The 57671-nt window shown below is 66.3% G+C and carries 52 protein-coding genes and 1 pseudogene (2 of these 53 only partly in view); 17 read left to right on the forward strand and 36 right to left on the reverse strand.

Annotated features, from left to right (window positions below; all coding sequences use genetic code 11):
• Positions 1-839 carry the 5' portion of a glutamate--tRNA ligase gene (gene gltX / locus CH276_RS18340; RefSeq protein WP_094631799.1) on the reverse strand. 637 nt of this gene lie to the left of the window's left edge, so only the first 839 of its 1476 coding nucleotides appear in the window; the start codon lies at positions 837-839; the stop codon falls past the left edge of the window.
• A 7-nt stretch (positions 840-846) separates the two neighbouring features.
• Positions 847-1620: a fumarylacetoacetate hydrolase family protein gene (locus tag CH276_RS18345; protein WP_094631800.1), complete on the reverse strand. Its 774-nt coding sequence runs from the start codon at positions 1618-1620 to the stop codon at positions 847-849.
• Between the two features lie 130 nt (positions 1621-1750).
• Between CH276_RS18345 and CH276_RS18350 the strand changes: the two genes are divergently transcribed.
• Positions 1751-2974 carry an MFS transporter gene (locus CH276_RS18350; protein WP_176459310.1) on the forward strand — a complete coding sequence of 408 codons (1224 nt, stop codon included), beginning with the start codon at positions 1751-1753 and terminating at the stop codon, positions 2972-2974.
• 81 nt (positions 2975-3055) lie between these two features.
• On the opposite strand, the gene CH276_RS18355 is transcribed toward CH276_RS18350, so the two are convergent.
• The 5 genes from CH276_RS18355 to CH276_RS18375 form a co-directional block, all read right to left on the reverse strand.
• A complete protein-coding gene (locus tag CH276_RS18355; protein WP_094631801.1) occupies positions 3056-4066 on the reverse strand; it encodes a 3-isopropylmalate dehydrogenase in 1011 nt (336 codons plus the stop codon).
• 49 nt (positions 4067-4115) lie between these two features.
• On the reverse strand, positions 4116-5711 hold the full coding sequence (gene serA, locus CH276_RS18360) for a phosphoglycerate dehydrogenase (RefSeq protein WP_032397759.1): 1596 nt from the start codon (positions 5709-5711) through the stop codon (positions 4116-4118).
• A 185-nt stretch (positions 5712-5896) separates the two neighbouring features.
• Complete coding sequence (gene ilvC, locus CH276_RS18365) at positions 5897-6898, reverse strand: ketol-acid reductoisomerase (RefSeq protein WP_170944858.1); 1002 nt, start codon at positions 6896-6898, stop codon at positions 5897-5899.
• A gap of 60 nt (positions 6899-6958) precedes the next feature.
• Positions 6959-7462 (reverse strand): acetolactate synthase small subunit, encoded by a 504-nt coding sequence (ilvN, locus tag CH276_RS18370; protein ID WP_032397758.1) that lies wholly within the window; start codon positions 7460-7462, stop codon positions 6959-6961.
• Positions 7459-9402, reverse strand: a complete 1944-nt coding sequence (locus CH276_RS18375; protein WP_032397757.1) for an acetolactate synthase large subunit — start codon at positions 9400-9402, stop codon at positions 7459-7461. The genes ilvN and CH276_RS18375 overlap by 4 nt, the downstream gene beginning before the upstream one ends.
• Before the next feature lie 257 nt (positions 9403-9659).
• On the opposite strand from CH276_RS18375, the gene CH276_RS18380 reads away from it, so the two are divergent.
• Both CH276_RS18380 and ilvD read left to right on the forward strand, forming a co-directional pair.
• On the forward strand, positions 9660-10208 hold the full coding sequence (locus CH276_RS18380) for a PH domain-containing protein (RefSeq protein WP_217901428.1): 549 nt from the start codon (positions 9660-9662) through the stop codon (positions 10206-10208).
• A 60-nt stretch (positions 10209-10268) separates the two neighbouring features.
• On the forward strand, positions 10269-12110 hold the full coding sequence (gene ilvD / locus CH276_RS18385) for a dihydroxy-acid dehydratase (RefSeq protein ID WP_045195643.1): 1842 nt from the start codon (positions 10269-10271) through the stop codon (positions 12108-12110).
• A 75-nt stretch (positions 12111-12185) separates the two neighbouring features.
• Here ilvD and CH276_RS18390 read toward each other — a convergent pair whose 3' ends face one another.
• Positions 12186-13160 (reverse strand): DoxX family protein, encoded by a 975-nt coding sequence (locus CH276_RS18390; protein ID WP_032397754.1) that lies wholly within the window; start codon positions 13158-13160, stop codon positions 12186-12188.
• Between the two features lie 93 nt (positions 13161-13253).
• Between CH276_RS18390 and CH276_RS18395 the strand changes: the two genes are divergently transcribed.
• A complete protein-coding gene (locus CH276_RS18395; RefSeq protein WP_032397753.1) occupies positions 13254-14402 on the forward strand; it encodes a PQQ-dependent sugar dehydrogenase in 1149 nt (382 codons plus the stop codon).
• Positions 14403-14462: 60 nt separating this feature from the next.
• Here CH276_RS18395 and gatB read toward each other — a convergent pair whose 3' ends face one another.
• On the reverse strand, positions 14463-15974 hold the full coding sequence (gatB, locus tag CH276_RS18400) for an Asp-tRNA(Asn)/Glu-tRNA(Gln) amidotransferase subunit GatB (RefSeq protein WP_094631802.1): 1512 nt from the start codon (positions 15972-15974) through the stop codon (positions 14463-14465).
• Positions 15975-16205: 231 nt separating this feature from the next.
• On the opposite strand from gatB, the gene CH276_RS18405 reads away from it, so the two are divergent.
• A complete protein-coding gene (locus CH276_RS18405; RefSeq protein WP_176459328.1) occupies positions 16206-16670 on the forward strand; it encodes an acyl-CoA thioesterase in 465 nt (154 codons plus the stop codon).
• A 19-nt stretch (positions 16671-16689) separates the two neighbouring features.
• Here CH276_RS18405 and CH276_RS18410 read toward each other — a convergent pair whose 3' ends face one another.
• The 3 genes from CH276_RS18410 to CH276_RS18420 all read right to left on the reverse strand — a co-directional run bounded on the left by CH276_RS18410 (position 16690) and on the right by CH276_RS18420 (position 19683).
• Positions 16690-17721, reverse strand: a complete 1032-nt coding sequence (locus CH276_RS18410; protein WP_032397750.1) for an ATP-dependent 6-phosphofructokinase — start codon at positions 17719-17721, stop codon at positions 16690-16692.
• A gap of 101 nt (positions 17722-17822) precedes the next feature.
• Positions 17823-18485 (reverse strand): response regulator, encoded by a 663-nt coding sequence (locus CH276_RS18415; protein WP_032397749.1) that lies wholly within the window; start codon positions 18483-18485, stop codon positions 17823-17825.
• 10 nt (positions 18486-18495) lie between these two features.
• Positions 18496-19683, reverse strand: a complete 1188-nt coding sequence (locus tag CH276_RS18420; protein ID WP_094631803.1) for a sensor histidine kinase — start codon at positions 19681-19683, stop codon at positions 18496-18498.
• Between the two features lie 218 nt (positions 19684-19901).
• Between CH276_RS18420 and CH276_RS18425 the strand changes: the two genes are divergently transcribed.
• On the forward strand, positions 19902-20558 hold the full coding sequence (locus tag CH276_RS18425; protein ID WP_094631804.1) for a hypothetical protein: 657 nt from the start codon (positions 19902-19904) through the stop codon (positions 20556-20558).
• Positions 20555-21946: an alpha/beta-hydrolase family protein gene (locus CH276_RS18430; RefSeq protein ID WP_094631805.1), complete on the forward strand. Its 1392-nt coding sequence runs from the start codon at positions 20555-20557 to the stop codon at positions 21944-21946. The genes CH276_RS18425 and CH276_RS18430 overlap by 4 nt, the downstream gene beginning before the upstream one ends.
• A gap of 17 nt (positions 21947-21963) precedes the next feature.
• Here the strand turns inward: CH276_RS18430 and CH276_RS18435 are convergent, their stop codons facing one another.
• Genes CH276_RS18435 through gatC form a run of 3 tightly spaced genes read right to left on the reverse strand, consistent with a single transcriptional unit; the run spans position 21964 to position 24821 of the window.
• A complete protein-coding gene (locus CH276_RS18435) occupies positions 21964-23046 on the reverse strand; it encodes an alpha/beta hydrolase (RefSeq protein ID WP_254924396.1) in 1083 nt (360 codons plus the stop codon).
• 6 nt (positions 23047-23052) lie between these two features.
• Positions 23053-24525, reverse strand: a complete 1473-nt coding sequence (gene gatA, locus CH276_RS18440) for an Asp-tRNA(Asn)/Glu-tRNA(Gln) amidotransferase subunit GatA (protein ID WP_094631806.1) — start codon at positions 24523-24525, stop codon at positions 23053-23055.
• Positions 24522-24821, reverse strand: a complete 300-nt coding sequence (gatC, locus tag CH276_RS18445) for an Asp-tRNA(Asn)/Glu-tRNA(Gln) amidotransferase subunit GatC (RefSeq protein WP_032397745.1) — start codon at positions 24819-24821, stop codon at positions 24522-24524. The genes gatA and gatC overlap by 4 nt, the downstream gene beginning before the upstream one ends.
• A 340-nt stretch (positions 24822-25161) precedes the next feature.
• Between gatC and CH276_RS18450 the strand changes: the two genes are divergently transcribed.
• Positions 25162-25812, forward strand: coding sequence for an amino acid-binding protein (locus tag CH276_RS18450; protein WP_032397744.1), 651 nt, complete (start codon positions 25162-25164; stop codon positions 25810-25812).
• 30 nt (positions 25813-25842) lie between these two features.
• On the opposite strand, the gene ligA is transcribed toward CH276_RS18450, so the two are convergent.
• The 10 genes from ligA to CH276_RS18500 all read right to left on the reverse strand — a co-directional run bounded on the left by ligA (position 25843) and on the right by CH276_RS18500 (position 36731).
• Positions 25843-27993, reverse strand: coding sequence for an NAD-dependent DNA ligase LigA (ligA, locus tag CH276_RS18455; protein WP_176459312.1), 2151 nt, complete (start codon positions 27991-27993; stop codon positions 25843-25845).
• A gap of 55 nt (positions 27994-28048) precedes the next feature.
• Entirely contained in the window at positions 28049-28231 is a 183-nt protein-coding gene (locus tag CH276_RS18460; protein WP_032398339.1) for a hypothetical protein, read from the reverse strand.
• 73 nt (positions 28232-28304) lie between these two features.
• Positions 28305-29492, reverse strand: a complete 1188-nt coding sequence (locus CH276_RS18465) for a GGDEF domain-containing protein (protein ID WP_052050278.1) — start codon at positions 29490-29492, stop codon at positions 28305-28307.
• Positions 29493-29624: 132 nt separating this feature from the next.
• Positions 29625-30644, reverse strand: a complete 1020-nt coding sequence (locus CH276_RS18470; protein ID WP_094631808.1) for a methionine synthase — start codon at positions 30642-30644, stop codon at positions 29625-29627.
• Positions 30641-31729 carry a tRNA 2-thiouridine(34) synthase MnmA gene (gene mnmA / locus CH276_RS18475; RefSeq protein WP_032397742.1) on the reverse strand — a complete coding sequence of 363 codons (1089 nt, stop codon included), beginning with the start codon at positions 31727-31729 and terminating at the stop codon, positions 30641-30643. The genes CH276_RS18470 and mnmA overlap by 4 nt, the downstream gene beginning before the upstream one ends.
• Positions 31729-32967 (reverse strand): cysteine desulfurase family protein, encoded by a 1239-nt coding sequence (locus CH276_RS18480; RefSeq protein WP_052050274.1) that lies wholly within the window; start codon positions 32965-32967, stop codon positions 31729-31731. The genes mnmA and CH276_RS18480 overlap by 1 nt, the downstream gene beginning before the upstream one ends.
• 82 nt (positions 32968-33049) lie before the next feature.
• Complete coding sequence (locus tag CH276_RS18485) at positions 33050-33970, reverse strand: lysophospholipid acyltransferase family protein (RefSeq protein ID WP_254924400.1); 921 nt, start codon at positions 33968-33970, stop codon at positions 33050-33052.
• The gene (locus CH276_RS18490; RefSeq protein ID WP_094631809.1) at positions 33967-34785 is read right to left on the reverse strand and encodes a GNAT family N-acetyltransferase; all 819 of its coding nucleotides are present in this window, start codon (positions 34783-34785) and stop codon (positions 33967-33969) included. Before CH276_RS18490 ends, CH276_RS18485 begins: the two co-directional genes overlap by 4 nt.
• A gap of 146 nt (positions 34786-34931) precedes the next feature.
• Complete coding sequence (locus CH276_RS18495; protein ID WP_032397739.1) at positions 34932-35888, reverse strand: electron transfer flavoprotein subunit alpha/FixB family protein; 957 nt, start codon at positions 35886-35888, stop codon at positions 34932-34934.
• Positions 35889-35930: 42 nt separating this feature from the next.
• Positions 35931-36731 carry an electron transfer flavoprotein subunit beta/FixA family protein gene (locus tag CH276_RS18500; protein WP_032397738.1) on the reverse strand — a complete coding sequence of 267 codons (801 nt, stop codon included), beginning with the start codon at positions 36729-36731 and terminating at the stop codon, positions 35931-35933.
• Between the two features lie 155 nt (positions 36732-36886).
• Here CH276_RS18500 and CH276_RS18505 point away from each other — a divergent pair, with 155 nt between their 5' ends.
• From CH276_RS18505 to CH276_RS18515, 3 genes are read left to right on the forward strand one after another with little or no spacing between them, the layout of a single operon-like run.
• Positions 36887-37726 (forward strand): class I SAM-dependent methyltransferase, encoded by an 840-nt coding sequence (locus CH276_RS18505; RefSeq protein ID WP_094631810.1) that lies wholly within the window; start codon positions 36887-36889, stop codon positions 37724-37726.
• A 23-nt stretch (positions 37727-37749) separates the two neighbouring features.
• Positions 37750-39282 carry a 1,4-alpha-glucan branching protein domain-containing protein gene (locus tag CH276_RS18510; RefSeq protein ID WP_094631852.1) on the forward strand — a complete coding sequence of 511 codons (1533 nt, stop codon included), beginning with the start codon at positions 37750-37752 and terminating at the stop codon, positions 39280-39282.
• Positions 39279-40526: a glycosyltransferase family 4 protein gene (locus CH276_RS18515; RefSeq protein WP_032397735.1), complete on the forward strand. Its 1248-nt coding sequence runs from the start codon at positions 39279-39281 to the stop codon at positions 40524-40526. The genes CH276_RS18510 and CH276_RS18515 overlap by 4 nt, the downstream gene beginning before the upstream one ends.
• Positions 40527-40537: 11 nt before the next feature.
• Here the strand turns inward: CH276_RS18515 and CH276_RS18520 are convergent, their stop codons facing one another.
• Positions 40538-41299, reverse strand: coding sequence for an acyltransferase (locus CH276_RS18520; RefSeq protein ID WP_032397734.1), 762 nt, complete (start codon positions 41297-41299; stop codon positions 40538-40540).
• A 149-nt stretch (positions 41300-41448) separates the two neighbouring features.
• Between CH276_RS18520 and CH276_RS18525 the strand changes: the two genes are divergently transcribed.
• Entirely contained in the window at positions 41449-42771 is a 1323-nt protein-coding gene (locus CH276_RS18525; protein WP_094631811.1) for an outer membrane protein assembly factor BamB family protein, read from the forward strand.
• On the opposite strand, the gene CH276_RS18530 is transcribed toward CH276_RS18525, so the two are convergent.
• From CH276_RS18530 to CH276_RS18550, 5 genes are all read right to left on the reverse strand, one after another.
• Positions 42759-43931 carry a THUMP-like domain-containing protein gene (locus CH276_RS18530; RefSeq protein ID WP_094631812.1) on the reverse strand — a complete coding sequence of 391 codons (1173 nt, stop codon included), beginning with the start codon at positions 43929-43931 and terminating at the stop codon, positions 42759-42761. The two genes, CH276_RS18525 and CH276_RS18530, sit on opposite strands and share 13 nt — an antisense overlap.
• Before the next feature lie 39 nt (positions 43932-43970).
• Positions 43971-45029, reverse strand: a complete 1059-nt coding sequence (locus tag CH276_RS18535) for a class I SAM-dependent methyltransferase (protein ID WP_032397731.1) — start codon at positions 45027-45029, stop codon at positions 43971-43973.
• A 58-nt stretch (positions 45030-45087) separates the two neighbouring features.
• A complete protein-coding gene (locus tag CH276_RS18540; protein WP_045195673.1) occupies positions 45088-45867 on the reverse strand; it encodes an enoyl-CoA hydratase/isomerase family protein in 780 nt (259 codons plus the stop codon).
• A gap of 11 nt (positions 45868-45878) precedes the next feature.
• Positions 45879-46709: an NUDIX hydrolase gene (locus tag CH276_RS18545; RefSeq protein WP_032397729.1), complete on the reverse strand. Its 831-nt coding sequence runs from the start codon at positions 46707-46709 to the stop codon at positions 45879-45881.
• Positions 46710-46773: 64 nt separating this feature from the next.
• Complete coding sequence (locus CH276_RS18550; RefSeq protein ID WP_032398336.1) at positions 46774-47616, reverse strand: ABC transporter ATP-binding protein; 843 nt, start codon at positions 47614-47616, stop codon at positions 46774-46776.
• A gap of 31 nt (positions 47617-47647) precedes the next feature.
• On the opposite strand from CH276_RS18550, the gene glgX reads away from it, so the two are divergent.
• The gene (gene glgX, locus CH276_RS18555; RefSeq protein WP_094631813.1) at positions 47648-49813 is read left to right on the forward strand and encodes a glycogen debranching protein GlgX; all 2166 of its coding nucleotides are present in this window, start codon (positions 47648-47650) and stop codon (positions 49811-49813) included.
• Positions 49814-49824: 11 nt separating this feature from the next.
• Here glgX and yczE read toward each other — a convergent pair.
• The 4 genes and pseudogenes from yczE to ctaD all read right to left on the reverse strand — a co-directional run.
• Positions 49825-50442: pseudogene (gene yczE / locus CH276_RS29035) on the reverse strand (membrane protein YczE); the annotation flags it as partial.
• 29 nt (positions 50443-50471) lie between these two features.
• Positions 50472-51266 (reverse strand): peptidyl-tRNA hydrolase, encoded by a 795-nt coding sequence (locus CH276_RS18565; protein ID WP_094631853.1) that lies wholly within the window; start codon positions 51264-51266, stop codon positions 50472-50474.
• A gap of 26 nt (positions 51267-51292) precedes the next feature.
• Entirely contained in the window at positions 51293-52519 is a 1227-nt protein-coding gene (gene serB, locus CH276_RS18570; protein WP_032398333.1) for a phosphoserine phosphatase SerB, read from the reverse strand.
• 144 nt (positions 52520-52663) lie between these two features.
• Positions 52664-54454, reverse strand: coding sequence for an aa3-type cytochrome oxidase subunit I (ctaD, locus tag CH276_RS18575; protein WP_032397727.1), 1791 nt, complete (start codon positions 54452-54454; stop codon positions 52664-52666).
• Positions 54455-54801: 347 nt separating this feature from the next.
• Between ctaD and CH276_RS18580 the strand changes: the two genes are divergently transcribed.
• The 4 genes from CH276_RS18580 (at position 54802) to CH276_RS18595 (ending at position 57538) form a co-directional block, all read left to right on the forward strand.
• A complete protein-coding gene (locus CH276_RS18580; protein ID WP_094631854.1) occupies positions 54802-55842 on the forward strand; it encodes an ABC transporter substrate-binding protein in 1041 nt (346 codons plus the stop codon).
• Positions 55843-55846: 4 nt separating this feature from the next.
• Positions 55847-56320 carry an NUDIX hydrolase gene (locus tag CH276_RS18585; RefSeq protein ID WP_032397726.1) on the forward strand — a complete coding sequence of 158 codons (474 nt, stop codon included), beginning with the start codon at positions 55847-55849 and terminating at the stop codon, positions 56318-56320.
• A gap of 99 nt (positions 56321-56419) precedes the next feature.
• Positions 56420-57337, forward strand: a complete 918-nt coding sequence (locus tag CH276_RS18590; protein ID WP_176459314.1) for an SPFH domain-containing protein — start codon at positions 56420-56422, stop codon at positions 57335-57337.
• Positions 57338-57340: 3 nt separating this feature from the next.
• Entirely contained in the window at positions 57341-57538 is a 198-nt protein-coding gene (locus CH276_RS18595) for a hypothetical protein (protein ID WP_032397724.1), read from the forward strand.
• Positions 57539-57562: 24 nt separating this feature from the next.
• Here CH276_RS18595 and nrdF read toward each other — a convergent pair whose 3' ends face one another.
• On the reverse strand, positions 57563-57671 hold the end of the coding sequence (gene nrdF / locus CH276_RS18600) for a class 1b ribonucleoside-diphosphate reductase subunit beta (RefSeq protein WP_094631814.1). 857 nt of this gene lie beyond the right edge of the window; the window shows 109 of its 966 coding nt (coding positions 858-966); its start codon lies beyond the right edge, outside the window — the gene reads right to left on this strand; the stop codon is at positions 57563-57565.

Raw genomic sequence — 57671 nt, forward strand, 5'->3', positions numbered from 1 at the left:
AGACCTTCCGGAACGAACCCACGATCGCGGTGGATGAACAGATTCGATTCGGGGTCACGCTTGGACAGCTTCTTGTTGCCCTGGCCCATGACGAACGGCAGGTGCCCGAACTCGGGGGTGCGTTCTGCGACGCCGATCCGGATCAGTGCCTCGTAGAGAGCGAGCTGACGAGGCGTCGACGACAGCAGGTCCTCGCCGCGCAGGACGTGGGTGATCTTCATCAGTGCGTCGTCCACCGGATTGACCAACGTGTACAGCGGAACTCCGTTGCCTCGGGTCAGAGCGAAATCCGGTACGGTCCCGGCCTTGAACGTGGTCTCCCCGCGCACGAGGTCGTTCCACGTCAGATCGTGATCGGGCATCCGCAGTCGCACGACGGCCCCGCGTCCCTCGCTTCGATAGGCCTCGCGCTGCTCCGGAGTCAGGTCGCGGTCGAAGTTGTCGTAACCGAGTTTGGGGTCGCGTCCGGCTGCCCTGTGACGGGATTCCACTTCCTCCGGCGTGGAGAACGACTCGTAGGCCTCGCCGGCGTCGAGCAACTGCTGCACGACGGCAACGTGTTGCTCGCGACGCAGCGACTGCCGGTAGGGCTCGTACGGGCCACCCACCTCGGGGCCTTCGTCCCACTCGAGGCCGAGCCAGCGCAACGCGTCGAGCAGGGCGGCGTAGGACTCTTCGGAGTCGCGTGCTGCGTCGGTGTCCTCGATGCGAAAGACGAAGGTGCCGCCGTGATGCCGGGCGAACGCCCAGTTGAACAGTGCGGTTCGGACCAGACCGACGTGCGGGGTCCCGGTGGGCGACGGGCAGAACCGAACGCGGACATCTGTTGCTGTGGTCATGCTCGCCCTACTTCTTCGCTGCGACGGGGTTGGTCAGGGTACCGATTCCCTCGACGGTGATCGACACGCTGTCTCCGTCGGTGATCGGTCCGACTCCCTCGGGGGTTCCGGTGAGAATGACGTCTCCGGGGAGCAGTGTCATCACCGCGGACACCCATTCGATGATCTTCGGAATGTCGTGCAGCAGAAGCGAAGTGCGACTCTGCTGCTTGACCACGCCGTCGACCTCGGTCTTGATCTCGAGATCGGTCGGGTCGAGCGAGGTCTCGATCCAGGGCCCGAGTGGGCAGAAGGTGTCGTGTCCCTTGGCGCGAGTCCACTGTCCGTCGTGCTTCTGGTGGTCACGGGCCGAGACGTCGTTGGCGACGGTGTATCCGAGCACCACCTCGTACGCCTTGGAGGCCGGGACGTCCTTGCACGGGCGGCCGATGACGATCGCCAGTTCACCCTCGAAGTGCACCTCGTTCGAGGACGGTGGCAGCACGATGGGCGCTCCGGGCCCGACGATGGAGGTGTTCGGCTTGATGAAGATCACGGGGTCCTTCGGAGCCTCACCGCCCATCTCGGCCACGTGCGCGGCGTAGTTCTTACCGATGGCGATGACCTTGCTGGCGAGGATGGGGGCGAGCAGTCGCACGTCGGCCAGAGGCCACGACCGACCCGTGAACGTGGGTGTGCCGAAAGGATGTTCGGCGATTTCCTTCGCAGTCTGCGAGTCACCCTCACCTTCGATACTCACGAATGCCACACCATCAGGACTTGCAATTCGACCGAGACGCATGCCGGAAGTCTATCGACCGTCGTTCTCCGCACGTCGACGCCGTCCGATCCACCGATCTTTCGCCGGTGTAAAGTTCGCGTTTATCCACATAGCAAGATCACATGTCCATATTTTGAGACGAAAGGCCGGAATGAGTGACACGAAGCAGTTGTCCAGGATCGGCGAGACGCGACGGTGGTTCATGCTCGTGCTCGGGATGCTCGCGCAGACTGCGGGCGCCGTCTTCATCAACGGTGCTGCATTTCTCATTCCTGCCCTGCACGACGACCGAGGACTCGGCCTTGCGACTGCAGGATTCGTGGTTGCGATGCCCACCGTCGGCATCATGCTGACCCTCATCGCATGGGGCGTGCTCGTCGACCGCATCGGCGAACGTCTCGTTCTGGTGATCGGGCTCGGGCTCACGGCCGCAGCGAGTCTCGGCGCGGTGGTCAGCACGTCCATCCCGGTGCTCGCCGTCCTGCTGCTGGTCGGCGGTATGGCAGCGGCCAGTGCGAACAGCGCGAGCGGACGCGTGGTGGTGGGATGGTTCCCGCCGCATCGCCGTGGACTGGCAATGGGCATCAGGCAGATGTCGGTGCCCCTGGGCGTTGCCCTTGCCGCCCTCACCATCCCACCCATCGCCCGTGACCACGGCGTCGGAGTGGCACTGCTCGTACCCGCTGCCGTGTGCGCTGCGAGCGCCCTGCTGTGCCTGGCGGTCGTCGACCCTCCCCGTCCGAATCGTATCGACGCGGCGGCGCAGGGTCTGCTCGACAATCCGTACCGAGGCAGCAGCCAACTGTGGCGCATTCATGCCACGTCCATCCTGTTGGTGGTTCCGCAGTACGTGGTCTGGACATTTGCACTCGTGTGGCTGATGACCGACCGAGGGTGGACTGCTGCGGCCGCGGGCGTCCTCGTGACCGTCACCCAGATCCTCGGTGCACTGGGCCGGATGAGCGTCGGAGCGCTCTCCGATCGGGTCGGTAGCCGGATGCGGCCCCTACGGTGGGTTGCGGCCACCGCCACCGTCAGCATGCTGGGGCTCGGCATCGCCGACTGGTTCGACTCCCCCGCCGCGATCGTCCTGCTCGTCGTCGCGTCCGTCGCCACCGTTGCACCGAACGGCCTTGCCTTCACTGCTGTCGCAGAGATATCGGGACCGTATTGGAGCGGACGCGCCCTCGGCGTGCAGAACACGAGTCAGTACGTGTTCGCGTCGGCCGTACCGCCGATCTTCGGGGCGCTTGCGACGGTCAGCTTTCCCGTCGCATTCCTGGTGTCGGCGATCTTCCCTGCACTCTCCGTGCCGATCGTCCCCGACGATCCACGTTCCGAGACTCCCGACGAGAATTCCGACAGCGCCGGCTGATCCAGACCTGCGGGGATGCCCGAGAAAAACGACATGCCACGGTGGGCAGTCGGCCCACCGTGGCATGTCGTGACGGCCCTGCTACAGACGCGCTGCGATTCTCGCGCCGATGTCCTTCGTCGACGCGGTTGTGGTTCCTCGCTCGGCGAGATCCGCTGCGACAGCGGCTTCCACCCGCGCCGCACCTGCCGCATCGCCGAGATGATCGAGCAACAACGACACCGACAGGATCGCGGCCGTCGGGTCCGCCTTCTGCTGCCCTGCGATGTCGGGAGCACTGCCGTGCACGGGCTCGAACATACTCGGATTGGTTCCGGTCGCATCGATGTTTCCGCTTGCGGCCAAACCGATTCCGCCGGTCACCGCCGCCGACAGGTCCGTCACGATGTCTCCGAACAAATTGTCGGTGACGATGACGTCGAACCGGCCCGGGTCGGTCACGAGGTGAATCATCGCGGCGTCGATGTGCTGGTACGCGACCTCGACGTCCGGGAACTCGGCCGCGACCTCGTCCACCGTGCGAGCCCACAGGCTGCCTGCGAACGTGAGCACATTGGTCTTGTGCAGCAGCGTCAGATGCTTGCGCCGAGTCAGAGCCCGCTCGAAACCGTTGCGCACCACCCGCTCGACCCCGTAACGGGTGTTGACACTGACCTCGGTGGCCACCTCGTGCGGGGTGCCGATGCGAAGCGCGCCACCGTTGCCGGTGTACGGCCCCTCGGTACCCTCCCGCACGACCACGACGTCGATGTCCTTGTCACCGGCGAGTGGGCCGACGACACCCGGGTACAGCTTGGCCGGACGCAGGTTGATGTGGTGATCGAGCTCGAACCGAGCGCGCAACAGCAGTCCGCGCTCGAGCACTCCGCTCGGAACCGACGGATCACCGATGGCTCCCAACAGAATTGCGTCGTGCTCGCGCAGTTCGGCCAACACCGAGTCCGGCAGCAGTTCCCCGGTGGCGTTGTAGCGACGCGCGCCGAGGTCGTACTCGGTCTTCTCGGCGCCGGGTGCAACGACGTCGAGCACGGCGAGCGCCTCGGTGACGACCTCCGGTCCGATACCGTCTCCGGCGATGACGGCCAGCTTCATCTCACTCCTCGTGATTCTTCGACTTCGTTCGATCGACTGCGAGCGATGCTCAGGACAGGTCGACCAGTTCGATGGTGGACGCGCCGACCGCGGTGGCGATGCTCGCGCTCAACTCCTCCGACACGTCCTTGTCGACGCGCAGCAGAATCGTTGCGCCGTCGCCCTCGGAGTCCTGGCTCAGTGCGGCGGCCTGGATGTCGATGCCGGCATCGCCGAGCAGGGTGCCGATCCGGCCGAGGCTGCCGGGCTGATCCGCGTAGTTGACGATGAGGTTCTTGCCCTCGGCACGGAGGTCGAAGTTGCGGCCGTTGATGTTCACGATCTTCTCGACCTGCGTGGTGCCGGTCAGAGTGCCCGCGACGTTGAGCACCGAGCCGTCGCCGTAGACGGCGCGGATGTCGACCACACTGCGGTGGTTCTCGCTCTCGGACGCGGTGGTGACCTCGGCGGTGACGCCACGCTCCTCGGCGAGCGACGGGGCGTTGACGAACGTGACCGAGTCCTCGATGACGGCGGAGAACAGACCGCGCAGCGCCGAGAGCTTGAGGATCTCGACGTCCTCAGCGGCGAGTTCGCCGCGGACGTCGACCGACAGCGACGTGGGAAGTTCGGTGGACAGAGCGCCGAGCAGCACACCCTGCTTACGCACGATCTCGAGCCACGGCGACACCTCCTCGCCCACGGCGCCACCCTTGACGTTGACGGCGTCGGGCACGAATTCGCCTGCGAGAGCGAGCAGAACCGACTTGGCGACATCGGTGCCCGCCCGGTCCTGGGCCTCGGTCGTCGACGCGCCGAGGTGGGGGGTGACCACGACCTGCGGCAGCTCGAACAGGGGGCTGTCGGTGCACGGCTCGGAGGCGTAGACGTCGATTCCGGCGGCGAACACGTGGCCACTGGTGATGGCGTCGGCCAGGGCCTGCTCGTCGACCAGTCCACCGCGAGCGGCGTTGACGACGATGACACCGGGCTTGGTCTTGGCCAGGGCTTCCTTGCCGATGATGCCCTTGGTCTCCGGGGTCTTCGGGAGGTGAACCGAGAACATGTCGGCGCGCTCGAGCAGCTCGTCCAGGCTCACCAGTTCGATGCCGAGCTGGGCGGCACGCGCAGCCGAGACGTAGGGGTCGTAGGCGATGATGTGGGTCTCGAACGCAGCGAGACGCTGCGCGAACAGCTGACCGATCCGGCCGAGTCCGACGACACCGACGGTCTTGCCGAAGATCTCGACACCGTTGAACTTGCTGCGCTTCCACTCGTGCTGACGCAGAGTGGCGTCGGCAGCGGGGATCTGGCGCGCGGCCGACAGCAGCAGTGTCACCGCATGCTCGGCGGCGGTGTGAATGTTCGACGTCGGGGCGTTGACGACGAGGACACCGCGCTCGGTGGCTGCGGGTACGTCGACGTTGTCCAGGCCGACACCGGCGCGGGCGACGATCTTGAGATTGGTTCCGGCGGCGAGAACCTCTGCGTCGACCGTGGTCGCGGAACGCACCAGGATCGCGTCGGCCTCGGGGACCGCGGCCAGCAGCGCGGGGCGATCCGGGCCGTCGACCCAACGGACCTCGACGCCGTCGCCCAATGCCTCGACGGTGGACGGCGCAAGTTTGTCGGCGATCAGAACGACAGGACGGCCTGGCTGGCTCACGTGAAGAACTCCCTATGTCGGTTCGAGACTGTTGTCGGTGAAAAGTCGGAGCTGGTGCAGCAGAAACAGTTTAGAGGCCGGAGACGTCGAACTGTGACGCCACCTGCCTCACGCATCGAAGGGCACCCCTACGGATGCAGGGGTGCCCTTCGATCAGCATGCGTGAGAACGTGATTCGATGAGAATCAGGCCGTTTCGGTGATCGGGCGATCGACCCAGCTCATCAGGTCGCGCAGCTTCTTGCCGGTGACCTCGATGGGGTGCTCGGCGTTGGCCTTGCGCAGGCCTTCGAGCTCGGTGTTGCCGTTCTCGACGTTGGCGACGAGGCGACGGGTGAACTCACCCGACTGGATGTCGGCCAGGATCGCCTTCATGCGCTCCTTGGTGCCTGCGTCGATCACGCGCGGTCCCGAGAGGTAGCCACCGAACTCCGCGGTGTCGGACACCGAGTAGTTCATCCGAGCGATGCCGCCCTCGTACATGAGGTCGACGATGAGCTTGAGCTCGTGCAGCACCTCGAAGTACGCCATCTCGGGCGCGTATCCGGCCTCGACCATGACCTCGAAGCCCGTCTTGACGAGCTCCTCGGTGCCGCCGCACAGCACGGCCTGCTCGCCGAAGAGGTCGGTCTCGGTCTCTTCCTTGAACGTGGTCTTGATGACGCCTGCGCGCGTTCCGCCGATGCCCTTGGCCCAGGACAGAGCCAGTGCCTGACCTTCGCCCTTGGGGTCCTGGTCGATGGCGATGAGCGCGGGAACGCCCTTGCCGTCGACGAACTGGCGACGCACGAGGTGGCCGGGGCCCTTGGGTGCGACCATGCCGACGGTGACGAACTCCGGTGCCTTGATCAGGTCGAAGTGGATGTTGAGTCCGTGCCCGAAGAACAGCGCGTCGCCGTCCTTCAGGTTGGGCTCGATCTCCTCGGAGAAGATCTTGGCCTGCGCGGTGTCGGGTGCGAGCACCATGATCACGTCGGCCCATTCGGACACCTCGGCGGGAGTGCCGACCTTCAGGCCCTGCTCCTCCGCCTTGGCGCGGGACTTCGAGCCCGCGGCCAGGCCGATGCGCACATCGACACCGGAGTCGCGCAGGCTCAGCGAGTGCGCGTGGCCCTGGCTTCCGTAACCGATCACAGCGACCTTGCGGCCCTGGATGATCGACAGATCAGCATCGTCGTCGTAGAACATCTCGACTGCCACTGTTTGTAACCTTTCCTCTTCGATTTCGCTGAAAATCACGTCCGTCGCTCAGCGCGACGCTGTGATCGATTTCGGTCCACGTCCGACGGCAACGACTCCCGACTGAACTATTTCTCGAATTCCATAGGGGTCCAACATCTTCAGCAACGCATCGAGCTTCGAGCGGGTGCCCGTCGCCTCGACCGTCACGGCCTCGGGAGACACGTCGATCACCTTGGCGCGGAACAGGTTCACCGTTTCGATGACCTCACTGCGCACACTGGCGTCGGCGCGGACCTTGATCAGCACCAACTCGCGAGCCACCGAGGAGTCGTCGTCCTGCTCGACGATCTTGATGACGTTGATGAGCTTGTTGAGCTGCTTGGTCACCTGCTCGAGCGGGAATTCGTCGACGGTGACCACGATCGTCATCCGCGAGATCTCGGGAATCTCGGTACCGCCGACGGCAAGCGAGGAGATGTTGAAACCACGGCGCGAGAACAACGCGGCGACGCGGGCCAGCACACCTGGCTTGTCCTCGACGAGGACGCTGAGGGTATGGCTCGTGCTCACTTGTCGGTGCCTTTCACGTCGTCGATCTGCGGGTGTGGGGCCTGCTCGCGCTCCATGGCCTCGTCGAGGCCGGGCTCGCTTCCCACGGTCTCGTCCTCGTCGAACAGCGGACGGATTCCGCGCGCGGCCATGATCTCGTCGTTGCCGGTACCGGCAGCGACCATCGGCCACACCTGTGCGTCGGCTCCCACGATGAAGTCGATGACGACCGGACGATCGTTGATCGCTCGTGCCTGAGCGATCACCGCGTCGACGTCCTCTTCCCGCTCGCACCGCAGCCCGACGCAACCGAGCGCCTCGGCGAGCTTCACGAAATCGGGGATGCGAACGGCACCGTGGGTACCGAGATTGGTGTTGGAGTAGCGCTCCTCGTAGAACAGGGTCTGCCACTGGCGAACCATGCCGAGGTTGCCGTTGTTGATGAGTGCGACCTTGATCGGGATGCCCTCGACCGCGCAGGTCGCGAGTTCCTGATTGGTCATCTGGAAGCATCCGTCGCCGTCGATGGCCCACACCTCGGCGTCGGGGAGGCCCCTCTTGGCACCCATTGCGGCCGGAACCGCGTACCCCATCGTGCCGAGGCCGCCCGAGTTGAGCCACGTACGCGGCTTCTCGTAGTTGATGAACTGTGCAGCCCACATCTGGTGCTGACCGACGCCGGCGCAGTAGATCGCGTCGGGGCCGGCGAACTTGCCGACCGAGCTGATGACGAACTCCGGTGACATCGATCCGTCGGACGGGCGGTCGTAACTCAGCGGGTAGGTCTTGCGGATGCCGTTCAGGTAGACCCACCACTGCTCGAGATCGAGCGTGGTTCCGGTCGCACGGTCCGCCCGCAGTGCCTCGATGAGCTCGGTGATGACCTCACGGCAGTCGCCGACGATCGGCACGTCGGCGTAGCGGTTCTTGCCGATCTCGGCCGGATCGATGTCGGCGTGGATGACCTTGGCATCCGGTGCGAAGGACGAGAGCTGGCCGGTGACTCGGTCGTCGAACCGGGCACCGAGCGTGATCAGCAGATCGCTCCGCTGCAATGCGGCCACCGCGGCGACGGTGCCGTGCATACCCGGCATGCCGAGGTTCAGATTGTGCGAGTCGGGGAACGCGCCGCGGGCCATCAGAGTGGTCACGACAGGAATTCCGGTCAGTTCGGCCAGCTCGAGCAGCTCCGCCGAGGCGTCGGCCTTGATGACGCCGCCACCGACATAGAGCACCGGCTGCTTGGCGTCGGCGATGTAGCGGGCCGCTTCGCGGACCTGCTTGCCGTGCGGCTTGGTGACCGGACGGTAGCCGGGCAGACGCATCTCCGGCGGCCACGAGAACGTGGTCTGCGCCTGCAGGACGTCCTTGGGGATGTCGACGAGCACCGCACCGGGACGGCCCGAGGCGGCGATGTAGAACGCCTCGGCCATGATGCGCGGGATGTCGGCACCGTCGGTGATGAGGAAGTTGTGCTTGGTGATCGGCATCGTGATACCCGAGATGTCGGCTTCCTGGAAGCCGTCGGTCCCGATGAGACTACGGGCGACCTGGCCGGTGATCGCGACGACGGGAACCGAATCCATCTGAGCGTCGGCGAGTGGGGTGACGAGGTTGGTCGCGCCGGGACCGGACGTTGCCATGCAGACGCCGACCTTGCCGGTCGCCTGGGCGTAGCCGGTCGCGGCGTGGCCTGCACCCTGCTCGTGGCGCACCAGAATGTGGCGCACCTTCACCGAGTCGAAGAGCGGGTCGTAGACCGGGAGAACCGCGCCACCGGGAATGCCGAATACGGTGTCGACGTCGAGTTCTTCGAGGGCCCGAACGACCGACTGTGCGCCGGTGACCTTCTCCGGTGCGACGTGGCGTCGCGATCCGTTGGTCACTGCGTCTGCGGACGGGCTGGCGGCTGTCCCCGACTTACGGGTCGTGGGCCCTGGGCGTGCGGTTGGTGCGCTCACTGATTGCTTCCTCAGGAATGTGAAATTGCTGGGCGATCTCTGGGCAAGAAAAAACCCCCGTCAGCGTGAGCTGTACGAGGGTGGCGCGTCGATGCGAGTTTGAACAACCGGCTCAGGCGTTGACGCGCCGGCCGATTACGAGTATCCAATTCCGCTTCACGCGCTCGACGGTAGGCGCGCGCACAGGGAAGAGTCAAACTCGTCACGACGCAATCCCATTATGTGAGATCGCGTAGATGCAATGCGAAGATGAATGGGTGTCGTCTTCGCAGCAGTCCGAACCACCTCGGCCATCATCCCACACCGCACCCGAGTCACCGAAAGGTGCCGAGGGACCGCAACCACCGACAGCGCAGGTCATTCGAGTCCCACGCCTCGCGCTCCTCGGCGTCGGCCTGTTGCTCTTCGGCACCGGACTGACCGCCGCCAGCTGGCCCCTGGCCATGGGCTGGCTGCTCATACTGCCCATCGTCGCCGGCATCTGGGTGTTTCGGGTGCGCACGGTCGTCTCTCCCGAGGCGATCACGGCGCGACGGTTCGTGGGTTCGGATGTGATCGCGTGGGACTCGGTGGCGGGTCTGCACTTCCCGGACCGTCGATGGGCGCGTGTGGTCCTGACCGACAAGAGCGAGAAGTCCCTACCGCTCGTGCGATTCGACCTACTCCCCCAGCTCGCCGCGGCCAGCGGCGGCCGTATCACCGACCCCTACGCCGCGGCCGCCGCTGCTGCCGCCGCGGAGGATCGGGACCGTGAGGAAGCCGACGACACCGAGGGCGACGGCGAACAGGCACCGAAGGACCGGTAGTCGACGGCGAGTAATCTCCTCGGTGCGAGAAACCGCTGCAACGAACGAGGACAACGCACTATGCCGCCGCTACGCTCACGGGTCACCACTGTCGGACGCAACGCCGCGGGCGCACGCTCGCTGTGGCGCGCCACCGGAATGACCGATTCGGACTTCGGAAAACCCATCGTCGCCATCGCGAACTCGTACACCCAGTTCGTCCCCGGCCACGTGCATCTGAAGAACGTGGGCGAGATCGTCGCCGACGCCGTACGAGCTGCAGGCGGGGTACCCCGGGAGTTCCACACCATCGCCGTCGACGACGGAATCGCCATGGGTCACGGCGGCATGTTGTACTCGCTGCCCAGCCGCGAGATCATCGCCGACTCCGTCGAGTACATGGCCAACGCCCATACTGCCGACGCCTTGGTGTGCATCTCGAACTGCGACAAGATCACTCCCGGCATGCTCAATGCCGCGATGCGCCTGAACATCCCTGCCGTCTTCGTCTCCGGTGGACCGATGGAGGCAGGCAAGGCCGTGGTCGTCGACGGCGTCGCGCAGGCACCGACCGACCTGATCACCGCGATCTCCGCCAGCGCCAACGACGCCGTGTCCGAGGCGGGCCTCGACGAGGTCGAGCGCAGCGCGTGCCCCACGTGCGGGTCGTGCTCGGGCATGTTCACGGCCAACTCGATGAACTGCCTCACCGAGGCGCTCGGTCTCGCCTTGCCCGGCAACGGCTCCACGCTGGCCACTCACGCGGCCCGCCGCGCGCTGTTCACACGTGCAGGCACCACCATCGTCGAGGCAGCGCTGAAGTACTACCGCGACGAGGACGAATCGGTCCTCCCCCGCAACATCGCCACTCCGGCCGCGTTCCGCAACGCCATGGCTCTCGACGTCGCGATGGGCGGATCCACCAATACGGTGCTGCACACCCTCGCTGCCGCGCAGGAAGGCGAGGTCGACTTCGATCTGGACTCCATCGACGCCATCAGCCGCAAGGTCCCGTGCCTGTCGAAGGTCTCCCCCAATTCCGACTACCACATGGAGGACGTGCACCGCGCCGGCGGAATCCCGGCCCTGCTCGGCGAACTGCGACGCGCGAACCTGCTCGAAACCGATGTCTCGACCGTGCACACGAAGAGCTTCGACGAATGGCTCGACACCTGGGACATTCGATCCGGCAAGGCCTCCGCCGAGGCCGTCGAGCTGTTCCACGCCGCCCCGGGCGGTGTCCGCACCGTCGAACCGTTCTCCACCGGCAACCGCTGGTCCTCGCTCGACACGGACGCCGCAGGTGGCTGCATCCGCGATCTCGAGCATGCCTACACGGTCGAGGGTGGTCTGGTGGTACTGCGCGGCAACATCGCCGTCGACGGTGCAATCCTCAAGACCGCAGGGATCGACGAGGACCTGTTCTCCTTCCAGGGTCCGGCACTGGTCGTCGAGTCGCAGGAAGAAGCGGTCTCGGCCATCCTGCAGAAGAAGATTCGGCCCGGTGACGTGCTGGTCGTCCGCTACGAGGGCCCCAAGGGCGGCCCGGGCATGCAGGAAATGCTGCACCCGACGGCCTTCCTCAAGGGGGCCGGACTGGGCAAGGTCTGCGCACTGATCACCGACGGCCGCTTCTCCGGCGGAACTTCGGGACTGTCCATCGGACACATTTCCCCCGAGGCCGCCGCCGGCGGTGTGATCGGGCTCGTCGAGAACGGCGACCAGGTCCGAATCGACGTGGCCACCCGCACCCTCGAGATCCTCGTCGACGACGAGACCCTCGAGACGCGACGCGCGAAGATGAACGCGTCCGAGCGGCCGTGGCAGCCGGTCGATCGCCAGCGCACGGTCACCACCGCGCTACGCGCCTACGCCGCCCTGGCGACATCGGCGGACAAGGGTGCCGTTCGCTACGTCCCCTGAGGGTGAAAACCACGTGAGCGGAACCTCGTAGCAGGCTACGAAGTTCCGCTCACGTGGTCGGGTGGCTGTCAGAGGTCAGCGAACGACGGGGTTGGCCCCGTTGAGGAAGATCCAGATGCACACGCCTGCGGCGATGCCGACGACGAGCGCCAGGAACGAACCGATCCGCGGCCGGGTGGCCCATCCACGTCGGCCGTCGAACGCGATGCGTCCCGGGCCGGTGAGAATGATCGCCGCTGCAGCGAAGCCGAGGACCGTCTCGTACTCGACACCGCCGCTGCCCGAGAACTGCAATCCGGGCTCGACGGCCTGCTTGAAGCACCAGGCGTTGATGATCGTGGCCAGCACGGCCGCGCCCGCAAGTGGTGTCGCCAGACCCAGGATCAGCAGCGCTCCACCGAGGGTTTCGCCAGCCGCGGCCGCGATCGCGAGAATCTCGGGGTAGCGGAATCCCGAACTCTCCAATAGGTTCTGAAATCCGTCGAGACCGGGGCCGTTCCACAGTCCGACGAGCTTCTGCAGTCCGTGACCGAGAAACACCGCTCCGATGGTGACACGGAGGACGAACAGACCGAGGTCGGTGCTGCCGCGGCGTGCGGGAACCTCGACGGTCTCGGTACGAACTTCGGGCTCCGGGGCAACGGCCGCCGCGGGCGCTGCCGCTGCGGTGGTCCCGAGGTACTCGGTGGAGCGATCGGAGTACGCACTCGACGTCGTGCTCTCGGAGGTCGACGGGCGATCGGACGTCGAATCGGCGAAGGCCGACGGTCGATACGTCTGCATCTTCTCCGTGGGCTGTGCGTCTGCCGAGCGTGCGTCGGACGACGACGAGTACGGAAAGTCGAGTTCGTCGTCGGTTCGCGGCAGCCGGTCCGAGCGCTGGGCACCGAACGCCGTGGTCGGCGGACCCGCGGCGTCGGTGCGGTCGGACGCCGACGTCTCCGAGGTGGAGCGCGAGGGTGGAATCTTCTCCGTGGGATTGTCGTACGGGCTCTCGGCCGGTTCGTACGACTGATCCGGCCGGTTGGGGTCGCGCGGTGTATCGGTCACCTCCCCACAGTAGAGCCGAAGTGCGCTCCTCACCGACGTCGACGCTCACGGCCGCGTGGCGTGTCTCCCTCCACGTTCCGTAACGTTCGAAGCATGAAGCCGGTCGGAGCGTCGCCACGAACTGCAACCGCTGCCGTCGTCGCCCTGTCGATGACCGCAGCCCTGCTCGCCGGGTGCGCCCGTTTCGACGACTCGAACGCCTCTCCGTTCACTCCTGCGCCGGAGGTGGGCGCGGCCGAGCTGGAGCCGACGACTCCCAGCGACACGCCGCCGCCGTCCGATCCGAACGCTCCGCCGCCGCCGTCCGGTCCGTGTGTCGACCCGGATTCGGCGGTGATCGCGACATGTCTGGACACCACGGGCGGTCTCGTCGCGCTCCCCGACGGACAGTCGGCACTGGTCGCCGAGCGTCGCACCGGTCGCATCATGGAGGTCGCTGCCGGCCGCACGCCGGTCGAGGTGGCTCGAATCGATGTCGACGGCACCGGCGACGGCGGCCTGCTCGACATCGCGCTGTCTCCGACGTACATCGAGGACGGGTTGCTCTACGCCCTCATCACCACATCCGCGGACACCAGAGTGGTCAGACTCGCTCAGGGCGATGTACCCAAGGACATCCTGACCGGCATCCCCCGCGGCGCGACGGGCAATCGCGGAGCCATCGACTTCTACACACCGAACGAACTACTGGTCCTCACCGGCGACAACGGCGATCCGGCCGCGGCCGCGAGCCCGAACTCCCTGTCCGGCAAGCTGTTACGGGTGACGTCGCTGTCCCCGACGACAAACCCCCCACGCCCGCAGATCGCACTCAGCGGCATCGGCACGGCGGGCGACGTCTGCACCGACGGCACCGGAAACATCTACGTCACCGACCGGACCGCGCTGGAGGATCGCCTGCAGCGCATCGACACTCTCGGTGCAGTGTTCAACCCGGTGTGGACGTGGCCGGACCGTCCCGGTGTTGCCGGATGCGCAGCGGGCGCAGGTGGGGTGGCCGTGGCCCTCACGACGGCCAAAGCTGTTGCAGCACTGACCACGGACCCGAACACCGGAGCTGTCTCGGCCGAACCGACACTGCTGATCCAGGACGAATACGGCCAGTTGAACGGCGCGACGAGCTCGGCCGACGGACAGATCCTGGTGGGCACCGTCAACAAGAACGGGCCGACCGTCGGACCCACCGACGACCGCGTCGTCAAGGTGCCGTTCCCCGGCGGCGGCGGAGGCGGCTTCGACTGAACGACGAACGACTGCGGCCGAGCGCGATACGCGCTCGGCCGCAGTCGTTCTCGGTCGTGATCAGGGCTGACCGCAGGCCTCGAGTACCAGCTCCTTGACGCGGGCGGCATCGGCCTGGCCGCGCGTCGCCTTCATCACCGCACCGACGATCGCCCCGGCGGCCTGAATCTTGCCGCTGCGGATCTTCTCGACGACACCGGGATTCGCTGCGAGCGCTTCGTCCACGGCGGCCTGCAACTTGGTGTCGTCCTTCTCCAGTACGAGATTGCGCGCCGCCATGACCTGCGCAGGCTCACCCTCGCCCGCCAGCACCCCGTCCACCACCTGACGGGCACCGTTGTTGTTGAGCTTGCCGTCGGCGACCAGCGCAGCCACCTCGGCAACCTGAGCCGGGGTGATGGACAGATCGGTCAGTCCGACGCCGGCGATGTTGGCCTGCTGCGCCAGGTACGACACCCACCACGAGCGTGCCGCCTGCGCCGACGCACCCGCCTCGACCGTCGCCGAAACGAGCTCGAGTGCACCGGAATTCACCAGATCGCGCATCTCCTCGTCGGAGACACCCCACTCCTTCTGAATCCGACCACGGCGCAACCACGGCAGCTCGGGCAGCGTCGTCCGAAGCTCCTCTATCCAGGCCGCGTCGGGAGCGACGGGCGCAAGATCGGGCTCGGGAAAGTAGCGGTAGTCCTCGGCGGTCTCCTTCTTGCGGCCTGCGGTGGTGGTGCCGTCCGACTCCTGGAAGTGCCGAGTCTCCTGCGTCACCTCCCCACCCGATTCGAGAACCGCCGCCTGACGCCGCATCTCGTACCGAACGGCAACCTCGACGCTCTTGAGCGAGTTGACGTTCTTCGTCTCGGTGCGGGTGCCGAATTCGGTAGCCGTCTTCTCCATCAGAGACACATTGGCGTCGCAACGCAACGAGCCCTGATCCATCCGCACATCGGACACGTTCAGCGATTTCAACAGGTCACGGAGTGCGGTCACGTACGCACGTGCGACCTCGGGCGCACGCGCACCGGTCCCCGTGATGGTCTTGGTCACGATCTCCACCAACGGCACACCGGCACGGTTGTAATCGAGCAGCGAGTGCGACGCCCCCTCGATGCGCCCGGTAGCCCCGCCCACGTGCGTCGACTTACCGGTGTCCTCCTCCATGTGCGCGCGCTCGATCTCCACACGAAACGTGCTGCCGTCGTCGAGCAGCACATCGAGGTAACCCTCGGTCGCGATGGGCTCGTCGTACTGCGAGATCTGATAGTTCTTCGGCTGATCCGGGTAGAAGTAGTTCTTGCGAGCGAACCGCCCCCACGGGGTGATCGAGCAATTGAGAGCCAGCCCGATCCGAATCGCCGACTCCACGGCAGCAGCGTTCACCACCGGAAGCGCGCCGGGAAGGCTCAGGCACACCGGGCACACCTGGGTGTTCGGCTCCGCACCGAACTCGGTGGGGCAGCCGCAGAACATCTTGGTCGCCGTGCCCAACTCCACATGGACCTCCATGCCCAACACGGGGTCGAACTTGGCGAGCACATCGTCGTAATCGATCAAATCGACGGTTGCAGCAGTCATGCACGCAAGTTTATGTCCTACCCACCGCCAGCCGTTCCCGCAGGCTCCACTCCCGCCTCTATCGGTCGTTCCCGCAGGCTCCACTCCCGCCTCCATCGGTCGTTCCCGCAGGCTCCACTCCCGCCTCCATCGGTCGTTCCCGCAGGCTCCACTCCCGCCTACAACGCGCGAGTAACAACGAGTCCTCGTTACCGTGCACGGGTGACTCCCCCAGAGCGACAGACATTGTCCATGACCGTGCTGATGACACCCGACATGGCCAACTTCTCCGGCAATGTCCACGGCGGCACGATTCTGAAGTTCCTGGACCAAGTTGCGTACGCCTGCGCCAGTCGCTACGCGGGGGCCTACGTCGTCACCCTGTCGGTCGATCGCGTCGTGTTTCGCGAACCCATCCACGTCGGAGAACTGGTCACGTTCTCTGCGTCGGTCAACTACACCGGCCGCACGTCCATGGAGGTCGGCATCCGAGTGGAGACCGAGAATATCCAGTGCGGTGAATTACGCCACACCAACAGCTGCTACTTCACCATGGTGGCGATCGGCGACGACGGCAAGCCGAAGACACTGCCCCAGTTGACGCCGACCACCGAGGTCGGTGCCCAGCGTTTCGAGGCGGCGCGACGACGGCGCGAACTACGCCGCGAGACCGAGGAACGTGAGGCCGAGATCCAGGAAGCCTCAGGACGTATCTGACGGCCGACGCCCCGCCCGATCAGCCGAAGAACGCGGCGGCGTCGTCGTATCGGGTCTGGGGTACCCGCTTGAGTTGCTTGGTGGCCTCGGCCAGAGACACCAGGCCGATCTCGGTTCCGCGCAACGAGACCATCTTGCCGAAGTCGCCCGAATGGGCCGCATCGGTCGCATTGACGCCGAATCGTGTTGCGAGAACGCGATCGTACGGCGTCGGTGTTCCACCGCGTTGGACGTGGCCGAGCACCGTGGTCCGTACTTCCTTGTTGATGCGGCGTTCGATCTCGACACCGAGTTGGTGGGCGACTCCGGTGAATCGAACGTGGCCGAACTCGTCGATACCGCCGTCGAGAAGCTTCATCGAGCCCTCCATCGGCTTGGCACCCTCGGCGACGACACAGATGAAATGCGAGTCTCCGCGCTGAAAACGCTTGCGCACCAACGTGCATACTTCTTCGACGTCGAACGGCTGCTCGGGGATCAGCGTCATGTGCGAACCGGACGCCAGACCGGCGTGCAGAGCGATCCACCCCGCGTGCCGACCCATCACCTCGACCAGCATCACGCGCTGGTGGGATTCGGCGGTGCTGTGCAGACGGTCGATCGCATCGGTGGCGATCGTCAGCGCCGTGTCGAAGCCGAATGTGACGTCGGTGCAGTCGATGTCGTTGTCGATCGTCTTGGGCACGCCGACCACGGGCACACCCTCCTCCGACAACCACGCGGCAGCGGTCAGGGTCCCTTCGCCGCCGATCGGGATCAACACGTCGATGCCGTTGTCCTCGAGAGTCTGCTTGACCCGATCGAGTCCGGCGCGCAACACATCCGGATTGGTGCGCGCGGTGCCGAGCATCGTGCCGCCCTTGGTGAGCAACCGGTCGTTACGGTCGTCGTTGCGCAGTTGCACCCGACGGTCTTCGAGAAGCCCGCGCCATCCGTCCTGGAAACCGACGACAGTGGAGCCGTACCGCGCGTCGGCGGTGCGTACGACTGCGCGAATCACCGCATTGAGCCCCGGGCAATCGCCGCCTCCGGTCAGAACTCCGATGCGCATCGATTTTCGCCTCTCTGCTCGCGGGTCCGTGAAGCGGACCCGGTGACGGACGTCAGCCTAATCGGGCGTTGGATGCTGCGCGCGTCGGTACCGTCCGGTCCTCACTTCGGCGTGACGACGCCGGTCTCGTAGGCCAGGACGACCGCCTGAGCGCGATCGCGCAGTCCGAGCTTCGCGAGGACCTTGCCGACGTGCGTTTTCACGGTCTGCTCGGCCAGGAACAGCGAACCCGCTATCTCGGAGTTGGACATACCGGTGGCGATCAGTTCGAGAACCTCGCGTTCCCGCGGAGTCAGATCGCTCAGACGCGCGGACGTGTGCCGCCGAGCTCCCCGCCGGGAGGTGACGTCGGCGATGAGCCGTCTCGTCACCGACGGCGCCAACAACGCCTCGCCTGCGGCGACGACCCGAACACCCCTGATCAACTCCTCGGCCGGAGCATCCTTGAGCAGAAAGCCACTCGCGCCGAGCGCCAGGGCCTCGTAGACGTAGTCGTCGATGTCGAACGTCGTCAGCATCAGAATGCGCACCGGCGACGGAAGTGACGCAGAGAGAATGGCGCGAGCGGCATCGAGACCGTTCATCTCGGGCATCCGAACGTCCATCAGCACCACGTCGGGCAACAACCGGGCGACCTCGCCGACCGCGGTCCTGCCGTTGTCGGCGTCTCCGACGACCGAGATGTCGGCCTGCGCACCGAGAAGGGCACCGAACCCCTGCCGCACCATTGCCTGGTCGTCGGCGATGAACACCGTTGTAGCCACGCGCAACAGCCTAGGCGAGATCGTGCCGAACAACCGGTGCCGTCGAGATCGGCATGCCGTTCGGAACGTGCACCGCGACCTCGAATCCTCCGTCGGGCAGATAGGTGGCGTGCAGCGTGCCGTGCGCCGCGCGCGCACGATCGCGCATACCTGTTATCCCGTGCCCACCGGTATCGGCTCCAGCAGTGCGTCGGACACTCGTGCTCGGCGACGCAGTGTTGATCACGGTCATGACGACCGTACTCGGCCCGACCGTGATGTCGACGGTCACCGCGGCCCCGGGGGCGTGCCGGGCAGCGTTGGACAGCGACTCCTGCAGAACTCGGTACAGCGCCAACCCTGTTGTGTCGGAAATCGATTCGATCCGGCCGGTGACAGTCCACCGCACGTCCATACCGGCCTTGCGGCTCGCGTGCAGGGTACGTTCGAGGTCGAGTGCATTCGGTGCCGGTGCGTCCTGCCACTGCGCTCCGTCACTGCGCAGCACCCCCAGCATTCCCCGGATCTCGTTGAGCGCTTCCCGGGCGGTGACGGCGATCGACTCGAATTCCTGTGCTGCGGAATCGGATACATCATCGAGTCGATACTGCGCGCTCTGCGCCTGGACGACGACCATCGACATGTGGTGCGCAACGACATCGTGCAGATCGCGGGCGATCTTGGCTTTCTCCTCGAGAACGGTGCGTCGGGTGCGCTCGAGCTCACTGACTTCCTCTTGCTGCGCGAGCTGCCTACGGGAGAGAACGAGCCAGCGGATCAACAGTCCGAACACCACGATCGCGGTCAGACCCACCGACCAGCCGACGCCGTCCGCGCCCGGCATGTAGGCGAAGAACACCAGCATGCTGGCCGGCCAAGCGACGAGCAGCACCGATATCGGCGAGCGAACCGCGACGGCGAACAACAACGCCAGAAGAACGAGTATGTGCACCACCTGCCACGGGTAGTCGTAGCCGGGTACACGGTCGAACGCTACCGGTATCACCAGAGCGAACAGAGCCGAGACGGCCCATCCCAGTGCGGGATTGACGCGGATCAACGCGAAAGGAAACGCGGCGAGTGCGCCGACGATGGGCAGTAACGGACCCGAGACCTGATGGGTGACCGGCAGAGTCGGCCATGCAATCGAATACAGCGTTGCAGTGATCGCAACGATCAGCACGTCGATCGCGCGGAAGCCACCGAGTCGGGTCGGCACTCGACGCCGAATCGCTCCGAGTTCGGCGTCGCCTGATCTGTTCCTTCGCACGCACCGAGCCTAGGGACTGTGAGCCGACGAGGTCGTCATACCTGGGTATCAGTTCTGTGCAGTATCCAGGTATCGGATCCCCCTTGGGGGACCACCGATGCACGTACGGCAGAACGAGACTTCGGTGCGATGACCGATGAATACGCCGCTCCCTAGCGTCGAAAGCCATGAACAGGAACACTTCTCGCGTCGTCTTGTGCGCGGCGGCGGCGATCGCAGCGGTGACGGCAACGACCGGCGCGGCATCGACACCGCCTGCTGCCGAGTCGACTTCGCCTGTCGCGGTCTCGGTACACGCACTGGTCACCGAGTCGGCGGACGTCGCCGCCCTGACCATCCCCGACGACTTCGGATCGGTGATGGGATACCGGCCTCGGGTGCAGGACGACATGGCAGAGAACCCACACGGCGATTGCTCGTCGCCCGTTCCGCTTCCGTCCGAGTTCGATTCCGCATGCAGGGCCCACGACCTGGGCTACGACCTGATTCGGTACGCCGCTGCCACAGGAACGACAGTGGATCCGCAGTGGCGCAGATCGTTCGATGCCCAGTTGGAGGGGCGTATGCACGCCGCCTGCACGGACCGGGCCGACGACGGGCCCCGTCAGGTCTGCGACGCCGCCGCATCGGTGGCTGCCACGGCCGTCGACCTCAACTCCTGGCGACAGTTCTTCGGCGCACCGGTGGCCGAGCCGGCATTGCCCTTCGTGTTCGGCGGCGCGGGGATCGTTCCGATTGCACTGTGGGGCATCGCGACCGGCCGACATGCGCGCCGACGCCTGCTGACCACCGAGCCGGTGTCCCGGACGATCGAGCCCGCATGATCGCGCCGATCGTCGCAGGCACCGGAGTTGCCGGTTCGGCTCACCCGACTGCCCCGGCCGAGACGGGTGTCCGATTCCCCCGAATCGGCACCTCGGTGGCCCTCACCGTTGCAGTGATGGTGTCCTCGGCTCCCTCGTTGCTCCCTCGGTCGGCCGTCACCCAGGCCCTGTTCACCGGCACTGTGATGGCGACGGCACTCGCGGCCGCATGGTCGGCCCGGCGCGTGTTCGGTTCGCGCACGCCCGCTCGGCGGTGCCTGCAGGCCTGGTCGGCGGGTGTCGGGGCAGGGATATCGACCTGCTCTTTTGCAGCGAATATTCTGTGGCAGAACCGATTACGGATCTCTATGGACGTCGGGACGGTGGACTGGCGGTACGCAGCGGAGGTGGCGGCAGGGGCGATCTGTGTTGCGGTGGTTCTCTGCGGACTGGGCCGTGCGGCTGTCGGAATCGGCGGCGCACTCGGCCGTGGTCGATCGGTGATTGCGGTTACCATCGTCGGTCTTGCGTCGTTCGTCGCCGCGCCTTCGGTCGGGTCGGCCGTATCGGACTCGTTCTCGGCCTCGAACTCCGTTGTGGACGACGCGGAGCCCGCTCCGAGCTCGAACACGAGATCAGGAGCTCCGGCCTCGCTCGTCCCGTGGCGCACGCTCGGCGCAGAGGGCCGGAAGTTCGTCTCCGGCGGTCTCGCTCCCGGCACCGTGCGCGCCTACGCGGGTCTGGATTCGGCCCCGACGGTCGATCGCAGGGTGGCGTTGGCCGTCGCGGACCTGGATCGAGCCGGGGGGTTCCAGCGCAGCGTCGTGGTCGTCGCGATACCGACCGGATCGGGGTGGGTGGACGAGAACGCCGTCACCGGTGCCGAGAGCAGATTCGGTGGTGACGTCGCCACAGTGGCGGTGCAGTACTCGAGCGCGCCCAGTTGGGCGACATTCCTGTTCGCCGAGGACGACGCGCGTAGTTCCGCGGACGCAGTGGTTCGCGCTGTGGCGACGCGCGCGGCATCGGAACCGACACCGCCCGACATCATCGTGTACGGCCAGAGTCTGGGCGCGGTGGCGGGAAGCGACGTGTTCCTCTCGATCGGACGGAGCGATCCGGGTATCTGCGGTGCCGTGTGGGCGGGTCCGCCCGCCGGGGCCGTGAACACCGACGGCGCAACGGTGGTGGCCAATTCCTCGGACCCCGTCGTCCGGTGGTCGACCGACCTGCTGTGGTCACCGCCGAACACGTCGAGCACCCGACCCGACGCGCCCACACCGATGTGGCTGCCCGGCGTGAGCTTCCTCCAGACGTCCGTCGATCTTACGGCCGCACTCGACGTCGGAGCCGGTCACGGCCATCGGTACGGAACCGACCAGGGTACGAGCATGCAACGGTGTCGGTGACGACCACGCCGGGCGATTCAGTCGGCAAGCCCCAATCGCCCACCGAGCCAGTCCATTTCCTGCTCCAGCGCGGGAGCCCACACCTGCATCGAGTGCCCGCCGGGCAGCTCGCTGTAGTGCACCTCGAGACCCGCAGCCTCTGCAGCCTTGAAGGTTCGCTCGGTCTGCGGCCGAAATTCCTCGTCGTCGGCACCTACCACGAACGCACCGGCCGAATCGGGAAATCTGTTGCGCGAGAGTATGTTCAGCGGCGTCGATCGCTCGAAACGCGCCTCGTTCGCCGGGGTGTCCGTGCCGTATGCCGCCGCAACGGATTCGCTTCTCGTCCCGCGCCGTTGCTCGTCCTCGCCGGAGATGTCGAGAAAGGTGGGGTACACCGACGGTGCAGTCACCGCCAGCTGCAGCGCGCACGTTCCGCCGTAGGAATAGCCGCCCACCGCCCACGCCCTCGGATCCGAGGACACCCGGAAGTTCGACCGAACCCACTGCGGCACATCGACGGACAGGTACGTCGCGGCGTTCCCGAGGTCCGAATCCATGCACATCGGATTCGCCTCGGTGTCGCCGAGGCCGTCGGCCACCACGACGATCGGGGCCGCGCCGTCGTGACGTGCCGCGAAGGCGTCCATCGTCTGGGCCAGACGACCACCCTCGATCCAGTCGACGACATGGCCGGGTTGGCCGGTGAGCAGCACCAGCACCGGTAGGTCGCTCGCTCCTGCGTCGTACGACGCCGGAACGTAGACGGTCGCGGGTCGCGCGTCGAAGTGCGACACCGTGCCGGGCACGTCCATATCGATCAACCTGCCGGTGCCCTCGATCGGGACGGCCGGTCGGTGGCCGAGCGCCACGGCCACCGTCGGGTACCGAGTGACGGTCAGATTGGTGAGCACCGTCGCCGCCACCACAAGCGATCCCACGAGACCCAGAGCACTCAGCGGGCCGAACACCGTTCCCAGCGTTCGACCTCGCCGTGTCCTTCGGACGACCGCGAACACGAGGACGGTCGTCAGGACCGCCGTCGCAGTCAGTGCGACCGCGGGCACTGCACCGGACAGCAGTGGCTGATGAGCCAGATCGGCAGCCCACCGATGCAGCACCTCGAACTACCTCAGATCGCCGCGGGCGGCCTCGTATGCGGCACCGACACGGTAGAGCCGCTCGTCCGCGAACGCCGGAGCCATGATCTGCAGACCGACGGGCAGTCCGTCCTCGGAAGCAAGACCCGACGGCACCGACATCGCGCAGTGACCCGCGAGGTTCGTGGGCAGGGTGCACAGGTCGTTGAGATACATCGCCATCGGATCGTCGACCTTGTCCCCCAACGGAAATGCCGTGGTCGGGGTAGTCGGCGTTACCAGCACGTCGACCTTCTCGTACGCGGCGTCGAAGTCACGGGCGATCAGGGTGCGCACCTTCAGGGCAGAGCCGTAGTAGGCGTCGTAGTATCCCGCGGAGAGGGCATAGGTCCCGATCATGATGCGACGCTTGACTTCCGGTCCGAACCCCTGTGCGCGCGTGGTGGCCATGACCTGCTCGGCGCTGTGCTTGCCGTCGTCACCCGCCCGCAACCCGTACCGCATGCCGTCGAACCGAGCCAGGTTGGACGACACCTCCGACGGAAGAATCAGGTAGTAGGCGGCCAGTGCGTGCACGAAGTTGGGGCACGACACCTCGACCACCTCGGCACCGAGTTCGGTCAGTGTCGCCACCGCAGCGTCGAAGGACGAGATCACACCGGGCTGGTACTTGTCCGAGTGCAATTCCTTGACGACACCGACACGCACTCCGGTCAGGTCACCGCGAGCACCCTCTCGTGCCGCCTCGACCACCGGTCGAACTGCAGTCTCCACCGACGTGGAGTCGCGCGAGTCGTAGCCGGCGATGACCTCGTGCAGCAACGCGGTATCGAGCACGGTTCGACCGCACGGGCCACCCTGATCGAGAGAGGAGGCACAGGCGATCAGTCCGTAGCGCGAGACGCTGCCGTAGGTCGGCTTGGTTCCCACGGTGCCGGTGAGCGCCGCCGGCTGGCGGATCGATCCTCCGGTGTCGGTGCCGATGGCCAGCGGGGCCTGGTACGACGCGAGCGCCGCAGCACTGCCGCCGCCCGAGCCACCGGGGATGCGGGTGGTGTCCCAGGGGTTCTTGGTCGGTCCGTAGGCCGAGTTCTCGGTGGACGAACCCATCGCGAACTCGTCCATGTTGGTCTTGCCCAGCACCGGAATGCCCGCGGCCCGCAGCTTCGTCGTGAGCGTCGCATCGTACGGCGACATCCACCCGTCGAGAATCTTCGATCCGGCCGTCGTCGGCATGTCGGTCGTGGTGAACACGTCCTTGAGGGCCAGCGGCACGCCTGCCAGAGCCGAGGCAGGTGCGTGTCCGGCGGACAATCCCGCATCGACGTCGGTCGCCGCTGCGAGTGCCTCGGATCCTGCGACGTGCAGAAAAGCGTGCAGGTCACCATCGACCTCGGAGATCCGGTCGAGATGCGCCTGAGTCACCTCGACGGCGCTGACCTCACGCGCATGGATTCGGGTGGCGAGCTCGGACGCGTCGAGCTTCGTCAGGTCGGTCATTCGCTCTCTCCCAGAATCTGCGGCACCGCGAAACGGCCCTCCTCGGCGTTCGGTGCGCCGGACAGTGCTTGTTCCGGCGTCAGGCCTGGAACGATCACGTCGGGACGCGTCACGTTCACGATGTCGCTGGGGTTGGCGGTCGGTGGGACGTCGTCGGTTGCCACCTCCGCCACCGTCTTGACGTGATGAAGAATCGAATCCAACTGGCCGGCGAACTCGTCGAGTTCGGCGTCGCTGAGAGCCAAGCGCGACAGCCGGGCGAGGTGAGCGACCTCGTCGCGGGAGATGTCTGGCACCGCGTAGACCCCTTTCGGACATAGGAGCGGAGCCTGCAGAAGCGGCCCCGTATTCGTGCAGAGCGAACCTCGTGGGTTCGCGAACGCGGTCCAGCCTAGTGCGCAGCATTACGCGGACTTCACTCACGCCTCGCGGCCGCGTGGAGTGTCGGAATTGTCACGGCCCGCGTTGCGCGACGTACCCGACGGGTCGAAGATGCAAGGATTGCTCGCGCCGGGGTGCACAGTGTTCCCAGGAGCGGAGCCTGCCGAACGACCCAAGAGCGGCACGCTACTCGCCAGCAACGACCGATGACGCTGGGGTGGCCGAAATACGCCAGAAGTCGAAAGGGAGCGTGACATGTCCTACCTGCTCCGCGTCCAACTGCCGGATCGGCCGGGCAGCCTCGGATCGTTGGCCGTCGCGCTCGGTTCGGTCGGGGCGGACATCCTCTCCCTCGACGTCATCGAACGCGGTGACGGTTACGCAGTCGACGATCTTGTGGTCGACGTCGCTCCGGGTTCGCTTCCCGACACGCTCATCACTGCGGCCGAGAACCTGACCGACGTTCGGGTCGATTCCATCCGCCCGTACACCGGCGTCCTCGATACGCACCGAGAACTGGAACTGATCGATCGGGTCGCGGCGGCGTCCGACGACCGACTTCAGGTGCTCGTCGACGGAGCCCCCCGCGTTCTGCGGGTGGGGTGGAGCACAGTCGTTGCCACCAACGCACACGGCCCGTTCCGTCTGGTGGGCAGCTCGGGGGCTCCCGAGACGCACGCCGCCGAGCTGCCCTGGTTCCCACTGAACGCCCCTGCCGCTCTGGACTCGGACGCCGACTGGGTGCCCCAGGTCTGGCGGGACATGGACACCAAGATCGCCGCGGCTCCCCTCGGTACCACCGGAACCGTGCTGATGTTGGGCAGGCCCGGGGGCCCGGAGTTCAGGCCCTCGGAGATCGCCCGACTCGGGTATCTCGCCGGCATCGTCGCGACGGTTCTGAACTGACGCGTCCGAACCGACGAGTTCCCGGCCCGATCAGTCCGAGGATTCGGGTTCTGCGTCGGTCGGAGCCACGGCATCGGGGCCCTCGGTCAGAAGCAGGGTGAATCCCTCTTCGTCGAGCACCGGCACGCCGAGCTCGATCGCCTTGTCGTGCTTGGACCCCGGAGCGTCGCCGACCACAACGAACGCCGTCTTCTTCGATACCGAACCTGCAGCCTTGCCACCGCGCAGCAGAATCGCTTCCTTGGCCTCGTCACGCGAGTACGACGTGAGCGACCCGGTGACCACGATCGACAGTCCCTCGAGATTGCGCTCGATGGACGCGTCCCGCTCGTCTTCCATGCGCACGCCCGCGGCCTGCCACTTGTCGACGATGGCGCGGTGCCAGTCGACCTCGAACCACTCGGAGACTGCGGCTGCGATGGTGCCGCCCACCCCGTCGACCGCCGAGAGTTCCTCGACCGACGCTGCCCGGATTCGGTCGAGGCTGCCGAACTCCCCTGCCAATGCGCGCGCTGCCGAGGGACCGACGTGCCGGATGGACAGACTGACCAGCACCCGCCACAGCGGCTGGTTCCGTGCGGTGGCCAGGTTGTCGAGCAACTTTCGACCGGTGGCGGACAACGCCCCGGACTTAGTGCGGAAGATCGCCGTCTTCATCAGATCGTCCTCGGTGAGCGAGAACAGGTCACCTTCGTCCTCGATGGCCCCGGTGGCCAACAGGTCGGATGCGGCCTCGTAGCCGAGTCCCTCGATGTCGAATCGCTGCCGCTCGGCCACGAAGAACACCCGCTCGCGACGTTGCGCCGGGCAGAACTGCGAGTTGGGGCAGCGCAGGTCGGCGTCACCCTCCTTCGCCGGGGCCAGAGGCGTCGAGCACTCCGGGCACTCGGTGGGCATGACGAACTCGGTCTCGGCACCGGTCCTGGCGTCGACGACGGGGCCGAGAACCTCCGGAATGACCTCTCCCGCTTTGCGAATGGTCACCGTGTCGCCGATCAGAACGCCTTTGCGCTTGACCTCCGACCCGTTGTGCAGCGTCGCCAGCGACACCGTCGAGCCGGCCACGAGCACCGGCGTCATGTAGGCGAACGGCGTCACTCTGCCCGTGCGGCCGACGCTGACCCGGATGTCGAGCAGCGTCGTGGTGACCTCCTCGGGTGGGTACTTGTACGCGATCGCCCACCGCGGCGCGCGAGACGTCGTCCCCAGTCGACGATGCAGCGACATGTCGTCGATCTTGACGACCAGGCCGTCGATCTCGTGTTCGACGTCGTGTCGGTGCTGGTCCCAGTAGACGACCTTCTCGATGACGGCGTCGACGCCCTGCACTCGGGTCGTGTGGGTGGAAATGGGCAGACCCCAGGCGCGGAGAGCCTCGTAGGCGTGCCATTGCGACTCGGGCGTGAAACCCACCATGCGACCGAAGCCGTGGCAGATCATTCCCAGACGCCGCTTGGAGGTGACCGCCGGATTCTTCTGTCGCAGCGACCCTGCCGCCGAATTTCGTGGATTCGCGAACGGGGGCTTGCCCTCCGCCACCAGTGCGGCGTTGAGCGCCTGGAAGTCCTCCAGCCGGAAGAAGACCTCGCCGCGCACTTCCAACAGCTCCGGGACGGGGTACTGCTCGCTCCCGGTCAGGGTGTCCGGGATGTCGTCGATCGTGCGCGCGTTGAGCGTCACGTCCTCCCCGGTACGTCCGTCACCTCGGGTGGCGCCGCGCACGAGCGTGCCGTTCTCGTACACCAGATTCAATGCGACGCCGTCGATCTTGACCTCGCACAGATACTCCAGATCCGGCCCTGCTTCGGTCTCGACCCGTTTGGCCCAGGCTCGTAGCTCGTCGTGATCGAACACGTTGTCCAAGCTCAACATTCGTTCCAGGTGGTCCACGGCGGTGAATTCCGTGGCGAAGCCGCCCCCGACGAGTTGGGTCGGTGAATCCGCCGTGCGCAGATCCGGATGCGCCTCTTCCAGCTCGTTCAGCTCGCGCAGCAGGGCATCGAACTCGCCGTCGGACACGATCGGCGAATCTCGGACGTAGTAGCGAAACTGGTGCCCGCGAACTTCCTCGGCCAGCGTCTGCCATCGCTCGCGATCGGCAGAGGACGCAGCATCGAGTTCAACACCGACCGTCCCTGCGCTGTCGTCGGTTCCTGCGGGTGATTCGGTCGGCTCGGGCACGTATCGAAGATTATCCGACCCCACCGACAGTGCCCCATCGGCCGACACCGTGCGGCTAGCGACCCATGAGTCCCAGCAGCAATGTCGCGGCGACGATCGCCACCGCGCAGATTCCGGCGGTCAGAGCGAAGCCGGTCACGAAAGAGTCCGCGTAGATGCCGCCGAGCACGGACGCCATCACCGACAACAGCACTCCGGCGGGTAGTCCACGTCGCTGGGCATCCGATAGCCGATACATCGCACGATCATCGCAGAGGTCGCACCCGAGCACACCGGCGCATCGACGCATCGACGCACGTCGGTTCGAGGCCTCAGATCTCTTCGACGACCAAACTGTTTCCACCGGACTGTTTGGACCGGTACATCGCCGCATCCGCCGTACGGGCTGCTCTGCCGACGACGGACGTACCGACGTCCCACAGAGCCGAGTCCTCGCGCAGCAACGCCATTCCCACGCTGACGGTGACGGGGATGTCGTCGCGGCGGTCCCAGAGGACCCGAACGATGTCGAAGCCGAGATCGACCATCCCCCGCGCATCACCGACCATGGCGACGAGGAACTCTTCGCCACCGGTTCGAGCGAGCACTCCCCCCTGATGCCGGACCACGCGGCGCAGCCGATCTGCGACCCGCACGATCACTTCGTCGCCGCGGCTGTGCCCGAATCGGTCGTTGACGGCCTTGAACTTGTCGATGTCGACAACCAGGAAAGCCATGGACATGCCGCGCTTACCGGCTTCGTGCCACAAGTCCAGCAGTTCACTGTCGATGCCGCGCCGGTTGTACACCCCGGTCAGGGGATCGAGAACCGACCGCTTGGCGTCGTTGGACAGCGTCGTCCAGGCCACCTGAGCGAACACCGGTACTCCCACCGTCGCCAGGAGCAGAACCACCGTCGCCGTCACCACCGCGGGCCCGTCGATGTAGTCCACCTCGTCGCTCGTCACCGACAGGAAGGTGCGGATACCGAAACCGACGATGAACGTTGCGGTCCACACCAGATGCGCCACCAGCAGTCGCGGACTGAGGAAGTAGGTGCAGAACGCTCCTGTGACGGCGAACAACACCGTTCCGATCAGGGACGCGACAGGCGCGTACAGAATCAACACCGAGGTCGTGAGAATGTCCCCGAAGGCCAGGAACGCGACGAAGAACTTCTTTCCCGGGATCGGGCCGAGCACGCACCGGGCGGCGACGAACACCTGAGTGACCAGAACGAAGAGGACCCAGCCGATGGCCGTCGGTCCCTGCGGCCCGAGATCGCTGAACAGCATCAAGATCGAGGTGACGGCGTACATCAGCGTGGCGGTGCCGAACACCACGCGGATGATCCCGGTCAGCGGACGGGTCGATCTGTGATTGATGATCCACTCGAAATCGTGCGGCGCTCGGTACCAGTCGGAGGTGGCCGCGGCCAGTTTCGCCACGAGTCCTCGACGGTGCCTGCCGGAACGCCGGAGGGAGGCGACCTCGTCGAAGTCGCGACCACCTGATGCCATTTCCGAACTCCCGCGTGTTCAACAGACCCCCGACGGCCATGTGAATAGTGTCACACCTGTTCGGCGTCCTAACAGCAGTGGGTTCGATCGGCCCAAAGTCGACGGCGTTTCACTCCGAGCGGCTGTGTGATCTCACAACGAATCGGGGGAATCCGCGAACGCGGCAGCCACGTCGCGGGCGAGTCCTGTTGCGCGACGGGCCCACTCCGGTGTACTTCCGGACAATCCACATGCAGGCGTCACGGAGATATGGGAGGCGAGAATCGATCTGTCGAATCCGAGTCGGTCGATCAACGTGACGCCCGGCTCGGCCAGTTCGCGCCAATGCGGTGGCCGCTCCGGCGTTTCGGACGGAATCAACCCGAGCATCAGTGTCTTGCCGGATTGCAGCAGCTCGCCGACTCCGTCGAAATCGCTGCGGCGCAGCGCAGTCGCGTCGACGGCGACTGCGACCGCGCGCGAACGGCGAAGCAGATCGAACGGAACGTCGCCGGCACAACAGTGGACGGCAACGGGACGATCGATCGTCTCGATCAACGAATCGAGCAGGTCGAGAACATCCGGTTCCGGGACTGCCCGCACAGAATCGAGCCCGGTGATGCCCGTCAGGCTGCCGGCCAGAACGGCTGCGAGACTGGGTTCGTCGAGCTGAACGAGGACGTCGACTCCGAGCCGACGCGTCACTTCCGCGCAGTGCAGGCGCAGTCCCTCGCCGAGGGATTCGGCGAAATGCCGCAGCGCACCGCGATCGGTCAGGGCCCGATGCCCGTGCCGAAGTTCGACCTGCGCCGCCATCGTGAACGGACCGGCCGCCTGGACCTTGATGGTGCGGCCGCTGCCGCGAAGCCCCGACACCTCCCACAGTTCCTCGAGCACGTCGAGGTCCTCGGCCAGGAAATCGGTCGCCCGCCGGCCGGCGAGCATCGGGCGTGGCACGACGCGATAACCGGAGGTGCGCACGTCGAGCTCGACGTCGACCATGATGGCTCCGGTGCGTCCGATCATGTCCGCACCGAGGCCGCGAGCCGGAAGTTCGACGACGTGTGGGAGCTCGGTGAACTCCCCGACGACGACCGCAGCGGCCTCACGGATGTCGGTGCCCGGCCACGAACCGATGCCGGTCGCCAGTCCAGCGAAGACGCCCGGGGTCACTCGCGCTCGGATCGAGTACCCGAGATGGTCGAGCTGCCGATGACGATGTCGCCGTGAATGTCCTTGCGGTACAGCACCGCAGCCTGGCCCTTGGCCACACCGGTCAGTGGAGCCCGCAGTTGGATCTCCATGCCGTCACCCGCTGCCTCGGCGACCGCCTCGGTCAGTCCGCCGTGCGCACGGACCTGGACGACGCACTCGATGGGGCCGGTCGGGGCGGTACCTTCGGTCCATACCGCGCGATCTCCACTGATCGCCCAGACGTCGAGCTTCTGTGCCGAGCCGACCATGACGGTGCCACTGTCGGGTTCGATCGACGTCACGTAGCGGGGACGGCCGTCCGCGGCCGGGCCTTCCACGCCGAGGCCCTTGCGTTGCCCGATGGTGAACCCGTGCACGCCTTCGTGATCGGCCAGTTCGGCTCCGGTCTCGGAGTCGACGACCTTGCCCGGGCGTACGCCGATCCGCGCGCCGAGGAATGCGCGAGTGTCGCCCGACGGGATGAAGCAGATGTCGTGACTGTCCGGCTTGTCGGCGACGGCCAACCCACGCTCGGCAGCCTCCTCGCGAATCTCGGACTTCGGAGTGTCCCCGATGGGGAACATCGCACGCGAGAGCTGGGCCCGGTTCAGCACGGCCAACACGTACGACTGATCCTTGTCCGCGTCCACGGCACGTCGCAGCACTCCGTCGTGCAGTTGCGCGTAGTGCCCGGTCGCGACGGCATCGAAGCCCAGTGCGAGAGCGCGGTCGGCCAGAGCGGAGAACTTGATCTTCTCGTTGCAGCGCAGGCACGGATTCGGGGTCTCACCTGCGGCATAGGACGCGACGAAATCGTCGATGACGTCCTCTTTGAAGCGATCCGCGAAATCCCATACGTAGAAAGGGATTCCGAGTACGTCGGCAGCTCGACGAGCGTCACCGGCGTCTTCCTTGGAGCAGCAACCACGTGAACCGGTGCGCAGAGCGCCGGGAGCGGTCGACAGAGCCAGGTGCACACCGACGACGTCGTGGCCCTCGTCCACGGCACGGGCCGCGGCAACGGCCGAGTCGACTCCCCCGCTCATAGCAGCCAGAACACGCATCAGCGATTTCCTCCTCGAGCTCCGACGCCGGCCAATCCGGCGGCACGAGCGCGTTCGACGACCTGCGGCAGAGCCGCAAGCACAGTGGTGACGTCCGATTCGGACGAGCCGGTTCCCAACGAGAACCGCAGTGATCCGCGGGCGACGGCCGGATCGCACCCGAGCGCGATCAGAACATGACTGGCGCTGGCCACGCCGGCAGTGCACGCCGAGCCCGTCGAGCATTCTATGCCTGCCGCATCGAGCAACATCAACAGCGAATCACCCTCGCATCCGGGAAAGGTGAAGTGCACGTTCCCGACCAGCCGATCGTCGCCTTCCGGCCCGTTGAGGACGGCGTCGGGAACGGCGTCTCTGATCCCGACGATCAACCGGTCGCGCAGTGCTCTCAGTTCGGCGCGGTGCCGCGACGAGTTCTCGACGGTCGTACGCAGCGCAGCCGCCATGGCCACGACGCCCGCAGTGTCCGGAGTGCCCGATCGAACGTCTCGCTCGTGCCCCCCGCCGTGGAAGAGCGGAACGCACGGGACCTGGCGGCCGAGCAGAAGTGCACCGACCCCCTGCGGTCCACCGAACTTGTGTGCCGCGATGCTGAGCGCGGACAGACCGCTCTCGGCGAAGCCGACGGGCAGATGCGGCACCGCCTGGACCGCGTCACTGTGCATCGGAACTCCGTATTCGGCGGCCACGGCCGCGAGCTCGGCGACCGGCATGACGGTTCCGATCTCGTTGTTGGCCCACATCACGGTCACGAGCGCAGTCTCGTCGGCATGCAGGGCCAGCTCGGCGCGCAGCGCGTCCGGAGTGACTCGCCCCTCTGTGTCGACCGGGAGCCAGGTGACGCTCGCACCTTCGTGTGCGACGAGCCACTCCACCGCGTCGAGCACCGCGTGATGCTCCACCGAACTGGCGATGATCCTGGTCAGTGCGGGGTCCGAATCGCGCCGGGCCGCGAAGATGCCCTTGACGGCGAGGTTGTCGCTCTCGGTACCACCGGAGGTGAAGATCACCTCGGACGGGCGCGCGCCGAGGTCCGCAGCGATCGACTCGCGCGATTCCTCCACTCGGCGCCGAGCGGACCGCCCGGAGGTGTGCAGCGAGGACGCGTTGCCCACCGTGGCGAACACAGCGGTCATCGCCTCGATCGCGCTCGGCAGCATCGGGGTCGTCGCTGCGTGATCGAGGTACACCGGTGGCCGCGGCGGGACGGAAGCAGTCGTACTGCGCACTGAAGGCATAACAGGCTAGACGATACCCGCTGCCGTGACCGCGGACCTACCTGCGCGAGGCGGGTCCGCGGTCACGGTGATCGATGCTCGTTCAGGCCGCCGCAACCGTCGGCGGCATCGGCCTGCGTTCGGACTCGGCCATCACCTCGTGCACGGTGGGGTCGAAGACGTCCTTCCCGTATCGTTCCGCAAGCTCCACTCCGTCGCGTCGAATCGCCACCTCGCATCGTCGAGCGAGGTCGCGTCGATCGCCACCGGGTGCCTCCGGGGCGGTGAACTCCACCTCGGCACGCAGGCCTCGCAATCGGAAGATCCGGCCGATGGATGCGCCGATCGTCTCGTCCCCCACGAAGCACGTAGCGGTGGTCTGTTCGCCGGTCCGGTCGAGGTAGCGCAGTCGAATCGGCTGTACCCAGGTCTCCGAATCGATCGCGGCCTGAAGCAGCGCAGGCCGAAGCGAGCCGTACGCGCGACCACACCAGGTGGTGGCTTCGGGGAAGACGACGACCGATCCGCCTGCGCGGACGCGATCGGCCACCTGATCGACGACGCCGGGGAGCTGATGCAGTCGAGCTCGATCGATCGGAAGTACCTTCATGGCCCGCGCGAGGCGGCCGAGCACCGGCCAGTCGATGAGGTCGGCACGCGCGACGAAGGTCGACGGCTGTACCGCAGTGAGTACCACGACGTCGGTCCAGGAGATGTGACCGGCGACGTGCAGTGCGCCTGCAGCGGTTCGGGAGCGTTCCCGCTCCGAGCGGGCGTCGAGCACGGTCAGGTCGATTCCGATCGCGAACAGCAGGGTCCGAGCGCCGATCCGCGTCAGCGAACGGCGAACCCGCGGGAACGGGACCCCGAGGACGACCAGCACCGGCAGTAACCCGAACGCGGCCAGCGCCAGTACGACTCGCAGCACGAGGACGATTCGTCCCACCGTCGGTGGGTTCTTCGGCAGACAGCCGTCACTGCACGGCGACGACGGCATCCACGCGTGCTCGATCGGTCGAGTCACCGGACACCCGACTCGAACGTCGTTGCTGCCGAGCGCAAGCGGTCGAGATAGCGAGTGTTGGCCTCGTGCAGGCCGAGCACCGCGACGAAGTCCGCGACACCGAATTCGGGATCGTGGGCGGGCTCACCACAGATGGAGGCACCGAGCCGAAGGTAGCCGTTCATCAACGGCGGCATCGTCGTTCGCGTCGCGGGTTCGATGTCGATCAGGTCCACCCCGTCGACGACGACCGGAGAGTACGGCCTGACCCGACGGTCGAGCGGCGTGGCGTGCTTGCTCAACAGGCGGTCTCGAACACTGCGAACGTTGGCCCCGATGGGGTCCCCCGGTGCCGACTGCATGGGCACCGACACGCAGCCCATCACCCACTCGTATCCCGTCACATCGAGGTAGTGCAGGATTCCTGCCCACATGAGCCCAAGGACGGATCCGGACCGATGATCGGGATGAACTGCAGCCCTTCCCATTTCGACGATATTCATGCCGACGGGATCGAGTGCGGATATATCGAATTCGGTTGCCGTGTAATACCCACCGGCAGAGACGGCGGCCTGCGGCGGCAACATGCGGTAGCAGCCGACGAACGTGTCGGTCCACTGGTCACGAACGAGCAGGTGATCACAGAATTCGTCGAACCGATCGGCGTCGAGGCCGTCGGTATCGGTGGGAACGGAAAATCCCGGCTCGGAAGCGAACACCTCGTAGCGCAGACGCTGCGCGGCGAGTCGGTGCTCCGGGTCGGTGGACAACACGAGCGAGTAGCGGTCGGTGGCCGGGACGATCGATGCAGTCGAGCTCATGACGGAAGTGGTCATGAGGTGTGTCTAACGATCGGGGAAGGCCACCGGGCATCGTCGGGGAAACGTGTCGGAAGAGTTTGCGTGAACAAGGTTGCGCCGATCGACACGACAGGCCCTCACCGCGCGGGCGGTGAGGGCCTGTCGGGGAACAGCGCTCAGAGCTATCCCTTGTGCTTCTTGACTGCCTCGGTCAGCTGCGGTGCGACGTTGAAGAGGTCACCGACGATGCCGTAGTCGGCGATCTCGAAGATGGGCGCTTCCTCGTCCTTGTTGACAGCGACGATCGTCTTCGAGGTCTGCATGCCTGCACGGTGCTGGATGGCTCCGGAGATACCCAGTGCGACGTACAGCTGCGGGGAGACGGTCTTACCCGTCTGACCCACCTGGAACTGGCCCGGGTAGTAGCCGGAGTCGACAGCGGCGCGCGAAGCACCGACTGCGGCACCGAGCGAGTCGGCCAGCTCCTCGACGACGGAGAACTTGTCGGCACTGCCGACACCGCGTCCACCGGACACGACGACCGACGCCTCGGTGAGCTCCGGACGGTCGCCGCCGACGATCGGGTCACGCGAGGTGACCTTGACGGCCCCTTCTTCCTGCGCGGGGACCTCGACGGTTTCGCGGGTGCCCGCTCCGGCCTTCGGCTCGGCCTCGACTGCACCGGGGCGCAGCGAGATGACCGGAACGTCGCCGTTGGCCTTGGCCTCGACGGTGAACGCGCCACCGAAGATGGAGTAGACGGCACTGCCGTCGCCGTTCAGTGCGACGACGTCGTTGTGGTAGCCCGAGCCGAGGCGTGCTGCGAGTCGACCCGCAACTTCCTTGCCCTCGATCGTGGCTGCGGTGATGATCGCCGCAGGCGAGACCGACTCCGCAAGAGCCGACAGCACGTCGACCTTCGGGGTGACCAGGAATCCGTCGACCGCGTCGGATTCGGCGGCGTAGATCTTCTCGGCACCGGCTTCGGTCAGCGCGTCGGCGACCTTGTCGGTGGTGCCGACCGGGCCGGTGACGACCGCGGACGGCTCACCCAGCGCACGAGCGGCGGTGATCAGCTCGGTGCTGACCTTCTTCAGTGTTCCCTCGACGTGCTCCACGAGCACGAGTACTTCTGCCATGACTTGCTCCTCGTTTGTCTTCGATTGCTCGGTGGGGCGGGATCAGATGATCTTCTGGCCGACGAGGTAGGTGGCGATCTTGTCGCCGCCGTCGCCCTCGTCGGTGAGCCGCTCGCCTGCAGTCTTGGGAGGCTTGGGGGTGGACGACGTGACGGTCGTTCCCGCGTTGTCGACGCCGACGATGCCGTCCTCGACACCGATGTCGGCCAGCGTGATGGTCTGCACCGTCTTCTTCTTGGCGGCCATGATGCCCTTGAACGACGGGAAGCGCGGTTCGTTGATCTTCTCGGTGACGCTCACGATGGCGGGCAACGCGGCTTCGAGGCCGAAGATGCCTTCGTCGGTCTCCCGCTCGCCGGTGACCTTGCCGTCCGCGACGGTGAGCTTGCGCAGCTGCGTCAGGGCCGGGATCTGCAGGTATTCGGCGATGATCGCCGGAACGGCACCGGTGCGGCCGTCGGTGGCCTCGTTGCCTGCGATGATGAGATCGGCCGGCTCGTCGTTCTCGAATGCGACGTTGCCGAGCGCTGCGGCCAGCGCGTACCCGGTCTGGATCGCGTCGGAGCCGTGCAGGGTCGGGTCGTTGAGGTGCACTGCGCTGTCTGCACCCATCGACAGGGCCTTGCGGATGGCATCGGTGGCGCGATCGGGGCCTGCGGACAGAACCTTGACCTCACCGCCCTGGGCTTCCTTGATGAGCAGTGCCTCTTCGACGGCCCGCTCGTTGATCTCGTCGAGGACGGCGTCGGCAGCCTCGCGATCGAGGGTGTAGTCACCGTCGGTGAGCTTGCGCTCGGACCACGTGTCTGGAACCTGCTTGATCAAAACAACGATGTTCGTCATGGGTCTGCGTCGACCTCCTGGTCATGTTCTGCTGATCGTGAGTGTTCTAACGGTTCGTGCAGTTCTACGGTCTGGGACGAGGTTACCTCACCGTAGTTACCCGTGGGTAACATACCTCCCTGCCTGTCCGACCATACATCTGTACCCCGACTGTTATGGAGACCACGTTGGCTTACCTCCCCCGCGTCTCCACTAACCTTTCGTCGGTGAACGATTCATCGGCTCAGGCACCGGCACCGGCACCACTGCCCCTCACCGGGGAGCGCACCGTGCCCGGCATCGCCGAGGAGAACTACTGGTTCCGCCGCCACGAGGTGGTCTACCGCGCACTCGTCGAGCACTGCCGCGACCGAACGGTGCTGGAAGCGGGATCGGGAGAAGGCTACGGAGCCAACATGATTGCCGATGTCGCGACGACAGTCCTCGGTCTCGACTACGACAGGTCGGCCGCCGCGCACGTGCACGCCCGCTACCCGAGGGTGACGATGCTGCGCGGCAACCTCGACCGCCTCCCGGTCGCCGATTCCTCGATCGACGTCGTCGTCAATTTCCAGGTGATCGAGCACCTCTGGGATCAGGGTGCGTTCCTCGCCGAGGTGCACCGAGTGCTTGCGCCCGGCGGCATTCTGTTGATCAGCACGCCCAACCGCATCACGTTCTCGCCCGGACGCGACACCCCGCTCAACCCGTTCCACACCCGCGAACTCGACGCGGCCGAACTCACCGAGCTTCTCGTGGACGCTCGGCTCGAGGTCGACGAAATCACCGGAGTCCGGCACGGACGCACGCTGGCCGCACTCGACGCCAAGCACGGCGGTTCGTTCATCGACGCACAGATCGAACGGGCCCTGGCCGGTGAGCCCTGGCCGGCCGAACTCACCGAGGACGTCGCGGCCATCTCGATCGAGGACTTCGACATCGCCGCCGACCGCATCGACGACAGCCTCGATCTGGTCGCAGTCGCCCGCAAGAGTTCGAGCGCGGTGATCGGGTGACATCCGGTGCCACCGTGCCGGGCATGTTCTCCCTCGTGCTGCACTCCCACCTGCCGTGGCTGGCCAATCACGGGCGCTGGCCCGTCGGCGAGGAATGGCTGTACCAGTCCTGGGCGGACTGCTATCTACCGATCACCGAGGCGCTCGAGCGGCTGGCCGATGACGGCCACGGCAACGTGCTCTCGCTGGGGGTCACCCCGGTATTGGCCGCTCAACTCGACGATCCACACTGCCTGTCCGGAATGCACCACTGGCTCGGGAACTGGCAGCTCAGAGCCCACGAGGCGACAGACCGAGACCTGTCCGTTCGGGAACACCGAGGTTCTGCCGCCGCGCTCGATCGATTCGAGACCCGGTGGCGGCACGGCGGGTCCGCGGTCCTTCGACCGCTGATCGACACCGGAACCGTCGAACTGCTGGGTGGACCCTTGGCGCACCCGTTCCAGCCGCTGCTCGATCCCCGACTCCGCGCCTTCTCGCTCCGAGAAGGACTGCTCGACGCCCACACCCGCTGGGGCACAACGCCCCGAGGGATCTGGGCACCCGAATGCGGATTCACCCCGGGCATGGAAACCGAGTACGCCGCGGCCGGGGTCTCGCACTTCATGGTCGACGGTCCGGCAATGCGCGGAGACACCTCCCTCGGCAGGCCGGTGTGGGACTCCGACGTCGTCGCGTTCGGACGCGATCTCCCGGTCAGCTACCGCGTGTGGTCACCGAAGTCCGGCTATCCCGGCCACGGTTCCTATCGGGATTTCCACACCTACGATCACGCCACCGGTCTCAAACCGGCCCGGGTCACCGGCCGCTCGGTCGCGTCGAACGACAAGGCTCCCTACGACCCCGAACGGGCCGCGGCGACGGTGGACCGTCACGTCGCCGACTTCGTCGATGTGGTGCGCAGGCGGTTGATCTCCGAATCCGAGCGCATCGGACGCGACGCCCTGGTCGTCGCAGCATTCGACACCGAGCTGTTCGGGCACTGGTGGCACGAGGGCCCACAGTGGCTCGGCAAGCTCATGCGCGCGCTTCCCGCCGCAGGCATCACCGTCGGCACGCTGAACGACGCCCGCGAGCAGGGTTACGTCGGGGCACCGCTCGAACTGCAGGATTCGTCGTGGGGATCGGGCAAGGACTGGCGCGTGTGGGCGGGCGACGACGTAGCCGATCTGGTCGCGCTCAATTCCGAGGTGTCCCGGGCCGCTCTCGACGCCGTCGATACCGCCCGAGACGCTCGGCGTCGCGCCGGTGGACCCGAACTACGCAATCGCGTCAACGATCAGATACTGCGTGAGACACTGATGGCCGTGGCCAGCGACTGGGCATTCATGGTCAGCAAGGATTCCGCCGCAGGCTACGCGCGGGAACGGGCGCACGTCCATGCACATGCGCTGCGCGAGATCGCTGCCGCGGCCGCAGCTGGATCACCCGTCCGTGCAGACGAGTTGGCTCGGCAATGGAACCGCGCGGACGGACTGTTTCCTGCGTTGGATGCGCGCCGGCTGCCCGGTGCACACGGTGGCCGCGAGCGAGAAGGTGCAGGGGGGCGTCGATGAAAATCCTGATGGTGTCGTGGGAGTACCCACCCGTTGTGGTCGGCGGACTCGGTCGGCACGTGCACCACCTGGCAACCGAGTTGGTTCGATGCGGGCACGAGGTCGTGGTTCTGTCGCGTCGCCCCACCGGAACCGACGCCGCCACCCACCCGACGTCTCACCACATCGAGGACGGGGTGCTCGTCGTCGCCGTCGCCGAGGACCCGGCCCACTTCGTCTTCGGGGAGGACATGCTCGCATGGACCCTCGCGATGGGGCACGCCATGGTTCGCGCCGGCGTCGCGCTGGGAAAGCCCGGTCTGGGCGACGGTTGGCAGCCCGACGTCGTTCATGCCCACGACTGGCTCGTCGCACACCCGGCGATCGCACTCGCCGAGTTCTACGACGTACCGCTCGTCTCGACCATCCACGCCACCGAGGCCGGACGCCACAGCGGGTGGATATCCGGTCGCGTCAACCGCCAGGTGCACTCCGTCGAGTGGTGGCTCGCCAACGATTCCGATGCGGTGATCGCCTGCTCGACATCGATGAAGGACGAGGTCACCACCCTGTTCGGAGTATCGGAGTCGTCGGTGAAGGTGATTCGCAACGGAATCGACCGCTCCACCTGGCACTTTCGGCGACGAGAGCCTCGATCCGAGCCGGCCAAGTTGCTCTACGTCGGCCGCCTCGAGTACGAGAAGGGCATCCAGGATGCCATCGCAGCTCTGCCCCGCATCCGACGGAGCCACCCGGGTACCACCCTGCACATCGCCGGCGAAGGAACACAGTTCGCCTGGTTGGCCGGGCTGGCGCGCACGCACCGGGTTGCCCGCGCTGTGTCGTTTCTGGGCAATCTCGACCACACCGAACTCCTCGGCTGGCTGCACGGAGCCGACGCCATCGTCCTGCCCAGTCGGTACGAACCTTTCGGCATCATCGCGCTCGAGGCCGCGGCCGCGGGCACCCCGCTGGTCGCGTCCACGGCAGGCGGTCTGGGTGAAGCGATCGTCGACGGCGTGACCGGCCTGTCCTTCGAGCCCGGCGACGTCGGCGGGCTGGCCGCTGCCGTGCGGCGCGTTCTCGACAATGCGGACGCCGCACAGGAGAGGGCCGTGGCCGCCCGCGAACGCCTCACCGTCGACTTCGACTGGAAGCACGTCGCCGAGACGACCGCCCAGGTCTATCTGGAAGCCAAACGCAAAGTTCGGCATCCGTTGGCCCGACCGCACATCGTCGAGCGCGCTCTGCCCGGCCGTACCTGAGAACAGCAGGGTCAGTTCTCTCGCGCCGCCTCGGCCTGTCCGAGCGCCTTCTTGCGAGCGATATCCTCCAGCGCGGCAATGTATTTCGCGCGTTCGGCGGCACCGGCTTCCCAGGCGACCTTGCGATTGCGGACGACCTTGGCCGGGGCACCGACCGCGATGCTGTAATCCGGGATCTCACCCTTGACCACGGCATGGGCTCCGAGCACGCAGCCCCGACCGATCCGGGTCTCGCGCAGAATCGTCACCTTGGCCGCGATCCACGTGTCCGGCCCGATTCTCACCGGTCCCTTGACGATTCCCTGATCCTTGATCGGCATGTTCACATCGTCCATCCGATGATCGAAATCGCAGATGTAGCACCAGTCGGCCACCAGCGTCGACGCGCCGATCTCGATGTCGAGATAGGTGTTGACGACGTTGTCCTTGCCGAACACCACCTTGTCGCCGATCCGCAGCGAACCCTCGTGGCAGCGAATGGCATTGCCGTCGCCGATGTGCACCCAGCGCCCGATCTCGAGGCGCGAGAGCTCGGGAGTGGAGTGGATCTCGACGTTCTTGCCGAGAAACACCATGCCCTTGAGGATCACGTGCGGATTGGCCAGCTTGAACTTCGCGAGGCGGTAGTAGCGCACCAGGTACCACGGCGTGTACGCCTTGTTGGCGAGCACCCAGTCGAGGGACGCACGCGTGAGGAACCGCGCCTGGTCGGTGTCGCGTCGTCTCGACCCGCGCCAGCGTGTCCGCAGCGGCGCGTTCCACATACTCGTCATGGTGGTTCAGCCTAGTTTCTCGTTCGCCCGCTCTCTGCCGCCACCCTCACGCGGGCTAGGGTTGTCTGTCGACCGTTGCTCGTCGGCGGAACGAACACAGACGCCCCGGCACCGTGTCGGGCACGGACTCGAGTCATGGGGAGCGATCGATGCGCGGCGTCAGGGCCAACGGTAGGACCGGCAGAAAGGTCACCGCTTTCGCAGCAGCGCTGGCGCTGGTGACCGTGAGCGGCTGTGGTACCGACACCTCGGCGATAGAGCCGCTCTCTCCCGATTCGTGGCCTGCAGCGCACGCGAATTCCCACAACAGCGCCGCCACCGGGGTGTCGGTGTCGACCCCACTGTCCCTGGACTGGACGCGCCCCACCGGCGGCACGGTGACCTCCCCGGTGTCCATCGGATCGACCGGTCAGATGTTCGTCACTGCCGCCACCGAATCCGGTTGCAACCTCTTCTCGTTCGAGATCGACTCCGCCCGTAAGCGCTGGTGCAATCGCGTCGGACCGTCCGTCGTCACTGCAACGCCGACGGTCGATTCGGCGATCAACGTCTACATCGGCGACGACGGCGGCATGAACTCGTACAACGACCACGGCCAACTACGTTGGCGCACACCGGTGTACGGAGTGCCCAAGTCCGCGCAGTTCCTTGGGGACGGCAGCGTGCTCTCGATCACCCAGATGGGGCAGGTCAGCGTTCTGGATTCGCAGAACGGGCAACTTCGAGTACCGATTCTCGATCTCGTTCCGACACCGAACTTCCTGACCGACCCGAATTCGGATTTTCTGCCGGTCGATACCGGACTCGACCGGTGCAGCTCGGGCGGATCCGAGTGCCCGGTACCCGCCGCACCCGCCGTCGACGCCGCGACCGGGTCGATCTACCTGACCCTGTGGCGTCCGGGTTCGATTGCACCGCAACTCGTTTCACTGCAGTACGAACGCGATGGCACGCCAGGGCTCGTCGAGCGTTGGTCCTCGGACCTGCTGCCCGCCGGGGTCGCGTCCAGTCCGGTGCTGTCTGAGGACGGATCGACGGTCTACCTGGCCGATGTCGACGGCAGGCTGACCGCGTTCGACACCGCCGACGGGCGACAGAAGTGGACCGAGGGTACCGGCCTCGGTATCGGTGCCGCTCCGTCGATCGCCTCGGACGGCACGATCGTGCCGTCGGGCGGCGACGGCACTCTCGTCGGCTTGCGCGACAACGGAGATTCGGCCGAGCGAGTCTGGGTCCGCGACGACGTCGAACAGGCAGGCACGGCAGCTCAATCCGCCGACGGACGCGGCCACACCGTCGTGCGTGAGGACGACGGACTGGCGCTGCTCACGTTCGACGCGGCCACCGGTGAGACGGTGGATGTGCAGCCCGTTCCCGACGTCGTCGGCACCACCGTCGGAACGTCGATCGGCCCGGACGGCCAGGTCGTCACCGCGAGCTACCTCGGCGAGATCTTCACCTACACGGGCTGACCGACAGCCCCTGGCGCGCAGACGAACGCCACCGCGGACCGATTGACTCGGGCGATCACCACCGACAGAGCCACGGATCCCCGAAGTTTGAGCTTGGGCCGCAGCAGCGCCGGATCCACGTCGACTCCGCGGACCAGAATTTCCACCGAGCCGCAGTCCATCCGATTCAGTTGTTGCCGAAGCACCTTCTCCGAGAACTTGGACTGCTCCAGAATCCGAAACCCGCGCACCCCGGCCGGGACAGTGTCGCCGGTCAGATACGCGATTCTCGGATCGAGTTGCCACAGACCGAATCTGGCACCGTAGTGCCGAACCAAACCGGCCCTGACCACCGCGCCGTCGGGATCGACGATGTAGCTGCCTGGGGGCCGAACCGGAATGTCGTCGGATTCCGAATCGGTGATCTCGAACACACCGCCGTCGGACCGAAGGACCGCAGCACGACGCCGAACACCGTTCTCGCTCAACCCTTCCGACCAGAGGCACGCTTCTCGCACTCCCCCGTCCAGCGAGACCACCTCCACCTCACCCGCCCAGTCGACAGAGTCGAAATCCAGACCGGGCGCACATTTGACGACCAGGTCTCGGCCTCGATAGGCGTCGAGCAGGTCCGGTAGCGGTGGTTGCAACGCCGCCGGGTCGTGGCGTCGCCGCCCACCCGCTCGGCGGCCGGGATCGGCGACGACGACGGTGTCACGCGTCGTCGGGGTCAGTGCGTCGGCGCGCAGTACGGTGGCGTCCGGGACGTTGTGTGCGGCCATCCGAAGCCGAATCGGGTCCAGATCGCTGCCCACCGCCAACTCCGCGGTGCCGATCAGGACCGACAGTTCGCTGCCGATCGAACACGTGACATCGTGCACCCGTCGTCCGGCGAGTCGAGCGGCCCGCCTGCGTGCGACGAGCGTCGGCGTTGCCTGCTGCACCGCCTCGTCGGTGACCCACCATCGGTCGGAGTCGAGTAGTTTCACCCGCGCCTTGCGGCGGACGGTCACGGTTTCGATCAGGGCACCCGCGTGGGCGGGGAATCGCTCCCGGATCGAGGAGATGTCTCGCACCGCTGTTCTCGTACCGAATTCGAGGCAGTCCGCAGCGTCGAGTGCCTCGATGCCGACCTCGCTGTGCATGAAATCGAGGTCGGCATCGGTGAAGTCATATCCCACGGCAGGCCCCGCCATCGACCCCTGCGGCGTGACTGCCTGTCAATCGCGAGGTGCAGGCTTGGTGCCGGTGATCATCACGTTGTAGAACAGCCCGCGCGGCACCACGTGTTGCAGCACGTTCTCGTCGACCCAGCTCAGTGTCTTCCAACCACCGAAGGCGAACTTGGCCCAGTTCCACCCCAGCTTGCCCGCGGGTACTGCGGCCTCGAAGGTCCGCACCGGCCAGCCGAGGAGAGCGGCGGCGAACTCCTCGGTGTTGGCCTGCACGGACTCCGCACCGGCCGAGAGCGCGATGTGCTCGAGATCGGTCGGATCGAACGTGTGCAGGTCGACGACGGCTTCGAGTGCCGCTGCTCGCGAGGACTCGTCGAGCTCCTCCTGTGGCTTGCGCCAGCTCGCCAGGAACGGGAGCTTGGTTGCGCGAGTGGTCGCCTCCCACGTGATGCGTCCGAGCCAGCGTGCGTAGAAATTGCCGACGGTGGTGGGTTCGCCCGCGAAGACGAAGCGACCGCCCGGCTTGAGCACCCGCAACACCTCACGCAGGGACTGTTCGACGTCCGGGATGTGGTGGAGGACGGCGTGCCCGACGACGAGATCGAAGGTGTTGTCGTCGTACGGAATCGTCTCCGCGTCGGCGACGCGGCCGTCGACGTCCAGGCCGAGGTGCTCGGCGTTGCGAAGTGCGACCTTGACCATGCCGGGCGAGAGGTCGGTGACCGAGCCCTTCTCTGCTATCCCGGCCTGCATCAGGTTGAGCAGGAAGAATCCGGTACCGCAACCCAGTTCGAGCGCGCGGCCGTACGGCACGTCGGACTGTGCGGAGGCGTCACCGGAGACGGCCTGATCGAACCTGCCGCGTGCATAGTCGATGCATCGCTCGTCGTAGGAAATCGACCACTTGTCGTCGTAGGTCTCGGCTTCCCAATCGTGATAGAGCACCTGCGCCAGTTTGGTGTCCGAGCGTGCAGCCTCGACCTGCTCGGCAGTGGCGTGCGGATTCGGGGCGGGATCGACCTGGCGGTCATCGGACTCGGCCGAGGCCAGGGACGTCGAGTTCGAGAGCGAGCGATCGACACCGTCGTGGGGGCTTGCAGTCATCAGGCGAGCCTACTATCCGGTAGCTGTGGAACAACTCTTCTCCGGCCGGGCCGGTGCTTCACCGCCCGGTGAAGGTCGCTTTTCCAGGGCCGTCGGCCACGAACGACGTCATGCCGACGGTGCGATCCTCGGTGGCGAACAGGGCCGCGAACTGCTGGGCCTCGATTCGCAGACCGGTGGTGAGATCGACGTCGAGCCCCTGGTCGATCGACGCTTTGGCCGCTGCGAGCGCTCGCGATGCACCCGTGGTGAACTGCATGGCCCAGGTGCGGGCGGCGTTGTACACCTCGTCCGGCGCCACCACCTCGTCCACCAAGCCGATGCGCAGCGCTTCCTCGGCACCGACGAAGCGGCCGGTGAAGACCATGTCCTTGGCACGGCTCGGGCCGATCAACCGGGCCAGCCGTTGGGTGCCGCCGCCGCCGGGGATGACGCCGAGCAGCACCTCGGGGACACCGAATTTCGCGTTGTCGCCCGCGATCCGACGATCTGCTCCCAGCGCGACCTCGAGCCCACCACCGAGTGCGTATCCGGTCACCGCGGCAACGACGGGCTTGGGAACGGTGCTCAGCGAGCCGAGAGCGGACTGCAGATCCTCGGCGATGGCAGCCATCTCGGCCGCGGACAACGACACCATCTCCTTGATGTCGGCACCGGCCGCGAACACCTTCTCGCCGCCGTACACGACGACGGCCTTGACCTCGGAATTCACGGTGGCCTCACGCGCCGCCGCGCGAATCTCCTCCTGCATCTGCCGGTTCAATGCGTTCATCGGTGGGCGATCCAGGCGGATGGTGCCGATACCGTCCGATACCTCGAGATTCACGAACTCAGCCATGGGCCGAAAGGCTACCGGGCCTCGTCCCGGCGATCGGACCAGGGATGTCGCGTTCCGGCGTAGTAGTCCTCGTCGCCGTCGAAGAGCACTCGTACGGTGCCGTCGTCTCGGGTCAGTACCGGCAGGACCGGGGTTACCTCGCGTTCGTGCGCAACGACCTCCGCGACCGTGTCGAACCGGGACAGCGCATCCAACTGGCTCCAGGTCGGCGGAAGCAGGATGGTGTTTCCGGAGCGCCAATCCGCCAAGGCATCACCGGTCGAGCGCCAGCTGACCGACGCCGCCTCGCTGGTTTCGCCGTCCGCATTCTGGCCCTCGGGCAGCACGGCGACGAAGAATCGGGTGTCGTACCGTCGCGCTTCACCGACCGGAGTGATCCAGTGCGACCAGGGCCGGAGCAGATCCGCTCGCAGGACGAGGTCGTGGGCGGTGAGAAATTCGGCGAACGAGATCTCGCGGCGCTCCAGCCGACCGCGCTCCGCAGCGAACGGCGCGGTATCGGCGACGATCGACTCCGGCGTGGAGCCGGCCAACAGCACCCCGCACTCCTCGAACGTCTCACGCGCTGCAGCACACACCAGGGCCTGCGCCCTGCCCTCGTCGGTTGCGAAGCGCTCGGCCCACCACGACGGCGGCGGACCTGCCCAGCGGACGTCCGCTGCCGCGTCCGCAGGGTCGACGCCGCCACCGGGAAACACCGTCATCCCTCCCGCGAACGCCATGCCGCCGACGCGTTCGAGCAGGAACACCTCGATGCCCGGCCGTGACAGACCGTCACGAATCAAGATGACGGTCGAGGCATCCCGCGCCTGCACGTGATCGGCAGCACCAGTCGAACTCATGAAAGGCAACGTACCGCTGCGCTGCGCAACGCCGTCGCTCGGTCCGCGCTATCGGCGGTGCGTGCTATCGGCGGTGCGCGCCGGCAGCGCGGGTTCGCCGCGCGAAGAACCGACCGTCGACGCGATCGAGCGTGATCGACTGGCTGAACGCCTCGGTCAGGTTCTCTGCGGTGATGACGTCGTCGACCAGTCCCTGTGCCACCACCCCGCCTTCCTTGAGCAACAACGCGTGACTGAATCCCGGCGGAATCTCTTCCACGTGGTGGGTGATCAGCACGGTGGCGGGGGCATCGGGATCGGCTGCGAGGTCGGTCAGGCGTGCCACCAGTTCCTCGCGTCCGCCGAGGTCGAGGCCCGCCGCCGGCTCGTCCAGCAAGAGCAGTTCGGGATCGGTCATCAGGGCACGGGCGATGAGAACACGCTTTCGTTCGCCTTCGGACAACGTGCCGTAGGTGCGGGTGGCGAGATGTTCGGCACCGAGGCTCTCGAGCATCTCGACTGCGCGCTCGGTGTCGACCGCGTCGTATTTCTCTCGCCAGCGCCCCAGTACCGAGTAGCCGGCGGACACGACCAGATCGGACACGAGTTCGTCGGCCGGAATGCGCTGCGCCAGCGAGGAGGAGGACAAGCCGATCCGCGGTCGGAGTTCGGACACGTCGACCCTGCCCATGACCTCTCCGAGAACGTGGGCGACACCGGACGTGGGATGGATCTCGGCGGCAGCGATACGCAGCAGAGACGTCTTTCCGGCACCGTTGGGGCCGAGCACGACCCACCGTTCGTCCAGTTCCACCTTCCAGGTGACGGGTCCCACCAGGGTCGCACCGCCCCGGCGGACGACTACGTCGGTGAAATCTACGAGCAGGTCGGGATCCGGTTCAGACACGACGCCTATCTTCTCGCACATCGACCGCGCATTCACGGCAGGATGTGCACGCGTGTCGCCCAATGACGATCTACCCCGCACTTCCCGCCGGACCTCGGACCGGGAATCCGGCGCGAACCCACCCGGATCACCGTTCCCGCTGGGTGCCACTGCACTGTCGACTGGCACTCAATTTGCAGTCCATGCGCCCGAGGCCGATGGAGTCGAGGTGTGTCTGGTCGATCCGGACGGCGGTGAACGACGGGTGGAACTGACCACCCGCACGTTCGGAGTTCGACATGCCTTCGTGCCGGGAGTGCGGCCCGGTGACCGATACGGGTTCCGCGCCCACGGGAGGTGGGATCCGCACTCCGGACGACGGTTCAACGGCGCGAAGATTCTGCTCGATCCCGCAGCACGCCAGGTGTCCGGAACCTTCGGCGACCCATCGGCACTGCTCGCCTACGAGGACGATCCGTTCGGGGCACCCAGTTCTCGAGACTCGCTCGGACACCTCCCGCTCGGCGTCGTCCGCGCGGCCGCAGATCGCGTGGGCCGGCCCGCGCGCCCCGATGTGCCCTGGGACCGAACCGTTCTCTACGAGCTGCACGTGGGCTCGTTCACGGCCCGCAATCCCGCTGTGCCCGAGCATCTTCGCGGTACGTACCTCGGGCTCGCCGAGCCGGCGGTACTCGAACACCTCGCTCGCATCGGCATCACGTCGGTCGAATTGTTGCCCGTACACACCACATTCACCGAACCGGGCGTCCGCGCCCGGGGTATGCGAAACCACTGGGGGTACTCGACGGGTGCGTACTTCGCCCCGGATCCGCGCTTCGCCGCTGTTCCCGGTGCCGAGGTGGACGAGTTTCGCACCATGGTCGACGCGCTGCACGCTGCCGGAATCGAGGTGATCCTCGACGTGGTCTACAACCACACGTGCGAATCCGCGGTCGACGGCCCCTCGATCAGTTGGCGTGGGCTCGATGCGCCCGGCTACTACCTGCTGGACGGACGTGGATCGGACGTCGATCTGACCGGCTGCGGCAACACTCTCGATTCCGCTTCGCCTGCAGTGGTGCGGATGGTGTGCGACAGCCTTCGGTACTGGGTCGAGGACATGGGTGTGGACGGGTTCCGATTCGACCTGGCCAGCACCCTCGGTCGACCCGGTGGTTGGCGATTCGATTCTCGCGCACCGTTGTTGACGGCCGTTGCCACCGACCCGGTACTGGCTCGGGTCAAATTGATCGCCGAGCCGTGGGACGCCACCGGTGCCGGCTATCAGGTCGGCAACTTCGGAGTGGCGTGGTCGGAATGGAACGATCGCTACCGCGACACGGTGCGACGCTTCTGGGCGGGCCAGCACGGCGTCCGCGAATTGGCCTCGCGCCTGGCCGGTTCGGAAGACCTCTTCGCAGGCAACGGACGCCTGCCGTGGGCGTCGATCAACTTCGTCACCGCGCACGACGGGTTCACCGCCCGAGATCTGGTGTCGTACGAGCGGAAGCACAACGAGGCCAACGGCGAAGAAAACAGGGACGGCACCGACAACAACTCGTCGGTCAACCACGGCATCGAGGGTCCGAGCGAGGACCCGTCGGTCGTCGAGGCCCGGGGACGCCATGTTCGGGCGCTACTGGCAACCCTGACGCTCTCCACCGGTACGCCGATGCTGCTCGCCGGCGACGAACTGGGACACACCCAGGGAGGCAACAACAATGCGTACTGCATTGCCGAGAACGCTCCGGCGGCAGACAGCTGGGCCATCGACTGGGACGGCGCGGATCAGAACATGATTCGCTTCGTGGGTCGACTGCTCCGCGTCCGAGCGAGCGCGCCGACCCTTCGTCAGCAGGAGTTCTTCACCGGCCGCGCGACACCGACCGGCCGACCCGATCTGGTCTGGTTCGATTCCGCCGGAATCGAATTCGACACGGACCGATGGAACGACGACTCGGTGCGCACCATACAGGCCTGGGTGGACGGTTCCGACGTCCGCTCCTACGCCTCCGACGGTGGGCAGGTCGACGACGCGAGCTCGCTCCTCGTGCTCCATTCCGGTGGCCCCGCCGAGATCACTCTGGCGTGCCCGAGTTGGTCGTCGTCGCGGTTCGTTCCGGTCCTCGATTCCTCGTGCGCGGACGGGGTGCCCGCGGATACCACTGCGCTGGAACCGGGTTCGACGATATCGGTGACCGGATCGACTGTCCTGGTATTGCGTAGCGCAGGCAGGTGAGTCATGAACAGTTGCACGAGCGGACCGACGCCGAGCGCATAGAGAACCGTCCCGACGCCGAGCGTCCCGCCTAGCAACCAACCGGTGAGTACCACCGTCAGCTCGATTCCGGTGCGGGTCAGGCGAATCGACCATCCGGTCCTGGCCACCAGACCGGTCATCAGTCCGTCTCGTGGCCCCGGGCCCATCCCGGCACCGATGTACAGCGCGGTTGCGAACGCGTTGAGCACGATGCCCGACACCATGGCAACGGTCCTGATCGGGAGTCCGTCGAGATGCGGCAACACCGCGGACGTCGCGTCCACGGCAACGGCGATCACCACGACGTTGCTCACGGTACCCAAACCTGGACGTTGCCGCAGCGGGATCCACATCAGCAGTACGGCCACTCCGGTGATCGCGGTGATGGTTCCGAAACTCAGCGACAGGTGACGTTCGAGACCCTGGTGGAAGACGTCCCACGGGTTGACGCCCAGTCCACCCGCGATCATCGACGACATCGACGCCCCGTACAGCCACAGCCCCACGTAGAGGGCAGCCAACCGAGAGGGAAGCCGGCGACCGGCGACGACACGACGTGGTGAGGTGAACATGCCTCCAGTCTCGGGGCTACTGGATATGTTCGGCATAGCCAGTTATACGACAGTGGACCCCAGCTCTAGAGAACGGCGATCACCGTCGTCGAACCGGGTGCCACTTCGGTGAAGCCGGCATCCCGCACTGCGACGGCGCGCCCGCCGCGAACCTCGCCCAGTGCACGCGTCCATTGGTCCGGGTTCGCGGATCGGACCGAACATGCGTAGCCGGCCGCGGCCCACTCGCGGCATTCCTCGGTGCCCATGGCACCCGCGAGCAACATCGACGCGTGTCCCACCTGAGCGGCCGCCTTGCCCAGCGTCATGGACAGGGAAGCGTCGATCCACAGCACAGGGCCCGCCGAGACCGCAGGCTCGTCCTCGGCCGCCACGTCGGTCCCACCGATCTGCAGCCGCTTGATCCGCGGGTCCAGATCTCCGACCCGACCCGGCACGAAGGCACGTGCCGACGCTCCCCCGACGTCGACCGTCACACCCGGAACGTCCTGCGCTGCCAGCCAGTGTGCACCGCGTGCCCGTCGAGCGACTTTTCGGATCCGAGCCGACGTCCATTCGGTGAAGGCCTCGTTCCACGACGCGCCGACGCCCACCCGTGGGTCCAGGCACAGCGACACGGTTGCTCTGGCAGCCGCCTCGAGCAACTCGCTACGCCGGGGCGGATCGGATTTGGGGATGTGCAGCACCAACGGCATGGCCAGCACCTGTGACGGATCGGCCGGGTCCTCGGCTCCGCCGTATCCACGAGCGAGTTCGGCGTGGCGCGAGGCGAACGTGTTGTCCGGTGAGAATTCCTCGGCCGCCGCCTCGGTGCCGCCCAGGTCGTCCGGTGCGGCATCGGTCACCGGACCGTCGGTCATGTCATCGCCGGTCATGGGATCGCCGGTCATGGGATCGGGACGCGGCGGACTCCCCCGTCGACCGCGTCCGCAGCTTCGATCTCGTTGCGGGTGACACCGAGTATGAACAGAACCGCGTCCAGATACGGATGCGAGATGGCCGTGTCGGCGATCTCTCGCAACGCCGGCTTGGCGTTGAAGGCGACCCCGAGGCCCGCGGCCGTCAGCATGTCGATGTCGTTCGCTCCGTCGCCGACGGCGACGGTCTGCTCCATCGGCACTCCCGACTGTGCCGCGAACTCGCGCAGTGCCGTCGCCTTCGCAGCACGATCGACCACTTCTCCGATCACCCGGCCGGTGAGCTTGCCGTCGACGATCTCGAGGGTGTTGGCCTTGACGTAGTCGAGTTCGAGTTCGTGTGCGAGTCCCTCGATGACCTGGCGGAATCCTCCGGATACGACGCCGCAGGCGAATCCGAGACGACGGAGGGTACGGATGGTGGTCCTGGCCCCCGCCGTCAGCTCCAGGCTCTCGCCCACTTCGTCGATGACGGATTCGTCCAGCCCTGCCAACGCGGCAACTCGCTGTTCGAGCGACTCCGCGAAGTCGATCTCACCGCGCATGGCAGCTTCGGTGACCGCACGAACTTCGTCCTCTCGCCCGGCACGGGCAGCCAACATTTCGATGACCTCACCCTGGACGAGCGTCGAGTCGACGTCGAACACGATCAGTCGCTTGGATCGTCGTGCGATCCCGCCGCGCTGCACGGCGATGTCGACGCCGATGCCGGCTGCGATTCCCGCGAGGCCGGCACGCAGTTGCACATCGGCATCCGGCGAGGTGTCGGTTGCGGTCACCTGAAGTTCGAGGCCCGTGACGGGATAATCGGCGATTCCGCGAATGGCGTCGATGTTCGCGCCCTGGCGGGCGAGCTCACGGGAGATGGTGCTGAAGGCACGAGCGGTCACGGGTCGGCCCAGAACGACGACGACGTGGGTGGCCAGGCTCTGCCCGCCGCCCCGCGCGGTGTCGATCTCGACATCGACGTGCACGCCGACCGTCGCCATCGCGTCCTCCAGCTCCTCCTGGAGCGCTTCGGGGTCGCGGGGGCAGGACAGGAGAACGCCCAGAGTCAGCCTGCCGCGAATGACCACCTGCTCGACGTCGAGCAGGCTGACGTTGTGCCGTGACAGTGCTGCGAACAGCACCGATGTGACGCCCGGCTTGTCGGGTCCCGTCACCGTCACCAGCACTGCGGTGTCGCTCGAAGTCACCGGATCTCCCTTTCGCACACGGCCAGCGGCCGGATAGGTCTTCGTGTCACCCGTGGTGGACGAGCAAGCCCGAACACGCCACGAGATTGTCGCAAGCGAAGAGCCCCACCCGGTAGCCGGGAGGGGCTCTCGCTGTGCTGTGGACTACTTGGGGTCCGGGTCTCCGGATCCTTCGTGATCGCTGGTGGCGATCGGAGCCCGGCGGGCCTGTTCGAGGACGGCGGTGGTCTTACCACCGTGCGCTCCCGGCCCGACGTGCGCTTCCGCGCGCATCCGTTCGACCATGTGCGGGTAGTGCAACTCGAACGCCGGACGCTCGGAACGGATCCGAGGCAGTTCGGTGAAGTTGTGTCGCGGCGGCGGGCACGAGGTGGCCCACTCCAACGAGTTTCCGTAGCCCCACGGATCGTCGACCGTGACGACCTCGCCGTATCGGTAGGACTTGAACACGTTCCACACGAACGGCAGTGTCGAGGCACCCAGGATGAAGGCACCGATCGTGGAGATGACGTTCAACTCGGTGAACCCGTCCGAGGGCAGGTAATCGGCGTAGCGACGCGGCATGCCCTCGTTTCCGAGCCAGTGCTGCACCAGGAACGTGGCGTGGAATCCGAAGAACGTCAGCCAGAAGTGCCACTTGCCCAGCGCCTCGTCCATCATCCGGCCCGTCATCTTCGGGAACCAGAAGTAGATGCCGGCGTACGTTGCGAACACCACGGTGCCGAACACCACGTAGTGGAAGTGGGCGACCACGAAGTACGTGTCGGTGACCTGGAAGTCGATGGGCGGCGACGCCAGCAGAACACCAGTGAGTCCGCCGAAGACGAAGGTGATCAGGAACCCGATCGAGAACAGCATCGGCGTTTCCAGTGTCACCTGGCCTCGCCACATCGTGCCGACCCAGTTGAAGATCTTCACACCCGTCGGCACCGCGATCAGGAACGTCATGAAGGAGAAGAACGGCAGCAACACCGCGCCCGTGGCGTACATGTGGTGCGCCCACACCGCGATGGAGAGGGCGGCGATGGCGATAGTCGCGTAGATCAGACCCGAGTAGCCGAAGATCGGCTTACGCGAGAAGACGGGGAACACCTCGGAGACGATTCCGAAGAACGGCAGCGCGATGATGTACACCTCGGGGTGACCGAAGAACCAGAACAGGTGCTGCCACAACAGCACTCCGCCGGTCGCCGGGTCGAACAGATGCGCCCCCAGATGTCGGTCGGCCGCCAGCCCGAGCAACGCAGCCGTCAGCAGGGGGAATGCCAGCAGGATCAGGATGGACGTCACCAGGATGTTCCAGGTGAAGATCGGCATGCGGAACATCGTCATGCCGGGAGCACGCAGGCAGATCACGGTGGTGATCATGTTGACGCCACCGAGGATGGTGCCGAGACCGCCGACGGCCAGGCCCATGATCCACAGGTCCGCACCGACGCCGGGCGAGTGCAGAGCCGAGGTGAGCGGGGTGTACGCGGTCCACCCGAAGTCGGCAGCACCACCGGGGGTGATGAATCCGGCCGTGGCGATCAACGCACCGAACAGGTAGAGCCAGTACGAGAACGCGTTCAACCGCGGGAACGCGACGTCGGGAGCGCCGATCTGCAGCGGAAGGATGTAGTTGGCGAATCCGAAGACGATCGGCGTCGCGTACAGCAACAGCATGATGGTGCCGTGCATGGTGAAGAGCTGGTTGTACTGCTCGTTGGACAGGAACTGCATTCCCGGAATGGCCAACTCGGCGCGCATCAGCAGCGCCATGAGTCCACCGATCAGGAAGAACGCGAACGATGTCGCGATGTACATGATTCCCAACACCTTGGGATCGGTGGTCGTCACCGCTTTGTGCAGGAACGACCCCTTCGGTCCCGTCCGCGGCGGGAACGGCCGAGCAGCATCCACCGCGGGTGCGGGCCTAGGCGCTAGGGCAGTCACAGATCCTCCTGATTGCGCGTCGGACCTCGAACCACGAGGCGACGTCATCTAGTCGTGCGCTCCTCGAATCGTAGACCGTCGGACCGACACTTGCCGAACCGGTCCTACCGTGTGTCGTATTGGCCCCGATCGAGCACGCCCACATCGCGCGATCTGCCTGCGCTGTCGGCCTTTCGGACGCATTCGACAACGCTTCGATCGTCGCCGTTTCCGGACGCTCGACGGCGTCCGTTCGAGTGTTCTGCGACGGCCGCCTTCCGATACTGTGTGAGACCACCCGACCCGTCGAAGGAAGTCCCGCGTTGCCACTCCACCCACGACTCCCCCGTTCGTGTGCACCGCGCAGGATGGGCGCCGTCGCCGCCGTGTGCCTTGCCGCCGCCATGGCGCTGGTCGGCTGCTCCGATTCCGAAGCGCAGGACGACGCATCCACCATCATCCGCACAACCACGAACATCGCCGGTGCCGGAGTGGTCGGGAACAATCGGGACACCGTGGGACTGTGCCCCGCGCTCGCACCTCTCGACCCGACCGGAATCGAGGGTGACACCCGACCCGTAGGACATGCCGAGGGGATCAGCGCCATTCCGGCCGACCCGCAGCGCATCGTCGTGCTCGACGCCGCCGGCCTCGACGCGAGCTGCGCGGTCGGAATCTGGGAGCGGGTCGTCGGAGCGGCCACGATCGACCCCGATTTCCGCGGTGACGGCGATCAACCGCTGTATCTGGGCACCGGATTGGCGTCCGTCCCGTCCGTCGGCCCGGTGGGTGCACCCGACATCGATGCCATCGCCGCCCTCGATCCCGACCTGATCCTGGGTGCAGATTCTCTCGGATCGAACACCTACGACGACCTGACGGCCATCGCCCCGACCGTCTTCACGGCGACCGGACAGGGGTGGAAGGACACGTTCCTGCAGTCCGCGGCTGCGCTCGGTCGCGGTCAGGCAGGATTCGAGGCACTCGCGTCGTTCACCGCGGATGCCGAGCGGGTCGGTCGCGAGATCGACGCCACCCAGACCCAGGCGTCCGTCGTTCGATTCGACGCGGACTCCATCGAAGTGGACGGTCCGAACTCCTTTGCCGGCCAGGTGCTCGCCGAAGTGGGGGTCGCGCGACCGCAGAGCCAGCGCGACGCCGATTTCTCGGTCGAGGCGAACGATCTCTCGCCGGTGGAGGGAGACATCGTCTACGTGCGATTCGCAGGCCCCGACGGCGAGACGTTCGGCCGCGAGGTAATGGACAGCGACGCGTGGCACGATCTGGGCTCGGTCACCGACGGTCGTGTGTTCGCGGTGAACGACACGGTGTGGTCCGGCAGTGGGGTCGTCGCGGCTCGGGCCATTCTGGACGATCTGTCCGCGTCGCTGAACGCCTACGTCTCCTGACGCGATGCCCATTCCCGAATTCGTGCAGGCGCTGCGCAGCGTCGTCGGCACGTCGCCGCTGTGGTTGTCCGGTGTCAGCGCGGTCGTCCTCGACGACGACCGGCGTGTGCTGCTGACTCTGCGCGCGGACAACAACACCTGGGCCGTGGTCTCCGGAATCCTCGAGCCCGGCGAGGAACCTGCTCCGGCCGCCCTGCGTGAGATCGGGGAGGAGACCGGCGTCGACGCCACGATCGTGCGACTGACGAGTGTCGACGTGACGGAGCCGATCACGTACCCCAACGGCGACGTCGCGCAGTATCTCGACATCACGTTTCTTGCTCGGTACACCGGCGGCATTCCTCACGTGGCCGACGACGAAAATCTCGACGTCGCCTGGTTCGCACTCGACGCGCTCCCGGAAAACCTCACGGCCACTTCGCGATTGCGAATCGAGAAGGCCATCGCCGATGAGCCGTCGGCGTGGTTCCGGCGCTGACTCCCCCGCCGAACGACAGTGAGCGGTTCCCAAGATTTCCGTGCTCGTCGATGCTTAATGTGATATCACTTTAGTATCATCATCGAGAGGGAGGTTCTCATGTCCGCACCTGCAACCGTCGCCGAGAAGCCGACGGGTACCCCGACCACAACCATCGCCGAGCGCCCGGGCTGGGATCTGCCCGGCTGGTCGATGCTCGGCATCGGTCTCGCGCTGTTCCTCGGCGGAATCGCCGCGTTCGCGCTCGGACTCGTGTTCACCGTCGTCGCACTGGTCGTGACCGGAGTCGTCCTGTTCGTCCTCTCCTTGCCCGCACTCGTGGGCCTGACGCTGGTGCAGCCGAATCAGGCTCGGGTTCTTCAGCTTCTCGGGAGTTCGTACAGCGGCACCCTGCGGACGCCGGGGCTGCGTTGGACCAATCCGTTGACCTACCGCCGGGCCATCTCGACGCGAATCCGCAACCACGAGACCGGCCAATCGAAGGTCAACGACGCCGACGGCAATCCGATCGAGATCTCCGCCATCGTCGTCTGGCAGGTTGCCGACACCGCACTGGCATCGTTCCAGGTCGACGATTACGAGGAGTTCGTCGCCGTCCAGACCGAGTCTGCCGTCCGCCACATCGCCGGCAGCTATCCGTACGACGCCGAAGGACGAATGTCGTTGCGGGAGAACGCCGACGAGATCACCGCTGCCATGTCGGAGGAGGTGCACGCACGAGTGCGTTCGGCCGGTGTCGAGGTGATCGAAACACGAATCAACCGGCTGGCCTATGCCCCGGAGATCGCCCAGGCCATGTTGCGACGTCAGCAGGCCGGGGCGGTCATCGCGGCCCGTCAGCAGATCGTCGAAGGTGCCGTCGGAATGGTGGAGATGGCGCTCGGGAAGCTGGAGGAGAAGCACGTCGTCGAGCTCGACGAGGAGCGCAAGGCCACGATGGTGTCGAATCTGCTCGTGGTGCTGTGCAGCGACCGCGACACGCAACCTGTCGTCAACACCGGATCGCTGTATCAGTGAGCCATGGCCGTCGAACGTAAGAAGATTCTGCTGCGGTTGGACCCAACGGTGCACGACGCCCTCGCCCGTTGGGCCTCCGACGATCTCCGGAGCACCAACGCTCAGATCGAGTTCCTACTGCGTCGAGCATTGAGCGAGCAGGGCCGAATGCCGAAGGATGCACAGGACATTCGCGCGCCGGGACGCCCACCGAAAGAGTGAGCGGCCCGACTCGCGAACGAATCTCTAGAAGTCCCAGTCCTCGTCTTCGGTGTTGACGGCCTTGCCGATGACGTACGAGGAACCCGAGCCGGAGAAGAAGTCGTGGTTCTCGTCGGCGTTGGGTGAGAGCGCC

The sequence above is a fragment of the Rhodococcus sp. 06-470-2 genome (genome assembly GCF_002258235.1).
Lineage (GTDB): Bacteria > Actinomycetota > Actinomycetes > Mycobacteriales > Mycobacteriaceae > Rhodococcoides.

What these genes read in the sequence shown, in the direction of transcription:
- CH276_RS18345 (WP_094631800.1), bottom strand. Translation starts at nt 1,620, where the DNA reads ATGCGTCTCGGTCGAATTGCAAGTCCTGATGGTGTGGCATTCGTGAGT.
- CH276_RS18350 (WP_176459310.1), top strand. Translation starts at nt 1,751, where the DNA reads ATGAGTGACACGAAGCAGTTGTCCAGGATCGGCGAGACGCGACGGTGG.
- CH276_RS18355 (WP_094631801.1), bottom strand. Translation starts at nt 4,066, where the DNA reads ATGAAGCTGGCCGTCATCGCCGGAGACGGTATCGGACCGGAGGTCGTC.
- ilvC (WP_170944858.1), bottom strand. Translation starts at nt 6,898, where the DNA reads ATGTTCTACGACGACGATGCTGATCTGTCGATCATCCAGGGCCGCAAG.
- ilvD (WP_045195643.1), top strand. Translation starts at nt 10,269, where the DNA reads ATGCCGCCGCTACGCTCACGGGTCACCACTGTCGGACGCAACGCCGCG.
- CH276_RS18395 (WP_032397753.1), top strand. Translation starts at nt 13,254, where the DNA reads ATGAAGCCGGTCGGAGCGTCGCCACGAACTGCAACCGCTGCCGTCGTC.
- gatB (WP_094631802.1), bottom strand. Translation starts at nt 15,974, where the DNA reads ATGACTGCTGCAACCGTCGATTTGATCGATTACGACGATGTGCTCGCC.
- CH276_RS18405 (WP_176459328.1), top strand. Translation starts at nt 16,206, where the DNA reads ATGACCGTGCTGATGACACCCGACATGGCCAACTTCTCCGGCAATGTC.
- CH276_RS18410 (WP_032397750.1), bottom strand. Translation starts at nt 17,721, where the DNA reads ATGCGCATCGGAGTTCTGACCGGAGGCGGCGATTGCCCGGGGCTCAAT.
- CH276_RS18425 (WP_094631804.1), top strand. Translation starts at nt 19,902, where the DNA reads ATGAACAGGAACACTTCTCGCGTCGTCTTGTGCGCGGCGGCGGCGATC.
- CH276_RS18430 (WP_094631805.1), top strand. Translation starts at nt 20,555, where the DNA reads ATGATCGCGCCGATCGTCGCAGGCACCGGAGTTGCCGGTTCGGCTCAC.
- gatA (WP_094631806.1), bottom strand. Translation starts at nt 24,525, where the DNA reads ATGACCGACCTGACGAAGCTCGACGCGTCCGAGCTCGCCACCCGAATC.
- CH276_RS18450 (WP_032397744.1), top strand. Translation starts at nt 25,162, where the DNA reads ATGTCCTACCTGCTCCGCGTCCAACTGCCGGATCGGCCGGGCAGCCTC.
- CH276_RS18460 (WP_032398339.1), bottom strand. Translation starts at nt 28,231, where the DNA reads ATGTATCGGCTATCGGATGCCCAGCGACGTGGACTACCCGCCGGAGTG.
- CH276_RS18465 (WP_052050278.1), bottom strand. Translation starts at nt 29,492, where the DNA reads ATGGCATCAGGTGGTCGCGACTTCGACGAGGTCGCCTCCCTCCGGCGT.
- mnmA (WP_032397742.1), bottom strand. Translation starts at nt 31,729, where the DNA reads ATGCGTGTTCTGGCTGCTATGAGCGGGGGAGTCGACTCGGCCGTTGCC.
- CH276_RS18480 (WP_052050274.1), bottom strand. Translation starts at nt 32,967, where the DNA reads ATGCCTTCAGTGCGCAGTACGACTGCTTCCGTCCCGCCGCGGCCACCG.
- CH276_RS18490 (WP_094631809.1), bottom strand. Translation starts at nt 34,785, where the DNA reads ATGACCACTTCCGTCATGAGCTCGACTGCATCGATCGTCCCGGCCACC.
- CH276_RS18495 (WP_032397739.1), bottom strand. Translation starts at nt 35,888, where the DNA reads ATGGCAGAAGTACTCGTGCTCGTGGAGCACGTCGAGGGAACACTGAAG.
- CH276_RS18500 (WP_032397738.1), bottom strand. Translation starts at nt 36,731, where the DNA reads ATGACGAACATCGTTGTTTTGATCAAGCAGGTTCCAGACACGTGGTCC.
- CH276_RS18505 (WP_094631810.1), top strand. Translation starts at nt 36,887, where the DNA reads ATGGAGACCACGTTGGCTTACCTCCCCCGCGTCTCCACTAACCTTTCG.
- CH276_RS18510 (WP_094631852.1), top strand. Translation starts at nt 37,750, where the DNA reads ATGTTCTCCCTCGTGCTGCACTCCCACCTGCCGTGGCTGGCCAATCAC.
- CH276_RS18515 (WP_032397735.1), top strand. Translation starts at nt 39,279, where the DNA reads ATGAAAATCCTGATGGTGTCGTGGGAGTACCCACCCGTTGTGGTCGGC.
- CH276_RS18520 (WP_032397734.1), bottom strand. Translation starts at nt 41,299, where the DNA reads ATGACGAGTATGTGGAACGCGCCGCTGCGGACACGCTGGCGCGGGTCG.
- CH276_RS18525 (WP_094631811.1), top strand. Translation starts at nt 41,449, where the DNA reads ATGCGCGGCGTCAGGGCCAACGGTAGGACCGGCAGAAAGGTCACCGCT.
- CH276_RS18535 (WP_032397731.1), bottom strand. Translation starts at nt 45,029, where the DNA reads ATGACTGCAAGCCCCCACGACGGTGTCGATCGCTCGCTCTCGAACTCG.
- CH276_RS18540 (WP_045195673.1), bottom strand. Translation starts at nt 45,867, where the DNA reads ATGGCTGAGTTCGTGAATCTCGAGGTATCGGACGGTATCGGCACCATC.
- CH276_RS18545 (WP_032397729.1), bottom strand. Translation starts at nt 46,709, where the DNA reads ATGAGTTCGACTGGTGCTGCCGATCACGTGCAGGCGCGGGATGCCTCG.
- CH276_RS18550 (WP_032398336.1), bottom strand. Translation starts at nt 47,616, where the DNA reads ATGTGCGAGAAGATAGGCGTCGTGTCTGAACCGGATCCCGACCTGCTC.
- CH276_RS18565 (WP_094631853.1), bottom strand. Translation starts at nt 51,266, where the DNA reads ATGACCGACGGTCCGGTGACCGATGCCGCACCGGACGACCTGGGCGGC.
- CH276_RS18580 (WP_094631854.1), top strand. Translation starts at nt 54,802, where the DNA reads ATGGGCGCCGTCGCCGCCGTGTGCCTTGCCGCCGCCATGGCGCTGGTC.
- CH276_RS18585 (WP_032397726.1), top strand. Translation starts at nt 55,847, where the DNA reads ATGCCCATTCCCGAATTCGTGCAGGCGCTGCGCAGCGTCGTCGGCACG.
- CH276_RS18590 (WP_176459314.1), top strand. Translation starts at nt 56,420, where the DNA reads ATGTCCGCACCTGCAACCGTCGCCGAGAAGCCGACGGGTACCCCGACC.
- CH276_RS18595 (WP_032397724.1), top strand. Translation starts at nt 57,341, where the DNA reads ATGGCCGTCGAACGTAAGAAGATTCTGCTGCGGTTGGACCCAACGGTG.